Genomic DNA, 57,671 nt, shown 5'->3' on the forward strand with positions numbered 1-57,671 from the left:
ATGGATATTGGGTGATTGGCAACGGGTGCAGACATAAGTTGTCGTTTCTATGATCATGTTAAAGGTCTATTGCTCAGACATTTTCACGTCTATTCTAAATTAAAACACGTTGTTTTTGTACACTACCGGATTTGTTCTAAATAGCCATCGGGATAAATTGATGTTTCGAGGCGGATTTCATTCAAAATTGAATTAAGTGAGTGATACTGAATCAAGCCTGTTAAAGGTTCTGCATAGGCATGCTGTGTTTCATCCTGATCATCGGCATGGCGAATTCCAGCACGATCAGCAGTTGGTTGTTCAAGTAAGGCATAACCTAAAGTTGTTGCAGAAAGCCATGCTAAGTTTTCATTCGGTAAATGTTCTAAAATAGGTGTATCACTATTTTTAGCTTGCGGACGATGCGCTAAAAGTTGGCTAAAGGCTTGCAAACGATTTACTTGATATGCTTTTTGATAGGCGGTTAATAAATCATTCCTATCATGAATTAAAAAGCCAGAGCTGATCTGAGCCAAGGCATCTTCAGCATCATTAAAATCTTGAATTTTCCCAAACTCGAGAATATGACCGCCTGCAAATTTACTTCTTTTGATAGTTTGAACTAATGTGTCTAGATCTGGACGTCTAGCGTCAAATTCAATTACTAAACTGAACAGCAAATGACAGCTTGCAGTAGGTTGTAGTGAAAGCGCATATTTATTTTTTGATGAGTAATCTGTTTTACCAATGAATGTCGCGCCGCGTCGTTGTGCTGGAGTGAAGCGACCATAAGCTTCTCCACCAAGTGGTTGTATATCATGGTGCACATAATAAAAGCCGAGATCTTTTTCATCAATTTGACGCGCAAGGTGATGGCTAAACATGGCAGCAGCCATCAGTGGAGCGCCACCCATGATTAAGCCATTGCTCTGAAAATTTGCTGCTTGCACTTTAATGTATGGAATAACGACGAAGCAACTCATTTTAAAAGCTCCTGAATACGACGTGAGAGGAAGCTTTTGGCATCAGCTTCCGATAGGCTAATATCAACCGTATTTTTAATCTCTTTTTTCCAGTAACTGTGTTTCGTGATTCGTCTTGCTAAATCATCTGCAAAAAACTGTTGCCAATCTTCAAATTGTTGCAGTTCAGGATTAATTAAGCCTTGAGCGATCAGAGATACACGCGGATGGCTCCACCTCGATTTTCTCTCCAACACTTTTAAACTAGGCAAATCATTTGCAACAGACTTTAAAATTTGGAGGATGTCTTGCCCTTGTTGCAGAACATCATCGACAACTTTCTGAATAGTGGTTAATTCTGCTGCACGTGTTTGCATATTTGAAAAAGGGGCGTGTATGCCATGTTCATGGAAGCCCACCTTTAAACTTAGTTTTTGTTGTTCAATCAAGGATTTTGCATATTCAGTCAATTCTTGATACATCGCTCGATTGATATAGGCATTTGAAATTTGGTAATCAAAGCCTTTATAAAAATACTGAAAAGCAAGGCGTGTTTCAGGATCTTGAGTAGGTGAGTCAAGAACAAGAGGACGTTGCATGGATCGGACTAGACTTCCGACGTTTTGCGGATTTGATCCGCCAATACCAAATACAGCTGTCTTAATATTCTTCAGTTTTGTATTTTTACCTTCTGCTTTACGTTGTTCTTTAAGTGCATCAACTTCAGTATTAATCAGTAAATTCAGACCTGCTGCTGAAAGTGGGCTGATGGATAGATACTCATTATTTTTAGGAATGAGTAATTGACGCATGCGAATATCAATAATATCCAACCCTGCAGTAAATGGTTGTTCAAATATCTTGTTTAAATGTGGTTTAAGCAAGGCCACGTTTTGCTTAAATTCTTCATCTGCTTCGGACAGTTCTTCATCTAATTGAGCTGCTTTGACGACTTTAAATAAAGTTGCAGTTTTACCTGCATTTGCTTGGTAGTCGGTTGGAACAAGAAAATCATCAGCAAGTAATGTTCGTGCTGAAATATAAGGTAAGTTTAATGCATGGCTTTGCGCAAGGCGGATACCGCCTTTTTCAATATTTGAGTTAACGGTTTTTAGGCTGTAATGAACAGATTCAGCCAAGGCTTGCTGATAAGGATTTTCCTCTGTATCTTTTGTCATAATGCATCCTAAGTTATTAAAATATAGTTGTTTAGAGTATTAATAGCGGATGAAATATTTATTATCAAATGCTATTTTTAGTTAAACGACATGATGTGTCGCAGAGATGCGATTAAATCCAATGAATAATTATATCCATCCAATATGCATACAATTTTTATATCCGCTTGTGAAAAACGCGCTTTAAAAAAGACCAGAGCTGTTTTAGATAGCTATGCAATTCGCACTGGGCAAAGTTCATGGCAGGCACCTATGACCATGGAAGGACTTAAAGAAATTCGCAGTGCACTGAAAAAAACAGCAACACGTCAAACTGCTGTAGCAGCTTATGTGAATTATGGTATGCGCAGAATGAAATTGGTTTGGGTCGTAGGTTCTAAGCATCGTTTTAATTTAGAGGGTGCTTATCCAGTTGCTTCGACATGTAAACAACAAAAGCAGCTGCAAGTGCCTGAATGGGTTCGAGCAGCAAGTTTACTTGCAGGTGCTGCAGGTGATGTACATGACATTGGTAAGGCTTCTCAGCACTTTCAAAGCAAATTAAGTCCTGCGATGGCAGGGCAGATGCTCAAAGATGATGTACGACATGAATGGTTGTCGATGAAACTATTGCAGCAAATGCGTAAAAATAACTGGAATTGGCCAGAAGCATGGAAAAATATTGATCGTAACTTAACAGATTTAACCCTGGGCGAACGTACTAAGATAAGAAAACAATTTTTGCTGAATGAATTAGAAGCCGTGGATTATTTGGTGGTGACGCATCATGGCTTATTGGGAGATAACAACTGGTATCCAAATGCGGATTTGCATGTCAGGGAAAAACATCCTCGTGTAGAACAATTCACCTGTGCGGGTGATTTAAATGACAGCATATTTAAAAGTCACCAAAACCGTATGGCCCGCTTAGCGAAAATGACCCAAGCAACGGAAGATCAACAGTTATATTGGAAAGCTTTAGCACTACATAGCCGCGCAGCACTCATTCATGCAGACCATACCGTTTCTGCGGAACAGTTTTCTGAAACAAAACCTGAAAATGTCAGCCTATTTGCCAATACAAAGATAAAAAATAGTCCACAAGGCAAAAAGGAGCGAATGCAAGATCAACCTCTGGATTGGCATTTGCAGCAGGTTGGAGATCGTGCTGCGTATATCGCCACAAAAATGATGACAGATTTGAATCTTGCTGGTTTAAGTGAACAAACGGTTGAGTTTATCTGTCAGCCTTCTACTTTACCCAGATTTCAGTGGCAAAATTTGGTTGCTCATGCCTTACAAAAGCAAATCAATAAAATGCCAGATACCCCTTGCTTATTGCTGAATATTGCAGGAACGGGGAGTGGTAAAACCAGAATGAACCTGCGTGCAGCATGTATATTAAGACCGAATGATCCACGCCTTGCCATTGCACTGAATCTTCGCTCATTAACGTTACAGACTGGTGATGCACTTAAAAGCTCCATGAATCTGTCGGATGATGAAATTGCCGTGATTATTGGTGATCATGTCAGCCAAAAGTTATTTAATGAAAGTCGTGCAAATGCGTCTGTGGCTGATGAAGATGAAAATTTACCAGAACCTGTATTTGATGCTTATGCACAGGATCAAGACTTACCACAGTGGTTGCATCCTCTATTTACTAAAATAGTCAAAGGAAAAAGGGGAGTAGATAAAGTTGCTCAAAATGTTTTAGCCTCGCCTTTATTGGTATCCACGATTGATTATTTAATCGCGGCAGGCGAGCCACATCGACAAGGGCATCATGTTAAAGCATTGCTCAGAATAATGAGCAGTGATCTGATTTTAGATGAAATTGATGGTTATGAACCTAAATCATTAATCGCTGTATTGCGTTTAGTCCAATTGGCTGCAATGTATGGTCGTCATGTTATTTGTTCATCTGCAACGCTTTCAGCAACAGTCGCAGATAGCATTTACCGTGCTTTTGAATCAGGAATCGAGCTTCGTGCAGCCTTATATAAGGAACCACAAAAATTTATTGCAGCGATTGCAGACAATGAATTGAAGCCCAAGATACTGGTACAAAAAAGCCATGAACCATCAGTATTTAATCAGGTTTATCAACAGCATTTAGATGAGTTGCAGCACGTTCTTACGGTTAAAGCAGAACAGCCATATCGTTTGGCACGTTTAGCCAGTATTGAAAATCCTTCTGTTGATCAATGGAAAAGGACGATTTTGGAGCAGACAGAAGCTCTACATCAACAACATCGTTGGTCACTTAAAAAACAGGACAAAAAACTTTCATTTGGTTTAATCCGTGTGGCAAATATCAAGCATGCTATTGATTTAGCAAAGCATTTATCAGGCCGACTGCCACATGCACAGATTGCTTGTTACCATGCTCATGATTGGCTAATCTCAAGATTCCACAAAGAAAAACGACTCGACTTTTTGCTCACACGGCATAAAAATGGCACAAAACGTCCAACGGGAAATGAACATATTTATACGGATGAAGAGATATTAAGTATCGTTCGGACCTCTAACTCTATAGATATTCCATTGATTGTGATTGCAACGCCTGTAGAAGAAGTTGGGCGCGATCATGATTTTGACTGGGCGATTATTGATGCTTCAAGTGTGCAGTCGATAGTTCAGACAGCAGGGCGTGTTAATCGACATCGCTTAAATATTGTGCAACATCCCAACATTGTAATTCCACAATTTAACTATAAATACTGTGCAAATAAAGATAGAACTCAGCCAAAAAAGCAGGCGGTATTTAATCGGCCTGGTTATGAAGGTTATGTGGACACCAAAAAACAATATAAATCGCAAGATTTATCGCAACTTTTGCCTTGGTCTAATAATGAACTGGTGGTTGATGCCAGACTTAGATTCAATGCCAATACCTGCGACTTTACAAAATATGATGATGAACAAATTCAAAAGTTTAATCAGGACTTTTTTGCTTCAGAAGGTGAACAACTCTTTTCTAATATTCAGGTGAATGCAGCTTTGCTAACGGAACAGTTATATAAAGATACATGTCTAAGAGATATGCAAAATCAGGAAGTATATAGCTTTGATGTTGAGGATGATGAATTATCTATTTATCAGCATTTTCCAGATTCCGTAGAACTGAATATTCAGACTGGAAAATATGAGCAAGCTGTTAAAAGTGTCACTTTTAATATTGAACCAGCTCCTGATAATGCTTGGTTGAGTTTATCACCTGCGCAACTCAAGGAGCTAACATTAGAGTATGGGCTTGCAGTGCAAGAGGGATGTAAGTTGTCTTTGTCTGTTTATAATGACCAAAGCCCGCAGTGGATATACCATCTTGGGTTCGGGGTTTATCACTGATCTGTTATTGATTAAATTTTATATGTATTTCCAGATTGCTTTTGATTAAATCGGATGGTTTATATTCAATTCAATAAATGAATATTATGCTCAATCCTATTTTGGATCATTTGGAGAGTTTCAGATCTAATTTGTTCAGGTAATAGATCATGAGCAATCTTCGTAAATCGGCTGGCAACTTCGCAAATTGAGTTAATCATTTCATCAACCTCTTGAATAGAAAGCTCTGCTTCCTGAATGCCCAGTTTGACAATGGCAGACCGAGTAATATCCAGTGCTTCACCCATAATATCCATTTGATGATATCCACCTGGGCCTTCACAGAAAGTAACGTCGTAGGCTGGGGCGAGTTTCCATTGTCCATTTTGAGACATTAAAAACGAAAAGTTTTTGCAATGATCATCTCGATTATTGAACACCACATTGAAAACAGCGCGCTTGAATGCAATCGCTTTTTCGCGAATATCATTGGTACAAAAGTGTGTAGCACGAAGAAAGTTGCTGTAGTCTAAACTCCCAGGTGATTTAAAATCAGCCCCTGTAAAGGCAGCTAAACTTTGCATAGGGATGCGCATGCCATCGCAGCGGTCAAATCTTTTTGAGGCAAATGCAGTTAGGCCATTCGGAAGAGTGAAGTATTGGGTGTCTGGGGTGTCAATATGACAATGACGCAAACATTCTGCATAAACAGTTTCAATTGCACAAACTTCAGGATGCTCTTGCTGAGCGGGAAATTTGATCAGCCAAGCTTCATGTTGATGTGAGTGAACTGTTGAGAATTCATTAGTGACAGGATCACGATAAACAAGTGCTTTTGGCCTTGCACCTTGTGGAGACCCGCCCATAATTAATAAATGCTGTAAAAATTCGGCACCTTCTCCTTTGAGAACTTCCTGAACTTCTTGAGCGAGTCTTAGCAATGGAATATTTTCAGCTAATGTTAACTCGGATGCTGAAGGTTCAAAGGATAATGCCCCCATTGCATGTGTACTAATATACGTGAGGCGTTCTAAAGGCCCAACTCGTGCTGGATTAAGTCCATTTTTTTTAAATAAGCGATCCATCAGGAGTATGCCCCAGCCATCGGGTAAGGCATCGTATATAGGGCCTGGTAATCCCATTTGATGTGCAGGAAAGTTCTTTCTTAATGGGTCACCTTTTAGCGGAAGTAGGTAAGATGAAAGCTCTAAACCTTTACTAATTGCTTCTGCGCTGTATTCAAAAGCAATCAATGGTCGACCTGTGATTGCAGTTGAGGAAACTAGTGTGCCCCAAAGCCAATATTCGCCCCATCCATTGTAGTAAACATCAAGTTTTTTGAGCATGGATTCATTTCCTTTTGATACGTTGGCGAGCCGTATTACTCTCATAGCGGAGCATGTCATCTACACTATTTAAATGTGGTTTGAAAAGTTCCTCTAATTCTTTTAATCGGCCGAGCACCATGGCAACACGTACTAAATTTTCAAATGAAACATTTCGACCAGCTTCTAGATTAGATACAGTATTCACACCAATACCCGCACGCGCAGCAACATCTGCCTGAGTCATTTCCAGATAAAGACGTTCTTTACGAAGCCTCTCACATAATAAAGCAACAACTTCTTCAGGTTTTTTGAATATTAAATCCATAATATTGTGTTTTACATTGTGATATCACCATTAAAACACAAAAAAATGGATTTATGAAATTATGCCAGTTGGTCGATAATGAGATGCTTGATTGGCTGATGAGATTCTATTGGATTAAAGAAATCTAATGATTTTAATGCATTTATTTTTTGCAACTACCTACGAATATGTCGTATTTGGGGCCCGAAACTGTAAAATAAAAGATAATAAAGAAAGTATGATTGGGGATAACATAATATAAAATCAATAAAAAAGCCTCAATCTTTCGACTGAGGCTTTTGAAATTCTGGAGCGGGAAACGAGACTCGAACTCGCGACCCCAACCTTGGCAAGGTTGTGCTCTACCAACTGAGCTATTCCCGCATGCGGTGTATAATACATGATGCAAAAATAGGGTCAATCATTTTTTGCATGTCATTGTACTGACTGAATAAATAAACAACATTTTTAGAAAATAGTGTGGTTAAATGACTTAGGTTATTTGTTTTTATAAAAGTTTTCATTGTCTGCAAAAGTTTCAATATCGCTTGCTATGCACTGTAGTTATGCGAAAAATAAAAGTATCAGACATAAAAAATCCGCAGTACTAAATTTCTAAAAATGAAGCCGACTGCGGATTTTTTAGGTGATTCAAAATAATTTTATTAAATTTAAATCATTGAATTTAATCAATATTATTCCACTGTTACGCTTTTTGCCAAGTTTCTAGGCTGGTCGACATCTGTACCACGTAAAACCGCCACATGGTAAGACAACAACTGCACAGGAATACTATACACAATTGGCGCAAGCAACGCGCTGACCTGTGGTACATAAACCACATGCTGGCGTTCTTTATCTGCAGGAATGCCGCTGTGTTCATCTGCAAATACAAACAGCTCACCACCACGTGCCTGTACTTCTTCCATATTGGATTTCAGTTTATCCAGCATGTCATCTTGCGGTGCTAAAATCACCACAGGCATGTCATTATCGACCAATGCCAATGGGCCGTGCTTTAATTCACCCGCAGCATAACCTTCTGCGTGAATATATGAAATTTCTTTCAGTTTCAAAGCACCTTCCAAGGCGATTGGGAATTGTGTGCCACGACCCAAGAACAAGCAGTGATTTTTCTCTACAAACAATTCAGACAAACGTAAAATTGCCGTATCATTTTGCAAAGTATCTAAAATCACTTTTGGTGTGTGCCATAAGCCTGCAATAATTTCAGCTGTTTCTGTCGCTGCAATTGCATTTTTCACCTGACCAATTTTGAGCACCAATAGCATTAATGCTGCCAATTGTGTCGTAAAGGCTTTGGTCGATGCCACACCAATTTCAGGGCCTGCGAGTGTCAACAAACTATGATTGGTTTCACGCACCATAGATGAAGTTGCCACGTTACAAATGGTCATGGTGCTAATATTTAAGCCTTTTGCAGCAGCACGTTTTTGCGTATCACGTAAAGCAGCTAAAGTATCTGCAGTTTCACCAGATTGTGAAATGCACACATACAATGTGTTATTCACAATGACTGGGGTGCGATAACGGTATTCGCTGGCAATTTCCACATGACATGGCAAGTTAATTAGCTGTTCAAACCAGTATTTTGCAATCATCCCTGCATGGTAGCTGGTACCGCAGGCAATAATCTGTACCTGTTGAATCTTGGCAAAATCAAGCTCGGCATCTTTCAGGAAATCTTCACGTAAAGCGTTGCCATTCAATGCTTGTGAAATGGTTTGTTGAATTGCTTCAGGCTGCTCATAAATTTCTTTGAGCATGTAGTGTTTATATTCACCCTTCGATGCATTGCTTACAGTTGCATCCAACTCTTTTACAGGGCGTTCAACCGTTTGACCGTTTACAAAAACTTCAATGCTGTCGCGAGTTAAGCGGGCGATATCACCTTCTTCCAAATACATAAAACGGTTGGTGATCGGCAATAACGCCAATTGGTCTGAACTGATAAAGTTTTCGCCAATACCGACACCAATCACCAAAGGAGAACCTTCACGTACCGTGATCAATTCATCTGGATAATCGGTATGGATAATTCCCAGAGCATAAGCACCTTTCAGTTGAGGCACGACTTGCTGTACCGCAACCAATAAATTCGGTGCAGTTTTAAGAGCATGGTTGACCAAGTGCGCAACCACTTCAGTATCCGTTTGAGAGCTGAACATATAGCCTAAAGCTTCTAGCTCATCTTTCAGTTCTTGATAATTTTCGATAATACCGTTGTGTACGACAGCAACATTGCCAGAAATATGCGGATGTGCATTGTTTTCTGTCGGTTTGCCATGTGTTGCCCAACGTGTATGGGCAATACCGAGTGAACCTGTGACTTGAGAATCTAGTACTGCTTGCTCAAGATTTGCTACTTTACCGACACGACGCTCACGCAAGACCTGACCTTGACTAATCAATGCCAAACCTGCGGAATCATAACCGCGATATTCTAAACGCTTTAAACCTTCAATGAGGATATTGGTAATACTACGTTCTGCAACGCCACCGACAATACCGCACATAGGAACTTCCTCTTATTTTTTCAATTTCTGTGGACGTTGATAGTTTTCTTTAGTGAACTGTTTAGAACGTTCCACAGCTAAACACTGTTCTGCAACATCACGGGTAATGGTCGAGCCTGCGCCTACCGTTGCACCATTGGCAATGGTGACAGGTGCAACCAATGAACTATTTGAACCAATAAAGACTTGGTCACCAATAATGGTTTTAAATTTATTGGCACCATCATAATTGCAAGTAATCGTACCTGCACCAATATTGCTGCCTGCACCCACTTCGGCATCACCTAAGTAGGTAAAGTGGTTGGCTTTGGAGCCTAAACCAATTTGACTGTTTTTCACTTCAACAAAGTTGCCAATATGCACTTCATTGGCCAATACCGCACCCGGACGTAAACGTGAGAATGGACCAATTTGCGCAGCTTCACCTACAACCGCTTGGTCAAATACGCTATACGGCTGAACTTTAGTGCCCGCAGCAATTTTGGTGTTTTTGAGGATACAACCTGCACCAATTTCTACGCCATCACCCAGTTCGCAATCGCCTTCAATAATTACGTTAATATCAATGCGAACGTCTTTACCTGCAGTGAGATTACCACGTAAATCAAAACGGGTTGGGTCAATTAAATGCACACCTTGTTGCATGAGTTGCTTGGCTTGGAAGTTCTGGAACTCGCGTTCTAATGCAGCCAATTGCACACGGTCATTCACGCCTTCTACTTCAAAAGCCAGTTGAGGTTCTACCGATGCAACTTCTAAACCATCGGCAATTGCCATCGCCACAATATCGGTCAGGTAATATTCACCCTGCGCATTGTTATTGCTCAGTTTTGGCAGCCATTCATGTAATTTGGCATTGCTGACGCAGTAAATACCCGTGTTGATTTCTTGAATTTGACGCTGTGCTTCAGATGCATCTTTATGTTCAACAATCGCTTGAATTTTACCGTTTTCACGCACAATACGACCATAACCCGTAGCATCGGCAAGGGTGAGTGTCACCAATCCAATTTGGGTTTCACGTGAAACATCGAGCAGCTTTTGTAAAGTTTGCTCTGTAATGCAAGGTACATCTCCAGATAAAATTAGGGATACGCCTTCATGTGGTAAAACAGGCAAAGTCACTTTGACTGCGTGACCTGTGCCGAGCTGTTCCGCTTGTTCGACCCACTGCACCTGTTCATGTGCAAACGCATTTTGAACCAAAGTACCGCCGTGACCGTAAATGGTAATAATATGATCGGCTTGTAATTTTTTTGCGGTATCAATCACGTGACCCAAGAGTGGGCGTCCTGCAAGAGGTTGTAATACTTTTGGTAAATTTGAACGCATGCGCGTGCCTTTACCTGCTGCAAGAATAATCACGGTGGTAGACATGTTGAATCCTAGTGATGGCTAAACCAAAGTAAAAGATAAATAGATATAAATACATAATGCGGCCCAAAGACCCGCAATAATATCGTCCAGCATGATGCCAAAACCACCCTCGACCCGACGGTCAATCACACGTATTGGCCAAGGTTTCCACACATCAAATAGTCGGAATAGGGCAAAACCCACAATTACCCAGACCCAGCTGATTTGATTGATAAAAATCAGGGGTAAAAAGGTAATCGATTGTCCTGCAAATTCATCCCAAACAATACGACCATCATCATGTACGCCCATAACCTGTGCAGTACGTCCACAGATATATATGCCAACGAGGGACATGATGGCAATGGCAAAAAGGCTTGGAATGAAACCAAGCGCGAACCAAATGGGAATGAACAGTAGGGCAAAGGCCGAACCAAAGGTACCGGGAGCTTTGGGTAGTAGACCTGAACCGAAGCCAACACCACAGCATACAATCAGTCGGTCAGTCCAAGACATGGCTTTGAAATTAATCGCGGGTTTTTGCAAAGTGTTGGTATCCATGAAAATGAAGTGAACGATCTACGCCATTCTGTTCAAAGCTTAAGCGGTTTTGATTGTTAATTTTGCCAATAATATGAATAGGGGTATTCAGCGGTTTTTGCAAAAGCTGCTGATAATTTTGTGGGCTTATTGTAAAGCATAACTCATAGTCATCGCCACCTGCCAAGGCATATTGCCACTGCTTTTGTTGTGGTAATTCGGTTAATGCAGCATCTATAGGCAGTTGGCTGAGTTCAATACAAGCACCGACCTGAGAGGCTTTGAGAATATGCCCTAAATCTTGTGCCAAGCCATCTGAAACATCAATCATGCTTGAAGCCAGACCTTTGAGTTGTTGCCCGAGTTGGCAGCGAGGTGTCGGGTAGTCTAAGCGTTGTTTTAAGGGGTGATCGAGATGATCTAAACCAAAAGCGGCATCGCCGACTTGTCCGCTGACACAAATATAATCGCCGACTTGTGCGCCTGAACGTGGAATGGCATGTCCTTGTTCAATCCAGCCTAAGGCGGTAACGGAAATGGTGAGATGCGGGCTTTGTGTGGTATCTCCACCAATTAAACTTACCCCAAATTGATCGCAACAATCATGTAAACCCTGACTAAACCCTTTGAGCCAGTCGTGATCAATTTGGGGTAGGCTCAATGCCAATAATATACTGTGTGGGGTGGCACCCATGGCGGCAATGTCAGATAAATTGACCGCAACCGATTTCCAACCAATCGCATGTGGGTTGGTATCGAGGGGGAAATGTCGTCCAGCGACTAAAGTGTCGGCACAAATGACCAATTGTTGTTGCGGCGGAGGGGTGAGCAGAGCTGAGTCATCACCGACACCTAAATCGACTGCATCGGGACGCGGTCTGTTGAAATAGGTCTCAATAATGGAAAACTCAGCCATACAACAATCGACTCAATACTTTGAATTAGTTGCTTTGTTGCTTTTCTGCTGCACGTAAGCTGTTGGCAAGACGGTCTAATACACCATTGATGTATTTGTGGCTGTCTGCACCACCAAAGTGTTTTGCCAATTCAATCGCTTCATCCAATACCACACGGTATGGAATTTCCAGATGTTGTTCTAACTCATAAGCACCTAAACGTAAGGTGGCGAGTTCAACACCATCGAGGGCTTGAATGTCACGATCAAGAACAGGCACCAGTAATGCATCCAATGCTTCATGATTGGCAACCACTTGAGTCAACAATTCATGATAATAGCCGAGATCCACTTTGTGCATGGCATTTTCCACACGGGTACGTGCTTCAATTTCATGTACTGGATTGTGGCTCATCTGCCATTCATAAATACCTTGCACAGCAAAACGACGTGCTTTACGTTTTGCTGCATAAGTTGCTTGAAGTGTTTGCGACATAGCGTTAAATAGCCTTTAACAAGTTAACCATTTCAATTGCAGTTAAGGCAGCTTCACTTCCTTTATTACCTGCTTTTGTTCCAGAGCGTTCAATTGCTTGTTCAATACTATCCGTAGTCAATACACCGTTAATCACAGGTAAGCCAGTATCTAAACCAACCACACCTAAGCCTTTGGCACATTCACCTGCAACAAAGTCAAAGTGTGGAGTGCTACCGCGAATCACTGCGCCGAGTGCAATAATGGCATCATAACCATTCGATGCAGCTAATTTTTTAGCCACAACAGGAAGTTCCCAAGCGCCTGGTGCATGAACAACGGTGATATTATCCTCTGATACGCCATGACGTTTCAATGTGTCAATTGCGCCATCAAGCAAATGCTCAACCACAAAACTATTAAAACGACCGACTAAAATCGCATAACGGCCTTCGCTAGCGAGATGTAATAAACCTTCAATACGGCGAATTGCCATAGCAACCTCGATTATTTCTCTGATGTTGGATCTGCGGTGATATATTCCACCACTTCTAAGTTAAAGCCTGATAAAGCATTGAAACGTAATGGTGAGCTGAGTAGCTTCATTTTTTCAACGCCTAAATCACGTAAAATTTGTGCACCCACGCCAATGGTTTGGTATTGCTGTGACAATGCAGCATTGGCTTTGCCTTGTTTCGGGGATTTAAGGCTGTCTAGAGCAGGGCCCAAGTCTTGCAATTGAGCTTGACCAATCCAGACCAAAACACCACGTTCACTGTTGGCAATTTCTTTTAAAGCACGGTCTAAATTCCAAGTTGCCGAACCATCTGCTTTTTTCAGCTTCAGCAAATCACGGGTTGGATTAAAACCATGCACACGTACTGTGGTAACGCCTTCTTTCGGCTCGCCTTTGACCAGTGCCAAGTGAATGTCTGGATTGCCCAGTTCACGGTAGCGATATAAGTCAAAAGTACCATATTCTGTGTCGATGCTTTGCTGATCCAAACGCTCTACAGTTTGTTCATTGGTCATGCGATAGTGGATTAAATCGGCAATAGTACCAATTTTTAACCCGTGCTTTTCAGCAAAAATTTCTAAATCTGGACGACGCGCCATCGTGCCGTCTTCATTGATGATTTCACAAATTACCGATGCAGGCTCTAAACCTGCCAAACGGGCAAGATCACAACCTGCTTCGGTATGTCCTGCACGGTGCAATACACCACCTGGCTGTGCCATGAGTGGGAAAATATGCCCAGGCTGAACAATATCGGCAGGCTTGGCATGTGCAGCGACAGCGGTTTGAATGGTATGCGCACGTTCTGCGGCAGAAATACCCGTGGTAATGCCTTCAGCAGCTTCAATCGACAAAGTAAAGTTCGTACCGTGTTGTGCACCATTGGCATCAACCATTAACGGTAGGTTTAATTGCTGGCAACGGTCACGACTTAAGGTTAAGCAAACAAGACCACGCGCGTGTGTGATCATGAAGTTGATATCTTCAGGGCGAACGTGGGTTGCGGCAATGACTAAATCACCTTCATTTTCACGATCTTCATCATCCATGAGGATGACCATTTTTCCTGCACGGATATCTGCTACAAGCTCTTCGACAGTATTGAGCGGCATCAACCTTCACCTTCTTATTTGTCTGAAACGACATTGAATGAGAGAGATGCATAGTCTAACGGTTTTTTACCTGTTTTGCCTATGCTTATCATTTTCATTGCGTGACTTATGGTTATACACAGTGTCATCAGGCTTGGAAAGAGGTGAAAAGGAGGATTTGCTGCGTTGCTGTAGATTGTTTAGGCAATTAAGATGAAATGCAAAATCTGTGAAAAATAAAACTGTAGAGGGCATAGGATATTATCGCCCTCATTCTCGCCTTCACTTGAGCCCAGTTGGGTTTTGGGAGAAGGCAAGAATCAGAGATGAGATAATTCATTAAATTCAGGTATAAGAGAATTTCTGTTTAGCGCTCACGTAAGGCTTCTTTGGCTTTGTTGAATGGTTTGATCAGATAATCCAACACCGTTTTTTCACCCGTTTTAATATCGACTGTTGCGACCATGCCCGGGGTATATCAAACGCTTGTCCTGCTTTGTTGCTGAGTTTGTCTGAATCGGTACGGATATAAACCCTTATCTTGGGATATTTTCTATTTCATATTACATCTTGTTTTGAGCGTTTTGGTTGTAAAATAAAACTGATTAAAAAATCCACAAAATGATCAACCTTTTTGACTGAGCGCTGAAAACATAAAAAATAAACGCTTTTCTGTGATTAATTGCACAATAAATGCAAAAAAGTCATGTCTTGCATATCCTTAATTGTCTTTGTGTGGTTAGAATATAACAACTGTGCCAAAGATCTCTCACGTCTGTTATGAATATATTAATCGTTGATGATCATCCGCTGTTTCGCCATGCCTTAATTCAGGCGGTTCGTTATAGCTTACCGCAAGCTCAAATTCATGAAACTGCTGCAGTTAATGAATTGTACGAACGTTTGGAAAATGGACCTGAGCCTGATCTTGTTTTATTGGACTTGAATTTACCAGGGGCATCGGGCTTTTCTGCATTGGTGCATGTGCGTGCGCAATATCCATCTATCCCAATTATTGTGGTGTCCGCTCACGAAGAAGCATCGATTATTCAACGTTCAATTGCGCATGGGGCGATGGGTTATATCCCAAAATCGGCACATCCGAGCCATATTGGTGAAGCAATTCGTCAAGTTTTAGAAGGTGAGATTTGGTTGCCGCCAAACTTGGCTGCGAATGTTAACTTTGACCCTCGCGCTGCAGATGAAACAGCTTTGGCTGAACGTATTCAGTCTTTAACACCACAGCAATTCCGTGTATTGATGATGGTGGCAGAAGGTTTGTTGAATAAGCAAATTGCCTATGAATTAGATGTTTCTGAAGCGACGATTAAAGCGCATGTGACCGCAATTTTCCGTAAATTGGGTGTGCAAAATCGTACTCAGGCGGTATTGGCAATCAATGCGTTAAATATTGAAGAAAAGAAAATGTAAGATGTGACTGATCTGTAAAAGATGAGTTTAAAACCGCTGTGTTGATCTGGAAGATTGAGCAGCGGTTTTTTTATTGGGTGGGTGGTTGGCTGATTATGACCTTTTTAAAAAGCTAATTCGCTTTAGGATGTGACATTTAGCGTTCAGGTTGTTGATGTGCTTAAAACCTAAAAGGAATATTGTCTTATTCCTTTAGCTGTATGGCATAAACATATTCAGGCTTTCATGTCGATAAAACTGACAAAAATCGACATGAGAGAGTTGTCATGTCGATGACATAAACATATTCAGGTTGTCATGTCGATAAAATGGGTAAAAATCAACATGAGCTGAATAGCTATCAGTCTAATGCAGGCGATATGCTTCTTTCAGATTCTTAGGCTTTGATTGTATCTGTACCCATAAATCCAATAGTGTGAAGTTGTCCGCAGCGGGAAAACCCGCCACTAATAAGAAATACATAGAAGGACGAATATGTTTTAATAGTAATAGATGAATGGTGATTTGAATAAATCATACCTAAGTGAGTAGGGGGCTTTCCCCTATATGGGTTCAACTTTTAGAATTCACGATAACCAAGCCCGCCAGCCGTGATATGTGCTAGATTTCGATCATAGGTAATTATTTGGCTTTCTTTTCCGATGGTTTTATTTTTCTGACTTGAGCATCTGTAAGCATTGCAATGATTCCACAGAATTGGGGGTATAATTTTGGGGGTAATTTATTATACCCCTAGTTATACCCCCAACAAGATCAAGCTTGCAATAGATAAAGTAGATTGCATTAGACATAAAAAAAGCTTAAACCCTTTAGATTTAAGCTTTTTAAGATCACATGAGACTTCATGAGAATAATGTTTGGCGGTGAAAGAGGGATTCGAACCCTCGATACGCTATTAACGTATACACACTTTCCAGGCGTGCTCCTTCAGCCACTCGGACACTTCACCATAGGCGGTGGATAATAACCAAAAAATAGTACAAAGCCAAGTTGAAAAATTTGATTTAGAGAAAAACTTTCAGCGTAGTGCTATGATTCTCAAAAATACCGTCTAAATCGAAGACACCTATGCAAAGTACTGCAAAAAAAGCAGCCTTACCCGTCATTACCTTGGCTGCACTCGGAGTTGTATTTGGGGATATCGGAACCAGTCCTCTGTATGCCTTCAGACAAACTTTTTTAACGGCGCATCTTGCAATTACCCAAGCCAGTGTATTGGGAATTTTATCCCTAATTTTCTGGTGCATGATGCTCACCATCAGCTTCAAATACGTCACCATTATTATGCGTGCCGATAACAATGGCGAAGGCGGGATCATGTCATTATTGGCATTGAACCTGCGCACCACCCGTATTGCCGAAGACAAAAAAATCTTCCTGATCGCACTTGGCTTTATTGGTGCATCCCTGTTCTTTGGCGATGGCATTATCACCCCCGCCATTTCAGTATTGTCTGCCATTGAAGGACTAAGTATTGCCACGCCTATCTTTAATCAATGGCTCGTACCGCTCTCCATTGGTATTTTGGCAGGACTGTTCATTGTGCAGCGTCATGGTACAGGCACTATGGGCAAATTTTTTGGCCCACTGACTTTGCTGTGGTTTTTAGCCATTGGCGGTGCAGGGCTGCTCAGTATCATCCAAACCCCATTTGTATTGGCCATGGTCAGTCCACACTGGGCGTTTAACTTTGTAGTAGAGCAACCCTTTGTTGCATTTCTCACCATGGGTGCGGTGATTTTAACCATGACGGGTGGCGAAGCACTCTATGCCGATATGGGGCATTTTGGGCGGATGCCTATTCGCCTCGCGTGGTTTTTGATTGTCTTACCTTGCTTGTTATTGAATTACGCAGGACAAGGGGCATTATTGCTACGTAACCCTGCAGCGATTGAAAATCCGTTCTATATGTTGGTGCCTGAATGGGGCTTATACCCGATGATTGGTTTAGCCACAGCTGCAGCGGTGATCGCTTCTCAAGCGGTGATCACAGGGGTATTTTCAATGGTCAATCAGGCCATTCAATTGCGTTATTTACCACGCCTGACTGTACGTCACACGTCCGATGTTGAACGTGGTCAAATCTATTTGCCATTCATTAACTGGGCCTTATTTATTTCGGTGCTTATCTTAATTTTATTATTTGAAAATAGTGCCAGACTTGCCAGTGCTTATGGCGTGGCAGTGACCATGACCATGCTGTGTGGCACGATTTTAATTTCAGTGCTGGCCTATGGTTTTTGGCGTTGGCCGATGTGGAAAGTTGCCCTTTTTGCAGTGCCATTTTTAACCCTAGATTTAATTTTTGTGGCTTCGACCTCGCTCAAAATTGTGTCAGGGGGATGGGTGCCAATTTTAATTGGCGCCATCATGTATACCATTTTAATGACGTGGAAAGATGGTCGTGCATTGGTTTTCAATCGTTTGGAAAAAGATGCCTTGCCGATAGACCTATTCATTCACAGTATTAGTATGGGCAATGAAACCAAATTTGTCCCTGGCGATGCGATTTTCTTGACAGGTACGCCTAACATTGTGCCACATGCCATGTTGCATAATATTAAGCACAACAAGGTCTTACATGAACGCAATATCATGGTAACGGTCATCACGCGTGATATTCCATTTGTGGCGCAGCAAGATCGGATTCAAGTCGAAAAACTGGATGATCGTTTTTATCGGATTGCCATGTATTACGGTTTTAAAGATCAGCCAAATATTCCAAATGCCTTGAAACAAGCCTATGAACAGCTTGAGTTTGAATTCGATATGATGCAAATGAGCTTCTTTATTTCGCGTGATCGAATTGTGCATACGGTGGGCGATGGCATGTCACCGTGGCGTGAAAAACTGTTTATTTCAATGCAGCGCAATACCAGTCCTGTGAGTGATTTCTATCAAATTCCAACCAACCGTGTGGTGGAATTGGGTAGTCAAATCGAAATTTAAAAACCACTCAATAGATCTTAAAAAAACCAGCATTATAAAGTGCTGGTTTTTTATTTTTAGCTCAAGATTGGTCTTAAACAGATCTTATTGTTCCGTATCACTTGGTTGTAGATGGCTTAAATCTATATCGTTTACATCTGCGCCCTGTGCCGCAGGTGCTGTGGTTTCAAGCCGTTCAGTCGTGGGCAGATTGACTGCTGCTTGTTCAGATGCAGCAGGGTTTTGTGGTGCAGCATTTAGCGCTTCTGCGGTGACATCCACATCATCGCCAGCATTTACAGGTAAATCGGCTGAAGATGACAATAATGGCGCAGAGGTGGCTTGTATGTGTTGTTCGCTCACTTGCTCTGCCTGCGCTGCGTGTTGCAGTTCGGATTCAGTCCCGACAGGCATCGTCATCGGTACATTGTCTTGAGCCAGATTGGCTTGTTCGGCTGAAATTTGGTTTGCAGGCTGTTGCGCTATATTTTCTGCTGGACTTGTTAAGTTTGTATCTGTACTCGGTACAATGCGTATCTGACCATTGGCGATTAATTCTTGTAGTGAGCCTGCTTGCCCATTAATCGTGGTGCTTATTTTGACTTTAGATAAACTTTCTAAAGTATCACCTGCTTGAATGGGTGGTTCGGCAAAGGCAGAAATGCTGATACTGCTACCAACCAAAGCACAAGCAAAAAGATGAAAACGCATGTATTTCTCCATCAAAAATCGCAAAAATAAAGTTAAAACCAATTTAAATCGTCAATGACATCCAGCTAGAGCAGCGCAATGCGCTTGGGTGTCGCTGAGCGATGTTTTTAAGGTGTATTTAGCTTGGCAGATTCGCTAAAACGGATGCAATCAAATCTACCAAACTTGATCTAGACTGATGTCAAAAGTGCTTAAAACTCAGGCTGTGTATGGCTTTTGTGGTGTTATGGCGCGGGTTTTGTTTAATTGTTAGACGAACAAGAGGTGCTTCATATACAAGCTGTGAGTGGATTGTTAAGCTCGGGCAAACTCTGCGGATTTAGAGCGAAGTCACAGTAACGGTTATGGCAAGAAAACGGCGCAATTCCAACAACATTTGGACTCAAATTTTCAATCAAAACAGCTTGAAAGTGCTACTCGGTGTAGTGGCAACAGGGAGTTTTGTGATTGCTTTTGGTCAAGAAAAAATTAGCCAGTGGACTTCACTGGTGCCGAGTTCAGGAAATAGTGCTTGCCTAACCCAGTTCTATCGAGAAACGCCGCCCTATTTACTGAAAAATAGCCTGCAAAAAGACAGCTATCCGCTGTGTTTTAATGACTTTAATGTGATGTATTCAGGGGTATCCAAAACCCCGTTATGGGTGGCAGAAGCCTTAACACCAGCGCGTTTGAGTCAGCGGATTCCACGTGAAGATAACTTTCACGAAGAACCGCGCGTCAAAGCCGAGCATCGTGCGACTTTGCTGGATTATCGTGGTTCGGGTTATGACCGTGGACACATGGCACCGAATGCCGACATGACCAACTTGGCAGCCCAGTTTGACAGTTTTTCTTTGGCAAATATGGTGCCGCAAGCCCCTAAAAATAATCAGCAGGTCTGGCGTGAACTTGAAGAAGCCACCCGAGCGGTGGTGACTAAGCAAAAGCAAGATGTGTATGTGATTACGGGGCCAAGTTTTAATGCCAAGCGTCTAAAAACCATTGGGCAGGGCGTTATTGTGCCGACTGCGGTGTATAAAGCTGTGTATATGCCCAAAACAGGCGCGATAGGGGCTTATTACGCGCCCAATAACGACTCGTTACAGGTGCAAGTGGTGAGTGTCTGCTATTTAGAAGAACAGTTGGGCATTAATTTATTCCCACAATTAAGTGAAGAACAAAAGCGCAATACCTATAAATTGCCTTTGACTGCAAATGCTGTAAAAGCCAATACACCGATTGCCTACTCACATTGGGATGCAGAAAGCCAGTGCGCAGAAGATGTATCTGCTGAGCAATTACAAGCCTTGCAAACCGAATTTAAACGCTCAGGCAGTAGTCCTGCATCGGGTGCTAGCATTGATGCAGATACCCAAGATGTAATTGTGAAGCAATTGATTGAAGCTTTATTGCAATATATTTTACAGTTGTTGAAATCTTAAACTGGGTTAAGATGATGGATATTGCATCCTTCATGCTAAGGTGAATTCAATGTTTAAACCGTTTCAAAATGGGACTGAATCACATGCGATTCATGACTTAACCTTAGAAAATGATTTAGATTGCATCAATGTGTATGGCAATCTGCAAATCAGCAAAGATCAGGCGGGTTTACAGGCAGCCAAAGCACTACAGGCTTTTTTGAATGAAGTTGTTGCAACTTTGGAGCAGACTCCGAATCTGCCTGAAAAGTTAGATCGTCCCGAAGCGGGTGAAATTGAAAATCCATTTTTATAATGGATGCCATCTCAAGATATTAAATCTACTTTAATCTGCTCATCTAAGCCATTAAAAAGCCCGCTCAAACGCTTGAACGGGCTTTGTTGTTTTGTGTGTTTTTAGATAAATCCCAGACATCTTGAAAAGCTGTGGATTTAAAGTTTTGAAGATCAGTCTTCAGCTTTTGCCATAGCGCGATACAGCACCGCACCAATCACCGCACCTACAATCGGTGCAACCCAGAAAGCCAAAAGCTGGCTGAGTGCTGCAGTTTCAGCAAAGAACGCCACACCTGTACTACGTGCAGGGTTCACGGAAGTATTGGTTACAGGAATACTGATCAGATGGATTAAGGTCAGTGCCAAACCAATTGCAATTGGAGCAAAACCTGCAGGTGCACGTTTGGCGGTTGCACCCATAATCACCATCAAAAAGCCAGCAGTGAGTACCACTTCAATCAATAATACTGAACTGAGGGCATATTTTCCTGGAGATAAATCACCATAACCGTTGGTCGCGAAACCGCCTGTGCCTGCAAAACCTGCCTGACCCTGTACAATCAGATACAACACCAGTGCGGCCAGAGTCGCACCAATAATTTGTGAAATAATATACGGTGCGAGTTCTTTGGCTTCAAAACGTCCACCTGCCCACAAACCAATACTGACTGCAGGGTTAAATTGACCACCTGAAATGTGCCCAAGTGCATAGGCCGCGGTTAATACGGTCAGACCGAACGCGAGGGATACCCCCACAAAACCAATACCCAATTCAGGAAAAGCTGCAGCCAATACCGCACCACCACAACCACCAAATACCAGCTAGAATGTGCCAGCCAGTTCTGCGAAATACTTATTCAATTTGATTCTCCAGTGCTTATTTTTTGAGTTAATTAATCAAACTTCAATTAAATTTATCGCATTTTAGATCGATATTGTGATGAATTTAACATAAATTAAAGTAAAAAGAAGCAATCATGAAGCACGTTGCATCCGCCATTGTTGTGGTGTGTGCTGCGTCCATTGTTTAAACGCACGCTGAAAGGCACTTTGTTCTGAATAACCCAGCAATAGCGCAATTTCTTGCAGACTTAAATGTGGGTCTTGTAAATATTGTTCTGCCAATAAACAGCGTACTTCCTGCATGCGTTTTTGGTAGGTCGTGCCTTGCTGTTGCAAATGACGTTGCAACTGACGTACAGAAATATGTAATTGCTGAGCAATATGTTCAATTTGATACATATTTTTTTGCAGCCCCGTCAAAATGGCTTGCTGTAAACGCTGATCGGTTTGGGTGCTATTCGGTAGCTTTTCCAATAAGGCTTGTGCCTGTTGCAACAATAAATGCTGTAAGGTCTGATCGCCCTGATGAAAAGGTTTTGCCAGTTCGGAAACAGGCAACAACACTTGGGTAATTGGCTGAGAAAAGCGCACTTTACAATGAAAATACTGCTCATACAGTGCAATATTTTTGGGTGCAGGATGATGAAAATGTACTTCGTGCAGGCAAATATCTTCAAACTGCATAAAGTGCTTCAAAAATTCCATCATCAAGGCAATGGCAATTTCATCGGTTAATTGTGTGGTCATGTGCACGGATAATTCTGACCAACGAATGGATAAGTAATCGTTTTGTGCTTCGACCTGCAATGGGCCACCATCGTAAATCAAGCGATGAAAATCGTGGTAACGCTGTAATGCTTCGCCCAGATGATCACAGGACAAGGCTAAATATGCAATGATGCCTAAATGTTTGGGCTGCACGTATTTGGCAATTTCCAAACCCAAAGCAGGTTGTGGTAATTGTTGCTCCAAAGTGCTGAGCAAGTCACGCCAGAGGGCATAATCAAAACGTTCCAGATTTTGAATCTGATGTAATTTTTCTGGAATGGGCAGCTTTTTTGCTTGGTAATAGCACATCAATAAATGCCCTAAGCCACCATAGATCGAGCCCGTATACTCTTTGAATTGTTGCATGTGTTATCGGTTTATTTTTGTCGTCATTTGTCAATGATATTGATTTTTTTGGTCAAGATCTAGTCAATCTCACATGCCTATAGTGAACATCAGAGTCAAGATGTCCTGTGTTTAAGGAGAAATAGCGATGTGGAAAGGATTTCTAGCAGGTTTGGTGGTTGCCAATGGCTTTGAATGGGTGGCACATAAATATATTTTGCACGGAACGCATCGAGCAGGGCAGCGCCGTTATAGCCCTGTGCCCGAAAGCATGAAATCACACTGGGAACATCATCGTGAAGTGCGTAAAACCAGTTTTCACGATCATGGCTATGTCGAAGGGATTCGCAACTGGCGTACCAAAAATGAAATTGTGTCTTTGGCTGTCGTGGCAACGGTGGCCAGTGGCGTGTTCTATCCAATTTCTAAGGGTATGAGTTTGGCTGCGCTATATAGTGCTGCGAATTATTATATTCACCGTCGTGCGCATTTAGAGCCAGAGTGGGCAGTTAAGAAAATTCCGTGGCATTATGACCATCACATGAACAGCAATCAGGATGCGAACTGGTGCGTGACCAAACCGTGGTTTGATTATATTTTAGGAACGCGAGTCATTTCAGCACCTGCCTTACAGGAGCAAAATCCGTTAGGCATTGCCTTACCTCGGGTGATTGCACAGGGTTTAAACCATTTGTCTGCTGCATATTTTCCTGCCAAATGGGTCGAGAAAAAATTAGCTGTGGCAGAGCAGTTATCTTAACTGTATTGCAGCAAATGAAGGTTTGTACTGACAGCTTGGGCAAGTCTTGTCGCAAATGGTCAATGTTTTTGGTGTTTTTGGTCAATATTTCAGCTAAAGCTCTGCGTATATTGTGTGCAGTGAAATATCCACGGATGTTTCGGTTGAATATTGTGTGATGATAAATTGATTTTGTTGATTATTTTTTTATAAGTCTATTTAAAAAGATAAAAGAACCTCAGCGCTGTGGTTTTTTGAGTTGATAGGAGTCTTCGGACTCCTTTTTTTCTGCCTAAATTTTACCTTTACTTCAATTTTAAGCTAAAAAAAGTGCAATCCTCAGATTGCACTTTTCACAGTTCGTTTGCACTATGATTTTACAAACGCATTTCAATGCCTTGTGCTGCCAAATATTGTTTGGCTTCAGGAATGGTATGCTGACCAAAGTGGAAAATTGAGGCTGCCAGTACCGCATCGGCACCGCCTTTTAGAATCCCATCGGCCAAGTGTTGTAAATTACCCACACCGCCAGAAGCAATGGTAGGTACCATTACACGGTCATTGATGGCACGCATGAGCGCCAAGTCATAGCCTGCTTTGGTGCCATCGGCATCCATTGAGGTGACCAACAACTCACCTGCGCCGTAGTCCGCCATTTTCACAGCCCATTCAATTGCGTCAATACCAGTGGGTTTACGACCACCGTGGGTGAAAATTTCCCATTTGTTATCACCCGTTTTTTTCGCATCAATAGCAACCACAATACATTGTGCGCCAAAACGTTGTGAGGCTTCTTGCACAAATTCTGGGTTAAACACGGCTGCAGAGTTAATGCTGACTTTATCTGCACCTGCGTTCAATAATAGGCGAATGTCTTCAACCTTGCGCACGCCACCACCTACGGTTAGAGGGACGAACACGGTTTCAGCCATACGCTCTACAGTACGGTAAGTGGTATCACGACCATGATGGGTAGCAGTAATGTCTAAAAAGGTGATTTCATCGGCACCTTGTTCATTATAACGACGCGCCACTTCTACAGGGTCGCCCGCATCACGAATATCAAGGAATTGCACGCCCTTGACCACGCGACCATTATCTACGTCTAGGCAAGGAATAATACGTTTCGCTAGCATAAATTTTTCCAATTATTACAGCCGATTATGAAACTCACCCACACAAGCGCTACACCTTGGCAGATGGAGCGGGTATTCTATCAAACTTAGCTCAGGTTTTTCGCAGGTTTTCTATGTCGGTTTATACTCCTTTGACTTTAAAGGAAGTTCAGGTCTTTGCAGCGCCTTATGGATTGGAGGTGGTCGAGCTGATTCCCATTCAAGGGGGGATTCAAAATACCAATTATTTTTTGCGCTGCGACAATCAAAACGAGTACGTGCTGACCATTTTTGAAGAATTAGATCAGCAAGCGGCAGGTGAATTAATTCCTGTATTGCAGCATTTGGGGCAAGCGGGTTTGCCTGTGGCAGTGCCTTTATCCTATTCGGGACAAGCCATTCACCAATTAAAAGAAAAACCTGCACAAATTGCACCGCGTTTAATTGGGCAGCATCCGACACTGGCAACAGTGGCGCAAGTGGAAGCGATTGCGATTGCACAAGCCAAAATGCATGTGGCGTTACAAAATTTTCCTTTGCAGCGCGATCATGTACGTGATCATGCTTATTGGGCAGGGGCCGCACGCCAATTAAAACCAAGCATGCATGTGGCCGATCAAGCCTTACTGTCCAAACTTTTGGGCTTGTATGAAGCTTTAACCGCAGTCTATCCGCAGCGTCCCAAAGGTTTTATTCACTCGGATTTATTCCGTGACAATACCTTGTTTGCAGATGATCAGTTGCAAGGCATTTTAGATTTTTATGAATTAAATCAAGATGAATTGCTGTTTGATATTGCGATTACGCTGAATGATTTTTGTACCGATTTTCCTGAGCTGAGCTTAAATGAAAGCAAGGCGATTGCATTTTTAAATGCCTACGAAACGGTGCGTCCTTTAACCCAAGACGAAAAAGCCTGTTTGGAACTGTATTTGGCAATGGCGGCAGGACGTTTTTGGTTAATGCGTTTGCAGGTGGCTGCTAAAAATGCGGCAGAAGGGCGGACAGGCGCAGATATTTTGCAGAAAAATCCAGATGAAATGCGGAATATGCTGATTGAACGCTTAAAGTTTGTGACAGCTTGAGGGATATAGAACATGCGTGATCAAGGGCGTTTAGTCGAATGGTTTGATGAGCAGGGTTATGGGTTTATTCAGCCGAATGACCACCAAAAAGATCGCGTGTTTTTACACATTAAGGACTTCGCCCGACAAGGGCCACGTCCAATTGTGGGCTGTGCCTTGGAATATACCGTAACTGTGGATGAGCGCGGACGTTACCGAGCGCAGCAAGCGGTGTATTTAAAAGCTTCGCAGACCAAAGCAGCCAAGGCAGCTGCTGTGAGTGCGAAAACATCCGACAGCACGCAAAAAATGCAGCCGATGCAAATATTGTGTGTGGCTTATATTGTTGCTTTAGCTTTGCTGACGCTGTTGGGATTGCTCAGCGGCATGTTGTTATTATTCATCAGTTTGATGAATGCGCTGAGTTATTGGCTGTATGCACAAGATAAAGAAGCTGCACAGCAGGGTGGACGTCGTATTCCTGAAAATAACTTGCATATTGTGGCTTTTTTAGGGGGTTGGCCTGCAGCATGGTTAGCACAACAAAAATTACGCCATAAAACACAAAAACAACCCTTTGGTAAGATTTATTTTTGTACGATAGGCTTAAATATCTTTCTGATTTTATGGATGATTTCTCCGTTGAATCAGCTTAACATCTAATTGGGAATATTGTTCCAGTAACAGGCTTATCAGGTGCATTATGTCAGACGCAGAACATTCATATTCAGTAGATCAAGACCCACATCGCTTATTGACCATGATTTTATATGTGCTGTATATCGTGGCGATTTTTTCTGCGGGGATATTGGCCGTGATTGCCTTAATCATCAACTATTTAAAACGTAGTGATGTACAAGGTTCAATTTTTGCCAGTCATTTTACTTGGCAAATTCGCAGCTTCTGGTGGTATCTGTTTTGGAATATTGTGGCCTTTGTGCCGTTCTTTTTGGTGTTCTTTAGTCCAGATGCGCAAAGCTTTGCCAGTATGACTTTGGCTGCGACACTTTTCTGTATCGCAGTGGTTGCTATTTCGTGGTTATGGATTGTTTACCGTGCTATACGCGGTTTAATTCGCGTGAATGATAATTTACCGATGTATCATTAAATTCACGTTCGTTCGTCTTTTTAAGATGTTTTGAGCGATCTTGCCTAGATGCTGTTCATTCAACTTTTTGGGATGATGTGTTTCGTTTTAAAAATTTTGGTCGCCATTCGCTGACCAGCACGCCTAAAACCACCAGTAGTCCACCGAACAACGCCAGAACTGCCAAGCGCTCGCCTGCCAAACGTCCAATCAATGAGGCCCAAACAGGCTCACCTGCATAAATAATAGCAGCTTGCGCAGGGTCTACTTGTCGTTGCGCCCAGTTCATCACCAATTGAATCACGGCACTGGCAATGCCTAAGCCGAGCAAAACAGCAAGGAGTGACCACTGAAATTCGGGCAATTGAGTTTCTCCAACCCATGGTGCAATCGCAAAACACAATAACGATGCACAACCCAGTTGGATGAGGGTAACGCGCTTTAAATTGACCCGATTGGCAAAATAGCTAATTAAAATAATTTCAAAGGCAATCGCAATTGAACCGATTAAAGTAATGGCTTGTCCAAAACTTAACTGAATTGCGCCTAAGCCATTGCCTGTTAAAAAGACCAAGCCTACAAATGCCAAAATAGCACCCAACCAAGTCATGACATGCGGACGTTGACCAAAACATAACCACAGCAATAGCGGTACAAGCGGGACATACAGCGCCGTTAAAAAGGCCGATTCGCTACTGCTGATACTTTGTAAGCCAATGGTTTGAGTGACATAACCTAGCGCAATGACTGCGCCTATGGCAAAGCCTGCATAGAGTTCATCGATGCTAAAACCACGTAAGCTTCGCCATGAAATCAGCCCCACGGCCAACGTGGCTGCGGCAAAACGTAAGCCTACAAACAGTACGGGACTGCTGAAGTTCAAACCGTATTGCACGGTAATGAAGGTTGCACCCCAAATTAAGGTAATCAAAATGAGCGCCAGTTGCGGGGCTTTGCTGCGAAGCATTGGTGAAAGCTGAGACATAGAACCAGTGGGAGATGAAGAAAACTCAAAATGAGTAAAATAAAATCAAAATAAAAAAGAGGTCCGCAGACCTCTTTAAAAATACGCGGCAGAATTACAAAGATTGCTCATCTAAAAGCAACTGTGCCTCACGCAGGCTTAACGTGCCTTCGTAAATTGCACGACCTGTAATCGCACCTAAAATGCCAGGCTGACCTTTTAGGTTGCGTACGTCATCTAAATTGGTCACACCGCCAGAAGCAATCACGGGTAAGCCTGAATATTGCGCCAAGTTTACGGTTTGTTCTACGTTCACACCTTGCATCATGCCATCACGGGCAATATCGGTATAAACAATGCTAGATACACCTGCATCGGCAAAACGCTTAGCTAAATCTGTTGCCTTCACGTCTGTGACGTTGGCCCAACCATCAGTAGCCACCATGCCATTCATGGCGTCAATGCCGACAATGATGTGTCCTGCAAATTTCTTGCAGGCTTCTTCTACAAAAGTAGGCTCTTGTACGGCTTTGGTACCAATAATCACGAACGATACGCCTGCATCCAAATAGTGTTCGATGGTTTCGAGTGAACGAATACCGCCACCAATTTGAATTGGAAGATCCGGTTGTGATTTTGCAATCGCTTCAACCACAGGTTTATGAATTGGCGTACCTGCGAAAGCGCCGTTTAAATCGACTAAATGCAAGCGACGCGCGCCTTCATTTACCCAGTGTTGTGCTGTTGCCACTGGATCGTCAGAAAATACAGTATCATCTTCCATACGACCTTGTTTTAAACGAACACACTTGCCATCTTTCAGGTCAATTGCAGGGATGATCAGCATGCTTTCGCTCCTTGCCAAAAACTTATTGAATTCAATCTGTGCATCTTAACAAAGTATTGTTAAATATCTAAGCATCTGTTGTAGGTTTTGTTTTAGAGGGACGAATCCGCAATTTGAGCGAACTGTTTGGGATATGCTCGGGCAATAGACCCAAACGCCCCAATTCTTCAAATATCAACACAGGTGCGTAGGCATCGGCGGCAGCATAGGCAATTTGTGCTTCACTGAGCTGTTTGCATGCCCAGTTTGAGGTGCTGATACTTCGGCTTTTAGGGAAATGAACGTGAAATAATAATGCCATGGCATTTTTAAGCCCAAGCGGACTTTTAAAACCAAAACTGCCAAAACATTTGGATAGTTCAATCACGCTATTCAGTTGTATACCTTTTTTACGAAATAAATGGGCATCATTTTTCAGCCCAAAACCTACTTTAATTTGATCGCGATTGGCAAAAACTGGCTGCAAAAATTGCCAAATGTCATCATTGAGCTGAAATAGATAGGCTTTTTCTAAGGTTGCGAGCTGAATTAAATGCGGGCCTGTAGAAACTTCGCCTACATTAAACGTGGGTTTAGATTCAGAATCGAAACCCAAGACAGCTGCGGTTTTCAGTTCAGCTTCAATTGCTAGACATTGCTCTAGATTTTGAATCAGTACAATATTTTGACGCGCAATATTTTCAAACAGTGGCAATTGCCGAATTTCATCAGGGCTAGGCAGGGTACGCAGACGAGTGAGATCCATAACATTCAAAGCGGTAAAGAAGCGGTTTTAGCCTAAAGCGTTTTGCGGAATTTGGCAAAGTTTAAAAGATTGAAAATGCTGTGCAGGACAAAGATTGCAGCGAATATCCTGAAAAAATAGCCCAATAGATGGGCTATTTCGAAATATCAACCAAGTGGAATATTTTTGCTTAGACGTTGCTGAATATACCTGACAAGAAGCTGCCAATAATCGCCAAAATCATCAGCACAATAAAAATCCAAGCCAGTACTTTTTCCCAACCTGCAGTTTCACGTACCGCACCATAGCTATTTTGACGATCATCGCCAGGTGCAAATACCAAATATAAACCCATAATAATATTCACCAAAGGCACCAAAATCAGCAAAGATAACCAGCCAGTATGATTGCGGTCATGCAAGCGGCGGATGGTGAAAATAAAGCTAAAATAGAACGCAACGATATAAATGATCACGAGCAAGATCATGCCGATGCCCATAGAGCCAGAGCCGAGCTCTAGCAATAAATTGGGTGCAACAACGGCAATAATTGCAATCAGTACTGCAAGCCCCAAGCTGAGCAAACAGTTCCACGCTAAAAATGATAATCGACCAAAACGCCCCGCTGCACTGAGTGCAGAATCTTCTACATATTGACTCATTGTTGTAATTCCTAGATTTTTTGAATTTTCTGTCGCACAGCATATATTTGCGAAAAATCTTGTGAGATATTTCTCTCACATCGCAAACATAGACCAATTATCGACAGCCCCTCAGTTTATTTTGAATAAAAAGGTATAAAACGCTTTAATTTTAAACACAAATCAGTGTGCAATAACAGTGAAAAACATTCACGCATAAATAAAGCCGAGATTAACTCGGCTTTAAAGGGAGGATCATCTTGAAGGTTAGATGCTCCATTCCACAAAGTTTTTTAGTAACTGTAAACCCACAGTGTGACTTTTTTCTGGATGGAACTGTGTCGCAAATAAGTTGTCTTGATGCAGAGCCGTACAGAACGTTAAACCGTAATCACAGGTCGCAGCCACGATTTTTTCATCTTGTGGTTCGACATAAAAACTATGCACGAAGTAAAAACGTGCATCTTGTTCAATGTTGTTCCACATAGGGTGGTTCGGGTCACGTTGATGTACCTGATTCCAACCCATGTGTGGCACTTTTAAACCTGCTACTTCAGGAAAGCGTTTGACTGTACCTGCAAAAATGCCCAGTGCATCTGCTCCGCCATTTTCTTCGGAATGTTGCATCAGCGCCTGCATGCCTACACAAATTGCAAGTACAGGTTTATTAAAGACCGCGTTGCGTACCACGTCATCAATGCCAGCTTCATGCATGCCTTGCATACAATCACGCATAGCACCCACACCTGGAAACACAATTTTATCGGCTTGTGCAATCAGTTTTGGGTCATTGGTCACATCTACCGTTGCACCCACATGCTCTAAAGCTTTCGCTGCAGAGTGTAAATTTCCCATGCCATAGTCAAGAAGGGCAATTCGGGTCATTAGAGTGTTCCTTTGGTTGATGCCACTGTATTTTCAGCACGCGGATCGACTTCACATGCCATGCGTAAAGCACGTGCAAATGCTTTAAATACGCTTTCAATTTGGTGGTGGCTGTTTTTACCTTTGAGGTTGTCGATGTGCAGTGTCATTAATGCATGGTTGACAAAGCCTTGGAAGAATTCTGAGAATAAATCCACATCAAAAGTACCAATACGTGCGCGGGTAAATGGAATATCCATAAATAAACCCGGACGACCCGATAAATCGACAATCACACGGCTTAAAGATTCATCAAGTGGTGCGTAAAAGTGACCGTAGCGTCGTAAACCTTTTTTATCGCCCAAAGCTTGAGCAAAAGCTTGTCCAAGCGTGATACCACAGTCTTCTACAGTGTGGTGATCATCAATTTCCAAGTCGCCATCACAATGAATATCAATATCAAACAAACCGTGTCGCTTGATTTGATCAATCATATGGTCTAAAAATGGAACTCCAGTGTTGAGTGTGCCTTGACCCGTACCGTCCAGATTCACACGAACTCGAATTTTAGTTTCGTTGGTATTTCTCACCACTTCACTGATACGTTGGGTCATAGACACGTTCCTCAAAAAACGTCAAAAATGATTGATGTAAAATGTTTTCGCTGTGACGAAGTCTCAGCATATTAGATTGCTCAGGAGGGTTAATCAATGCCTATTACCGTACATGCCTATACTTCACTGGAAAATACCGAAGTGCGCAGCCAGCTTGAGCGACTGTATGATACCAGCCCTGAATTTGGCGATGGGCAAGATGCGGTAAGCCAACTTGAGCAGAACTTGGCTCAGTATACCCTACTTTACACGGCAGAATTTAATACTAAAGTGATTGGTGCGATTTGGTGCACAGGGCAAGATGATCATCGTACGCTTGAATATATTGTGGTGCATCCTGCAAACCGTGGTCGAGGTGTGGCAGATCGTTTGGTGAGTGAGGTGTGCCGTATGGAAGAAGCCAAAGGTGTGCAGCACTTTCAGCCGGGTTGTGGTGCGATTCATCGTTGTTTGGCGCATTTGGGTAAGTTGTGAGTTTTTAAAAAGCTGACGTTGTGTCTGTCTTTTCAGTTTATCCGTATAGGTCAAAATTAAATTAGTATCGAAAATCCCTTCTCTTGCGCCATATATGGCTCAGGGATGAGGAATATCTTCCGTAAGAGGATGATGGGGGATTGAAGTATGGTTTTAATCGGATTTGTGAAAGAAGTTTATCTAAATCCTATATTGTTTTTTGTGCTTGCACAGCCACAATTTTTAGCTAAGGTTTAAATAGCTTTGCGTAGGCATCTTCCTACTTTGGCAAGACCCAAAGTAGGCAAAAGTCTTTTGTTACCCATACACGACATCCTTGTCGTGATGGGTAACGTGGGGCATCCGTGCCCCACATTCGCGTATCGGAAGTTTGTCAAAATTTAATTGGAAAAGAACTCATTTTTAAATTTTTGGGTGATATTTCAGCAGAAATAGAATGAGGTTGCTGTAAAAGTAAACATTTGCACTGAAAAGCGAAAAAGACTATTGACGATTTACAGCTGAAACTGTTTAATACGCGTCATTGGCGTGATAGCTCAGTCGGTAGAGCAACGGATTGAAAATCCGTGTGTCCCCAGTTCGATCCTGGGTCTCGCCACCATATTCAAAACGGTTAAACGTTTTCAATCCCTGATCCCATCAGGGATTTTTTTTGCATAAAATTTATGCGATCAAATAAAAAAGTGATGATTTTTATTGACTATTCAGCCGAGATACGGCTTAATACACGGCATTGGCGTGATAGCTCAGTCGGTAGAGCAACGGATTGAAAATCCGTGTGTCCCCAGTTCGATCCTGGGTCTCGCCACCATATTCAAAAAGCCTCAAACACTGTTTGAGGTTTTTTTTTCGCCTCTAGGTTGGTCATAGAGAATTATAATTACATGCAAAGCGCATTAAAATTCCAAGAAAAATTGCATACCCATAATAGATTTAAGAAAGTGAAAAAGACCGTTTATCCGAGTCAAGGTGAGCCAAAATTGATTTTCAGGTAGGCTATAAAACGTATACGGTTGCAGTGAAAAATTTTTTTCTTGCATGGTGTAAAACTGCATTGTCCTGAAATTACGTTGCGAGACAAGTTTATGAAATTTATAAAAATATATCCTTTGCTGCTGATATTGGGCTGTCCATGGAGCATGATGGTCCACGCGGATGACGCGGTGACCTTACCCACCCTGCACGTACTGGCCGAGCCAGAGTTACGTACAGAAACCGGGATTGTGCCGTATCAGAATGATGAAAAAAATCTCCGTGCTTTACAGCATCAAGTTATTCGTAATTCACGTGAAGCACAAAACTTTATGATCGACAGCCATGTGGTTGCCAATCTGGAAATTCAGCCCTTACAAGCACAACCCGACCTAAATTCGTTATCGCCCTTTCTACAACAGTATGTATTGAGTATTGCTCAGGGTTTACAGTCGAGTGATCCTACACAAGGCTTGTATATTATGTTGCAACCCTTTGGTATAAACCGTAGCAACAGTATGCAGCATATTGATCGTAGCAATAGCAACAGTATGCAGCCCATCGATCGTGATATGCATATACAGCTCGACCTGAAAAATGTCAGCATTGGTACGATTGAACATTCTATAAATAATTTTTCTGTACCTGAGCTACCGACACCGAAAAAGTAATCATTTTTCTTTTGAAAAAATCCTTAGCTTTGCCAGCGAAGCCTATATTTGCCGCCGCGAGAAAGTGGCAAATGCCTGCGCAGTTGAAAATTGGGGCTGTTTTCAGCCTGTGAGCTAGTCATGTTCTTCAGAGATCATTACTCCGTTATATGCTCAGCCAGTCGGGAACCACCGGGTCAGTTTTAATCCTGCCCAGAGCTGGAAATTGGCTCCATACGATGTTAAATATTATCAATTGAATGATCAGCGGGTGCTCATTGCCCAGACCAGTTTTAGAATTGATCAGGTCATTGATTAAATTTATAAATATTATGAGCATCGTTAAATGAAAGATCTGTTTTCTGATGACAGCTTGCGCTATAAACAGGCCCGTCCGGCTTATTCTGCAGAAATTGTCCAGGAAATTTTAAAGCATGTACCTGAACGAACTTTTGCCTGGGATTGTGGTGCCGGTTCGGGGCAGTTTACCCAGTTATTGGTACCACATTTTCAGCAGATTTTAGCCACAGATTTAAGTCAAGCACAGTTGGATTTGGCACCGCAGTGGGCAAATGTGAGTTATCGTATCTGCTTGGCGCAAGACAGCGGATTGGCAGATGCGAGTGTGGATTTAATTACCGTTGCACAAGCGATTCACTGGTTCAATTTTGATGCCTTTTATGCCGAAGTGCATCGGGTGCTAAAACCGAGTGGAATATTTGCTGCGGTGGGCTACGGTCTGATTCAAGCTGTAGATCCTGAGGTGAATACCGCAATTCAACGCTTGTAATTTCAGACCTTAAAAGGTTGTTGGGATGCTGAACGTCGTTATATTGATGACTTATATCGCACGATTCCTTTCCCATTTCAAGAAATCGTGACACCCGAACTTTGCCTGAAATATCGTTGGTCGGCAGCACAATTGCTGAATTATTTAAACACTTGGTCGGGACTGCAGCATTATTTAAAGCAACATACTGATACGCCCTTGCTTGAATTACAACAATTGTTGCAGCAGCAACCTGCTCAGGGCTTGGAAATTCAGTTTCCAGTTTTGCTGCGTTTAGGTCGCTTGGTATAAAAAGTCAATGTATTGAGTGATTTTTGAACTTAAAATATAAGTTGGTGAAAAAAGGATGTTTCTCCACAGGTGTAATTTACCTATGTGCGAGGTGTCCAATGTTAAAATTTTCTCTCCCTATTTTATTCAGTCTTGCGCTGAGTCTCCCTGCGACTGCTTTTGCCAATCTTGATCAGCCTTTACAGGTCTTGGATGATTGTGCATTAAGTGCAGAATATGGGCAATCCAACAGCTTAAATTTGCTGCATGATCAATACCGTTTTACCGCGCAAGATGTGGTGAATCAAGTTCGAGCTGAACAAAACCTAGACTTAGCAAGCAAATTTGCAACTTTGGGTTCTCGTTTTTATATCAACCCGCAAGGTCAAACTGTGCTGCAAATTCAACGTGATGTGGTGTCTTTGGGTGTGATTGAAACCACACTCAGTGTGGATGGTTTACGCCAGTTAGGGCAGCATTTTATAGATGAATTTAAAGCTTTGGCATTTGAGTAAAATGGAGTGCGTTGTCGCAAATGACCTTGTGACAATCTAAGACATAAAAACTTAAGACATAAAAAAACGCCCTGAAAAATCAGGGCGTTTTTTATTGCACGCGAATTATGCTGGTTGCGCAGATTCTTGTTGTGCAGGAGTCAACATGTGACCGTGTTCTTCGAAGTTTGCATGCCAAGATAATGCTTCACGAAGTAGGTGAGGAGTGTGACCACCTTTTGCACATGCACGCTCAAAGTAATCATTCAATGCATTGCGGTACATTGGGTGTACACAGTTGTCGATAATCGCACGAGCGCGTTCACGTGGTGCAAGACCGCGTAAATCTGCTAAACCTTGCTCAGTGACTAAGATGTCAACGTCGTGTTCGTTGTGGTCTACATGCGCAGCCATTGGAACGATAGATGAAATGTCACCGCCTTTCGCAATCGATTTAGTCACGAAAATCGCCAAGTGTGCGTTACGCGCGAAGTCACCTGAACCACCAATACCGTTCATCATTTTGGTACCGCATACGTGGGTTGAGTTCACGTTACCGTAAATATCAAACTCAAGTGCAGTGTTAATGCCAATGATGCCTAAACGACGTACTAACTCAGGGAAGTTAGAAATTTCTTGTGGACGTAAAATGAATTTGTCTTTGTAGTGTGCAAGATTACCAAATACGCGATCACCACATTTTTCAGACAAGGTCATTGAACAGCCAGAAGCGAACTTCATTTTGCCTGCATCAATCAATTCAAACGTACAGTCTTGGAGTACTTCTGAGTACATCACCAAGTCTTCAAAGTTAGAGTGTTTGAAGCCTGTTAATACTGCGTTTGCAATTGAACCGATACCTGCTTGTAAAGGTGCCAAGTTTTTCGGTAAACGACCTTGAGCTACTTCGTTTTCAAAGAATGCGATCAAGTGATCTGCAATTGCTTGAGTTTCGTCATCTGGATCGGTCACGTTAGATGGAGAGTCAAGCAAGGTATCGTTAAATACAATACCCACAACTTTTGCAGGGTCTAACTGAATACCTTTGGTTCCAATACGTTGTTCAACGTGAGTTAATGGCACTGGACCACGTGTTGGACGTGCTTCAGGAATATAAATGTCGTGTAGGCCTTCAAATTCTGTGCTTACAGTGGTGTTGATTTCGATAATGACTTTATCTGCATATTCAACAAAGCTTGCAGAGTTACCTACAGAAGTTGTTGGAATAATTAGGCTGTCTTCAGTAATTGCAACTGCTTCAACAATCGCGATGTCTGGGCGTTTTAGCGTATTGTTACGCATTTGCTCAACAGTTTCAGACAAGTGTTGGTCAATGAACATAACTTGACCTTGGTTAATTGCTTTACGCAAAGTGTTGTCTACTTGGAACGGCATACGACGAGCCAAAACACCTGCTTCAGTCAATTGCTTGTCTAAATCATTACCAAGACTTGCCCCAGTAATTAAGTCAATTTTTAAAGGGTTGGTTTTAGCGCGTGCCACCAATGCAAGTGGAACAGCTTTTGCTTCACCCGCACGAGTAAAGCCACTCATACCTACGGTCATACCATCTTGAACGAATTCAGCAGCTTGTTCTGCGCTGATTACTTTGTCGTGGAGGGAGGCTAAACGGATGCGATCTAAAGACATGGCGAACTCTCGTAAAATACTAGACTGATACCGATTGTACCGATCAAAAAAGGTATTTTGCATAGGTGTTAGGCTAAGGTCTAATTTTTTGCCTAAATGGTGGTATAAAAATATAAAATAATACATAAATAATTGAATTTAATCGTTTATTTATATATCAAAAGGTAAATATTACAATTTGTTTGATATATTTTTATACAATTTTGATATGCACCATCTGAATTTTTTACTTTGATCGTCCATCCGATTTGCTGTTGGTCTGAAATTGGTATATAGCAAGCCAGATAGAGATCAAAAGCGTCAGCCGTTTAGAAGTGTTCACTCAAACTTTGTTTGATTTTTTCCAGCGTGCCAACATTATTTTTTTCTTCAACGATTTCAGGTTGTAACGGCAGGGTAATGATGGCTTCAAGACCACCGTGTTCACGGTTTTGAATGGTGAGCTCGCCCTGATGAATATCGACAATACGTTTTACAATTGCCAAACCTAAGCCACTGCCTTGTACAGTACGTGCTTCATTGCCGCGTACAAAAGGCTGCATTAAATCGGCAATTTGGTCTTCTGGAATGCCTGTACCGTTGTCTGCCACGCTAATCCGAATGTGTTCATCCAGCACTTCTGCAGACAACTCAATTGGCTCTGCACCATAGCGTTTCGAGTTATTAATCAGGTTGCCAATCAGACGTTTCAGCGACAAACTGCGCGCCTGAATTAAAGGTAATTCTTGTGCGTTAAAGCGAATATCCAACGGTTTAAATTGAATAATCAATTCCTGCAGCAAAACATTTAAATCGGTTTCTTGTAATTCTTCATCGGAACCATCACGCATATAAGAAATGAATTGATTTAAAATCGCATCCATATCTTCTACATCGTAAATTAAGCCTTCTTTTAAAAAATCATCATCGGGCATCATTTCGGCACTTAAACGAATCCGTGTCAGTGGCGTGCGCAGGTCGTGTGAAATACCTGCCAACATGATACGACGGTCACGTTCAGTCTGTTCCAAGGTATAAATCATGTGATTAAAGGCTTGGTTGACCTCACGAATTTCCTGCGGACCGTGATTGGTTTCTAAATAAGGTGCTTTGCCTGTTTTACTGTAGCTATTGGCGGCATTTTGCAGACGACGCAAAGGACGATTCAGCTGACGTACTAGAGTTAAAATAATTGCTGCAGCTAACAGTGGAATACCCAAAAGCCAGCCAAAGACCAATTCAGGGCTGTAGTTGGCATAGGTTTTAAGGGGTTCACGTACCCAGTTGCCATTCATTTCTGGGGTTTGAATCCAAATACGCGGGCTTGGTTTGAACTGGAAATAGACCGTGACATCCTGCATTTTTAATTCAGTTGCCAGTTTCTTTTCTATTTGTTGGGTAAAAAACTCTGCAATGACTTTTTCCCGTACATTAGGAAACTCACGTGGATCGGTTACATATTCAATGCCGACCCGATTTTTAAGCCACGCATCGACATCGACTTCGGCTTCATTGTGAAAAATGCGCAAATCTGGATTGTTTAAAATTTCCAGTTCAACCGCTAAATAGCGGGCGTGTTGTTGAATTTCAGGTAAATACAAGGTGCGCCAAAAGAACCACAACGACATAAACAGGCTAAACAACACCACAAAAACCACCAGTACCGTGGTGCGCATGGCTGCAGAGCGTGGTTTGATTTTGTCCAGAAAACGCTCCCAGCGGGTACGTTTCTTTTCAGAATACGCCACATAGTCGGTAAATTCTTGTGGGTCGATGGGTTCGAGTTTCACATCTTGTCCTGTGGCAGAGGTTGTAAAGCGAATTTAGTGAGTGAAATTTTATGATGAATATACTTGTTATTGGAATGTCTGTTCTTTAAATCTAGCACAATGATCGGTGTGCATAAATGTTGATCATTGCATGAAGATGTGAGGCTGAAGCCTCACATCATTTTCAACTTATTCCGCACCATCTGGAACAAATACATAACCGACACCCCAAACCGTTTGAATATAACGTGCACGGGCAGGGTTTTCTTCAATTAAACGACGTAAACGTGAAACCTGAACATCAATCGAACGCTCCATCGCACCCCATTCACGACCACGCGCCAAATTCATTAACTTGTCACGGGTTAAAGGCTCACGAGGATGTTGTACCAACGCTTTGAGTACTGCAAATTCACCTGTAGTTAGGGTCACGACCTGACCTTCACGTGTCAAAGTACGGGTCGATAAATCTAGTGACCATGGGCCAAAACCAACCACTTCCATTTGCTGACTTGGTGCACCTGGTACCTCGCGCACTTGACGACGCAATACAGCACGAATACGCGCTAACAGCTCATTTGGATTAAACGGTTTTGGTAAATAATCATCTGCACCTGCTTCAAGTCCTGCAATACGGTCAGAGTCACTGCCGCGAGCCGTCAGCATAATAATTGGCGTGTCGATGTTAGATTGACGTAAACGACGGCAAATACTTAAACCATCTTCAACAGGCAGCATAAAATCAAGCACGATTAAAGAGAACAGTTCACGCTGTAACAAACGATCCATTTGTGTCGCATCGTGGGCAGTTTTGACCACAAAGCCCTTATCTTCCAAGAAACGCTGTAACAGGGTACGTAAACGCACATCATCATCGACAACGAGAATGCGTTCAACGCGGTCAGTTTCGCTGTGTACGGCATCTGTTTTTTCAGCAGGTACAACTAAACTCATGATGTGCTCCTTTATTCTTTATTGTCATCGTAAACAAAAAGTTGAGTTGGCTTTGAGTATACGATTCATTGGTATCTATTGCCTATGCTCTAAAGCAACAAATATTGCAGATAAAATCAAGACATAGATACCAAATATATACAGCATTCCCATGCGAAAAACTGACATATTTGTCCGTTTGAGTCTAACATAAGCCTGAATTTTATTTAGATTTATAAAATTTAGCCGAATTGGCAAAAATCGCCAAAAAACCACCATTTATAAAATTCATAAAACAATTGTGGATTTTATAGTCTTGGTCTTTATAATCATGGCTTTTAGTACTTATCCTTGTAGGATCACACACGATGACTGACTTAGTTCAGCAGTTAGCAAAAGAACTTGCCGTACGACCAAATCAAGTAGAAGCTGCCATCAAACTTATTGATGAAGGTGCTAGCGTTCCATTTATTGCACGTTACCGTAAAGAAGTGACGCAAGGTTTAGATGACACGCAGCTACGTCAGCTCGATACACGTTTATCGTATTTACGTGATTTATATGAGCGTCGCGAAAAAGTAATAGAATCACTCAAAGAACAAGATAAATTATCTGATGATTTATTGGCACGGGTTAACGCTGCTGAAACCAAAAATGCTTTAGAAGAAATTTACGCGCCTTACCGTCCAAAACGCACCAGTAAATCGTTTAAAGCTAAAGAAGCAGGTTTAGGCCCAATTGCAGCGCAAATTTTTGCAGAACAGGTTGAGCCAAGCGAAGCTTTAGCAGGCTTTAGTCATGCAGACTATCCTGATGCAGACAGTCAGCTAGATGCGGTACAACACATTCTGATTGATGAATGGGCACAAAATATTGCCTTAACCACAGAATTAAAAGAAATTTTTGCCAAAACAGCGGTATTAAAAAGCTTGGTTGCTTCTGAAGAGAAAAAAGAAGTGGGCAAAAAATTCCGTGATTACTTCGATTTTTCAGAAAACCTCAACAAAGTGCCTTCACATCGCCTATTGGCGATGTTGCGTGGTCGCCAAGAAAACGTCTTGGGTTTAAAAGTTGATGGTGAAGACAGTGCACCTTTGGCACGTATTGAAACTGAATACAATTTAGATCAAATTCAGCCGCAAGCACGTCAGGACTTTTTAAAGCAAACGGCAAAATTGTTCTGGTTGGGCAAAGTGCGTCCACAAATCGAACATTCATTATTGACTGAAAAGCGTTTGGCTGCCGAAGCTGAAGCGATGGATGTCTTTGCAGAAAACTTGCGTCATTTATTGCTCTCTGCACCTGCAGGTGCGCGTTGTACGCTGGGCGTAGACCCTGGCATCCGTACAGGTGTCAAACTGGCTGTGGTGAACCAATCTGGCGATGTGGTTGCACATAGCACGGTTTATCCATTTGCACCTAAAGAAGACAAAGCAGGCGCGATTGAAGAACTTGCACGTTTATGCCGTGAGCACAATGTTGATTTAATCGCGATTGGTAACGGGACTGCAAGCCGTGAAACTGAAGCGGTTGTGGCAGAAATGATGGCGGCGCACAGTGACTTGAAATTAACACGTGTGTCTGTATCTGAAGCGGGTGCATCTGTGTATTCAGCTTCTGAATTGGCATCGCAAGAGTTGCCAGAACTAGATGTGTCGATTCGTGGTGCAGTGTCGATTGCACGTCGTTTGCAAGACCCATTGGCAGAGTTGGTAAAAATTGATCCAAAATCAATCGGTGTGGGTCAGTATCAACATGACGTGAATCAGGCAGGTTTAGCAAAAACCTTAGAAGCTGTGGTAGAAGACTGTGTGAACTCGGTCGGTGTCGATGTCAACACGGCATCTTCAGCAATTTTGGGTTATATCGCAGGTTTGAATAAAGCCATTGCACAGCAAATTGTTGAATACCGTAAAGAACATGGCCGTTTTGACAATCGCCAAGCTTTGAAAAACGTACCGCGTTTAGGCGAACGTACTTTTGAACAAGCAGCAGGTTTCTTACGTATTCAGGCAGGTTCTGAGCCTTTGGATGCTTCTGCAGTGCACCCTGAATCTTATGGTTTGGTAGAAAAAATTGTGGCTGCCAAAGCGACCACGGTTAAAGATATTATTGGTAATACTGAAATTATCCGTTCAGTGAATGCTGAAGAGTTTGTGGATGAGCAAGTCGGCTTACCAACTATTCAGGATGTTTTGTCTGAATTGGAAAAACCAGGTCGTGACCCACGTCCTGAATTCCGTACGGCTAAATTCCGTGAAGATATTACTGAAGTGGCGCAGCTGACTGAAGGCATGCAGCTTGAAGGTGTTGTAACCAACGTGACCAACTTTGGTGCTTTCGTGGATGTGGGCGTACATCAGGATGGTTTGGTGCATATTTCTGAGTTGGCCAATGAATTTGTGGCTGATCCGCATAAAGTGGTGAAACCAGGTCAAATTGTTCAAGTGCGTGTGTTGCAGGTTGATGTAGAGCGTAACCGTGTGAATTTATCGATGCGTCCTGAAGGTTCGGCTGCACCTGCAAAAGCAGCGCGTGCACCACGTCGTGATCAAGAACAGCGTACAGAGCGTAAGCCACAAGCGAAACGTCCACAGCAGTCACGTCCTCAGACTGAGCGTCCACAAGCGAAAAAACCACAAGCCGCTAAACCACAAGAAAATAAAATTGGTGGTTTAGGTGCATTGTTGTTACAAGCAGGGATTAAAGGTTCGAAGTAATTTTGAATTGCTCTAACAAAAAGCTCCCGAAATTCGGGAGCTTTTTGTTTTGCAGGAACATTTTTATATACAGATTTTTTGATGGATTTTAAATCAACGGTACAATCCAACTCACCAAAATCAGCATAATTCCCAAATGTCCAAGTTTACGAGTCACTGCGACTAGTTTTGACGGTGGTGCTTCAAGTTGGCGAGCATATTCCTGAAGATTTAAACCTTGTGAGGCTTTACTGCTAAATAAAAATACGCCCAAATCAATACAAATTAAAATCGTGCCGACATCGGCAACAACCTCTAAAAGTTCATATTCTTGCTGATAAAGCGCCGTTGCAACCTGATAACTCAGAAACAAGGCAAAGGCAAAACAGCCATACTGTAAAATGAGGGCCAGTGCTCGCATAATCCATTCAAAATACTTAAAACAGCTGTGTTATAGCATAAAAATGCGGTGCAATTGAATGTTTTGTTATGGTTGAGATTGTGGATCTTAAATAAGCAATTAACGGATTAAGCCTTGCAGAACAAAACTTGTGGCAATACTGCCTGCTGCCAATTTAGACATGAAATAACTGTAATTAGAAGAGGCAGAAACTTCGGACATCGCACCAGATGAATGCGACATGGACACGGCAAGTTGGCTGCGATAGCCCAATTCGACTAACAAGACCACCAGGCCTGTCAGTGTCATCACTTGAAATGTGTCTACATGATTGCGCGTAAGCTCAGTATATAAGTGATAAAAACTTAAGCCCGCAGCAGAAAAACAAAATAGCTTAAACAGATACAGAGTTTTCATGTGTTGTACCTTTCATTATTGTAATGTCATTTTGAATGCTATTTCTTAAACCAATATTAAAATCACATGAAAAGTTGCGGCTGCACAATTTAAAAATTGTTGAAGTGATGTTGTATTGTTGTGCGCTGTTCAACCTAAGCTGTAAAAACAAATAGGCGACCCGTAGGTCGCCTAAAGCAAAACTTGAATTGTGTATAAATTACCAGTGTTCACCTGGGAACAAGCGCGCATACGCTTTTTGTACCCAGTTCAGTTTTTGCTGCTCGCCCACAGACGCGGTAGAGCTTGGGAATAAGTTATAACCAATCGACATGAGTTTGTTGTTAATGTCTGGTGCAATCGCATAAGTGATTGAAGCCAAACGACCCAAATGTGTCGCAATTTTCTTCGGACGTTTCACAATCGCATAAGCAATTAAATCTGCCGCTTGCTCAGGTGAAAGGGTGGGCACGTACTTATAAATTTTGGTTGGTGCGATCATTGGGGTACGAACCAATGGCATATACACCGAAGTAATCGCAATTTTGTGTGTATGCGCTTCTGCAGATAGACAGCGACTAAACGCATCCAATGCGGCTTTAGATGCCACATAAGCCGAGAAACGCGTTGCGTTGGCTAATACACCAATCGAGCTGATGTTGATGATGTGACCATCTTTACGGTGCATCATCTGCGGCAAAATATTGAGTACCAAACGCACAGCACCAAAATAGTTGAGCTGCATGGTACGTTCAAAGTCGTGGAAACGATCAACCGACTCATGTACTGCACGACGGATTGAGCGGCCTGCGTTGTTAATTAAAATATCAATATGATCGACAGAGGCAAGAATTTGTTGCGATACAGCATCAATAGAGTCCATATCGTTTAGATCACAAGGGAAAACTGAAGCCTTGCCACCACGTGCTTCAATTTCAGCTTTGACTTGTTCGAGCGTTTCCTGAGTACGTGCCACCAAAAGCACATGCGCACCTGCATCGGCTAGCTTATGTGCCACGGTTAAACCAATACCACTCGATGCACCTGTAATAAGGGCAACTTTACCATTTACACGCTGTTGAAAAAGTTTCTCTAATTTTGGCTTCACGCTAATATTCCTGATTTAGATTCCTGAGTTGTCATTTTTATTGAGATTGACGATTCAAATTTCAGACTGAATTTGAACTGTTTTACTTGGCTTTATGATAGCCGATTGCACAAAAAAAGCTATGGAATAAGTGGTTGAATTTAAAAATGAATTTAGAGTAATTGCTCTATTTTTGTGAGCTGTATATCTTTATTTTTACCATGAAATAAAGCTAATGCAAAGACATACAAAGAAAAATTAAAATAAAAAGCATCCTGTTGAAATTAATCAGCAGGATGCCAGTACAAAGTTTGAACTGATGAGTTTTTATACAGCTGCTAAAGCTTGCTCTAAATCGGCAATTAAGTCATCGGCATGTTCAATCCCGATGGATAAACGCACCATATCTTCACTCACACCAGCCGCTTTGAGTTCATCTGCACTCAACTGACGGTGAGTGGTGGTTGCAGGGTGGCAAGCCAGACTCTTGGCATCGCCAATATTGACCAAGCGTGTGAATAATTGCAGTGCATCAATAAAGCGGGTTCCGCCTTCACGGCCATCTTGCACACCAAAAGACAGAATTGCAGAAGGTTTGCCTTTCACATATTTTTGTGCCAACGCATGTTGCGGGTGATCTTTCAAACCTGCGTAATTGACCCATTTCACTTTTGGATGTGCCTGTAAATATTCCGCTACTTTTTGCGCGTTTTCAGTATGGCGTTCCATACGCAGGCTTAAGGTTTCTAAACCTTGTAAAATTAGGAATACGTTATGCGGGCTAATCGCTGCACCTGTATTGCGTAGTGGTACTACACGTGCACGTGCAATAAATGCTGCAGCGCCTAAGGCTTCTACATAGTTCACACCATGGTAACTTGGGTCAGGTGTATTTAAGGCTTTAAAACGCTCAGGATATTTGCCCCAAGGGAATTTACCGCTATCGACAATAATGCCGCCAATAGACGTACCGTGACCACCAATATATTTGGTCAGTGAGTGAATGATGATGTCTGCGCCAAAATCAAATGATTTTTGCAAGACAGGCGTGGCTACAGTGTTATCCACCACCACTGGAATGCCGTATTCGTGCGCAATTTTCGCAATCGCTTCAAGGTCAATAATATTGCCCAATGGGTTACCAATGGATTCTACAAAGACCAGTTTGGTTTTGTCATCAATCAGGTCGCGTAAGCTTTCAGGCTGTTGATAATCGAAGAAACGTACTTCAATGCCTTGTTTAGGCAAGGTGTGGGCAAATAAGTTGTAAGTACCGCCGTATAAAGTTGATACTGAAGCAATGTTATCGCCTGCTTCGGTAATGGTCTGAATTGCGTAGGTAATTGCAGCCATACCCGATGCTAAAGCCAATGCGCCAATCCCGCCTTCAAGTGCTGCAACACGTTGCTCCAATACTGCAGTGGTTGGGTTCATAATACGGGTGTAAATATTGCCTTGTACTTTTAAATCAAATAAATCGGCACCATGTTGCGTATTATCAAAGGCATAAGAAGTGGTTTGGTAAATAGGCACAGCCACGGCTTTGGTGGTTGGTTCTGGGCTATAGCCTGCATGAATGGCCAAAGTTTCGTCTTTATAGGTCATGTTTACTTCATCTTCGTGAGTTAAATTGGTTTGAGTCTAGCACTTTTAAATATGAAAGAAAGTGTAAAAATGCTGCAATATTTAGCTGTAAATTTGATATAGCAGGCAAAAAGTCCTGTGCTTATCCGCTGATCGCTAGAGTTGTAACAAAGCGTGCAAGATGTTTGTGGTGTCTTATTTTTTCTCCGTATTCAGGTATAATACCCGATTATTTTTTCGCTCATTAGAGCAGGGGCTGCTCATCTGAGCCCCAGATTTGGTTTTCTATTGAGGAGTCCTACGTGGCCCAATATATTTATACGATGAACCGAGTGTCGAAAATGGTTCCGCCTAAGCGCGAAATCTTGAAAGACATCTCCTTATCATTTTTCCCAGGTGCGAAAATTGGTGTGCTTGGTTTAAACGGTGCAGGTAAATCGACTTTGCTCCGTATTATGGCGGGCGTAGATAAAGATTTCTCTGGTGAAGCTCGTGCACAGCCAGGCATCAAAATTGGTTATCTTGAGCAAGAACCACCACTAGACCCGAGCAAAGATGTACGCGGCAACGTGGAAGATGGTGTGCGTGAAGCTTTAGATGCTTTAGAGCGTTTAGACCAAGTTTTTGCAGAATATGCAGATCCAGATGCAGATTTCGACAAACTTGCAAAAGAGCAAGAGAAGTTAGAAGCGATTATCCAAACTTGGGATGCACACAACCTGAACAATCAGCTTGAACAAGCAGCGGCAGCATTAAATTTGCCAGCTTGGGATGCTGATGTTAACAAATTATCGGGTGGTGAGCGTCGTCGTGTGGCTTTATGCCGTTTGTTATTGTCTAAACCAGACATGCTGCTTCTAGACGAGCCGACGAACCACTTGGATGCAGAATCTGTATCTTGGTTAGAGCGTTTCTTAAAAGACTTCCCGGGTACGATTGTGGCAATTACCCACGACCGTTACTTCTTGGATAACGTTGCAGAATGGATTTTAGAACTTGACCGTGGACATGGTATTCCATATCAAGGTAACTACTCTTCATGGTTAGAGCAGAAAAATAACCGTTTAGAGCAAGAACAGAAGCAAGAAGAATCTTTTGCTAAAGCCTTGAAAAAAGAATTGGAATGGGTACGTTCCAATGCGAAAGGCCAGCAAAAGAAAAACAAAGCGCGTATGGAGCGTTTTGAAGAGCTTAACTCGCGTGAATTCCAACAGCGTAACGAAACTTCTGAAATTTATATTCCACCTGGCCCACGTTTAGGGAACAAAGTGGTGGAAGTGGAAAACATCAGCAAGTCATTTGGTGATCGCTTACTTTACGAAAACCTTTCCTTTACTGTGCCGCCTGCAGCGATTGTGGGGATTGTCGGTCCAAACGGTGCGGGTAAAACGACTTTATTCCGTATGATGACTGGCGAGCAGCAACCTGATACGGGCAGCGTGACTTTAGGTGACTCGGTAAAAGTGGCTTATGTCGGTCAGATTCGTGACACTCTAGATGATGACAAAACTGTTTGGGAAGAAGTTTCTGGCGGTTTAGACATTTTGAAAGTGGGCGATTATGAAATTGCATCGCGTGCTTATATTGGTCGCTTTAACTTTAAAGGTCAGGATCAGCAAAAACGCGTTGGTGAATTGTCGGGTGGTGAGCGTAACCGTTTACAGCTGGCAAAAATTCTACAGCAGGGCGCAAACGTGATCTTGCTGGATGAGCCATCAAACGACTTGGATATTGAAACTTTACGTGCACTGGAAGATGCAATTTTAGTCTTCCCAGGTACAGTGATGGTGGTATCGCACGACCGTTGGTTCCTAGACCGTATTGCAACGCACATCTTGTCATTCGAAGATGAGCAACCAGAATTCTTTACAGGTAACTATACTGAGTTTGAAGAATATCGCCGTAAGAAATATGGTGATGATCTGGCAACCAAACGTAGCAAATACCGTAAAATTGGCGCTTAAGTCTAAAAACTTGAGTTCTCATTAAAAAAACCAGCCGAGAAGGCTGGTTTTTTTATATTTGCTCGATGATGTGGTCTTGTGATCAACCTAGCAACATTTTTCTTAATCTAGATGTAGACCAGTGAGGTTTAAACTTCCCACTCATGTGCACATTCACGGCACTTCCATTTTTTTTGTGACTGCATAAAGGCTTGCATAGAAATTTTGAAATCAGGCAAATCACGATAAAACAAGAAACCTGCAATTACACACAGCACAAATACCGCCACAGTAATGCTTTGTAAGGTTGTGCCTGCACCATCACCAAAAATCCACATGGCGATACTGATCAAGACAAGAAGTAATAAGACAAATACCGCTGGAATAAGCATCACCAAGCTTTTTGGCACCACAGGACGCGGTGTTGTTTGACCTGCCTGCGCAACAGGCATGATTTTTGGGCTTTGACATTTAGGGCATCGGTATTGCATTACAACTCCAAAATTCTAATCTGATCGTTATTCTAACCAAATGTACGGCAAATCAAAAACAGTCTGTCAGAAAACAGGGCAATAAAAAAGCCCAAGTCATTGCTTGAGCTTTATTATAAGATGAAGATAAGTGAATTTATATTCATCTTGAATATGGCGTCCCTACGGGGATTCGAACCCCGGTTACCGCCGTGAAAGGGCGATGTCCTAGGCCTCTAGACGATAGGGACTTGATGAGGCAACACAGGTAAAGCCTTATTTAAACTTGGTGGAGTCAAGCGGGATCGAACCGCTGACCTCTACAATGCCATTGTAGCGCTCTACCAACTGAGCTATGACCCCAGTCTGTGTGAGCGCAATATTAGGGCTATTGCGCGCACACGTCAACAAAAAAATGAATTAAGCTGGATCAATTGCATCATTTTTCGGCAATTTGATGCTTTCATTCAGTTTTTCCCAGACTTTAACTTCTTTTTTGCTTGGTCCGCCAACCACTTCTAAGGCATGACGCAAACGCGCAAAGGTCAGGTCAGGACCAATGGTGACCATGGTTTGCATCACAGGTGTAGATGCGGTTGAACCTGCAATTGCAATAAAGAACGCAGGCATGAAATCACGCAATTTGATTTCCATTTGGTTGGCTAAATCCATTAGGGTTTGGCTCACCGTGTCGTTGTTCCAAGTAAATAGACTTTCTAAACGCCAAATTGCAAATTGCAAGCTTTGACGCACTTGTTCTTCAGACAGTTTTTTGCTTTCAAACTGTTCCTTGCTTAAGCTTGGGAAATGGTTGAAGTAATGTGCTGACCAATTGACCGCTTCTGAGAGTAAATGAATACGTGGTTGAATTGCGGCAGCAATTTCTTCCAATTTGGCACGATCTGCTTTCCAAGCCAATAAGGTGTCTAATAGTTCAGCAGGTGAAAGTGCTTTAATCCATTGACCATTTAGCCAATTGAGTTTTTCCACATCAAAGATAGGGCCGCCTAGTGAAACACGTTGAATATCAAAGTGTTCAATCATTTCGGCTAAGGTGAATTTTTCACTTTCATCTGGCATTGACCAACCCATGCGACCTAAATAGTTCAGCAAAGCTTCAGGTAATACGCCAATGTCTTTGTAGTAGTTGATTGAAGTTGGGTTTTTACGTTTAGATAATTTTGATTTGTCTGGGTTACGCAACAATGGCATGTGGCATAACACAGGCATATCCCAACCAAAATATTGATAAAGCAATTGGTGTTTCGGTGCCGATGGAATCCATTCTTCACCACGAATCACGTGAGTGATTTGCATCAAATGGTCATCGACCACGTTGGCCAAATGGTAAGTTGGCAAGCCATCTGTTTTCAGCAAAATTTGCATATCGACTTGCGCCCATGGAATTTCCACTTCACCGCGCAGCATGTCATTAAATTTACATACGCCTTCGGTTGGCACTTTCATACGAATAACATGCGCTTCGCCTGCCGCTAAACGACGCTGCACTTCATCTGCAGACAAGTTTAAACCACGACCATCGTAGCGCGGGCTTTCACCACGTGCTTGTTGTTCTGCACGCATTTGATCTAGTTCTTCGCTAGTAGCGAAGCAATAGAAAGCATGCCCTTGTTCAACCAATTGCAAGGCGTATTGCTTATAAATATCCATACGTTCAGATTGGCGATACGGTGCATGTGGGCCGCCGATATCTGGACCTTCTGCCCAATTTAAGCCTAACCAACGCAATGAATCCAAAATCATTTTTTCAGATTCAGGGGTTGAGCGCAGTTGGTCAGTATCTTCAATACGAAGAATAAATTCACCACCGTGTTGTTTGGCAAAACATAAGTTAAACAAGGCGATATACGCTGTTCCCACGTGCGGGAAACCAGTAGGAGAAGGCGCGATACGAGTACGAACAGTCATAAGCAAAAATTAATTCAAAATGTAAATTGCAACCATTATAACGAAAAAGCCCAAGTACTTAATGTTAAATTCAACATTCTGTACTTGGGCGTTTCAACTGCATTTGAAAAGGGGATTAAAGGCAGTGAGTTTGATGCAGACTTATGAGTTACCTTGCGGGAATAAGGCTTGTACGAAACGGCTAAAACGCTGATTTTGCAAGGCAAAGAAATTTTGAGTTGGGGCAAGATTAATTGAAGTCAGCACTTTTAAATCATTATTCGATTCAAACTTTTGCTTGTCTGCCTGTTTTTGCTGGGTAATGGCTTTTTCAATTAAAGAGCCTTTTGCCTCAGTTAAATTGGTTTTGCTTTCAGCAGATTTGATCACTGCACTGTGACCGACTGTACTTAAGCTGAGTAATACTGCGAACATGAGTTTAGATTTCATTTTGATTCCCCCTTTCCTTTATGAGTGAACTCACAATTTATAAATTGTTTTAATCACTTTAATATTTAATCACAAAAATCATAACAAAAGTAGATTTGCGTCACACTCTTAATAAGATCTTTATCATCATTTACTCACTATATACCGATTTTTCAGATGATCTTTGATTTAGAACATGTTGTAACAAACAACTGTGGAGATATCGTGAAGATTGTTACAAAAGTCACAATAAAATAGTTTTGAAGCGGGTTTGATTGCTGTGATGTCGCTTATTTTACCGTTGAGTCTAAAAGCGGATCAAAGTTTTATTCACTTTTCATATATCTAATCCATAAAAAGGTATAAATTTGGAATAAACGCCGCATCTTGAATTAAATTGATTAAAAACAATTAATTAAAGCTAAATTATTTGAATTTAATCATTTTTTGCATGTTTTTTACAAATTGCGCAGCGCCTGAGCATTGCATATATTGAGCGACAGATTAAAGGTGATGTGTGCTGTAATGAAAACTCAATTGAAAGCTTTATTGGCTGCTGCGCTATTGGCAACAGGTTTTGCTGCAACGACTGCTCAGGCTGCAGATCGTCAGTTTTTAAATGTATCGTATGATGCGACCCGCGAATTTTATGATGAATTTAACAAGTCGTTTGGTCAGTACTGGAAAAAACGTACAGGTTTAGACGTCAACTTTAAACAATCACATGGTGGTTCAGGCAAGCAAGCGCGTTCTGTGGTCGATGGTTTAAAGGGCGATGTCGTAACTTTGGCATTGGCGAATGACATTGAAGAAATTGTAAAGTCAGGTCAAATCCAAGCAGGTTGGCAAAAAGAATTTCCTCATAACTCTGCGCCTTATACCTCGACCATCGTCTTTATGGTGCGTAAAGGCAATCCGAAAAACATTAAAGACTGGAATGACTTAACCAAACCAGGCGTACAAATTATTACCCCTAACCCGAAAACAGGTGGTTTGCCACGTTGGGTGTATTTATCGGCTTGGGGTTATGCAGAAAAGCAGCCGGGCGGCTCTAAGGCCAAAGCGCAAGAATTTGTGGGCAAGATGTACCACAATGTAAAAGTGATGGATTCGGCAGCACGTGCGTCGATGACTACATTTGCTGAACGTGGCATTGGTGATGTGTTGTTGACTTGGGAAAATGAAGCCCTTGTAACTTTAAAAACCTTAGGCAAAGACAAGTTTGATATTGTTTATCCATCTATTTCTATTTTGACTGAACCTTCGGTGGCAATCGTAGACCGCACAGTAGAAAAAAATGGCAATAAATGGTTAGCGACAGGCTATATCAACTATTTATATTCACCTTTAGGTCAGGAAATGGCGGCTAAGCATTTCTACCGTCCACGTAATGAAAAAGTCCTTGCAAAATATGCAGCACAATTCCCGAAATTAAAAACCTTCACGATTGATGAAGTGTTCGGTGGCTGGGAAAATGCACAAAAAACACATTTTGTGAATGGTGCGATTTTCGACCAAATTTATAATACTAAGCGTTAAACAGATATCCATTTTCGGCTAATCTTTTATTGGATTGGCACACAAAAAAATCTCTACGGAGATTTTTTTGTGCTTTAAAAAAGTCAAAAACGGTTTTCCCTATGGAAAGTAATATTTATCTACAAAAAGACGTTTGGAGCTTTGCCAAAACAAGGTAATAATGTGCAGTTACATTTTAGCTGTATTGATTGAACCTTATGTCGCATATTTCTGTATTACTTCATGAAACTGTTGATGCCGTGTTGGCAGATCGCAATACAGGAATTTATGTCGATGCCACCTTTGGACGAGGTGGACACACGCGTTTGTTGTTATCCAAATTGGATGCGCAGGCACGAGTCTATGCCTTTGATAAAGATCCACAAGCTTTGGCCGTGGCAGCAGAATTGGCGCAGCAAGATTCGCGCTTTCAGATTATTCATGCCAGTTTTGCCGATATGCAGCAAGCGTTGAATGATTTGGGCGTCACTCAGGTCGATGGTGTGATGGCCGATTTAGGCGTGTCGTCACCACAGCTAGATCAGGCAGAACGCGGTTTTAGCTTTATGAAAGATGGCCCGCTTGATATGCGTATGGACAACTCACAAGGCCCGACTGCGGCAGAATGGCTGGTGGATATTGAAGAAGAAGCCTTAGCCAATGTGATTTTTCAATATGGTGAAGAGCGTTATAGCCGCCGTATTGCCAAAGCCATTAAACAGGCGGGTTATATTGAAACTACCGCACAATTGGCTGAAATTGTAAAAGTTGCCCATCCGAAGTGGGAAAAAAACAAACACGCTGCAACACGTACTTTTCAGGCAATTCGTATTGCGATTAATAAAGAATTAGAAGATATTGAAAACTTCTTGCCGCAAGCCGTTGAGGTGTTAAAACCCGAAGGTCGTTTGGCGGTAATTAGCTTCCATTCTTTGGAAGATCGTTTAATTAAACAGTTTATTCAAAAAGAATCGAGCCTGCCTGAAGATTCGGGTTGGGGCTTGCCACAACAGCAACAAGATACACGTCGATTGAAAAAAATATCACGTGTGCGTGCCAGTGATGAAGAAGTCAAAGCCAATCCACGCTCACGCAGCGCATGGCTACGTGTTGCAGAACGATTAGCTTGAAAAGGCCAATAATGAAAACTGAAACTGTTGAAAAAAATCAATCTCAAGTGCGACTGAAAAAAATGGTCGCCTATTTTATTTTATTGGCGCTGGTATTTATCAGCGCGATTATGGTGGTGTTTCAAGTGTTTGAATATCGCCATGATTATCGTGAGCTGAGTTCTTATATGCGCGAGCGAGATGACTTAAATGCCGAATGGGGGCGTTTGTTAATTGAACAGCAGACCTTTGGTGCAACTGCACAAATTGGCACCCGTGCGGTGACGCAACTGCGTATGTATTCACCGCCCGCACCGCAAACTGTGGTGATTTCTTTGCCTACAACCTCAGAACAACAATAAGGCGAGTTGCACATGGTCGATACGCGTAAAAAGCAAACCCGAAAGAAACAGCAATCGGTAACTGGAAAAAATGCCATTCATGTAGAAATGTGGCGTTTTTACTTAATGTGGGCTGTGGTACTGCTGGTGTTCGTGGCACTGGTGGGACGGGCATTCTATGTGCAAATTATCAACCATGATTTTTTACAAAACAAAGCCAATGCCAATATTTTAAGAACTGAAAAACTAAAAGCCATGCGTGGGGTGATTTATGATCGCAATGGCGTGCCTTTGGCAATTAGTACCCCAATTATGAAAGTGGTGATTGATCCACGTGATTATTTTGACAATAAAAAGCTGTTTGATGAAATTACCGCAGAGCTGGAAAAAAATCCGACCAGTCGTAAATTGCAGCGTCAATTGCCAGATAAAAACTTGAATTTAGATGAACTTGCCGATGCAGTTGGGATGGATCGCCAAGAACTGAAAAATAAAATGAACGAGCGTCCGCGTTCACGTTATTTGGTTTTACAAAAAGAAGTGCCGCCGCAACAGGCAGAGCTGATTCTAAAACGTAATTTCCAAGGGGTATATACCGAGAAAAACTATAAGCGTTATTACCCGCAGCCACAGCCGAATGCACAAATTATTGGTTTGACCAATAGTGAAGGCACAGGCATTGAAGGCTTGGAAATGCAGCTAAATACCCGCTTGGCAGGCGTGGATGGCGAACAGCAAATCGTGCGCGATAAAAAGGGTAACCGTGTCAAAGACCCAGAAGTGGTGAGAGAGGTTGAACCGGGCGAAAATATTACCCTGAGTATCGACTCACGTTTGCAATACATTATGTATCGTGAATTGACTGCAGCAGGGGTGGCAAATAATGCCCGTTCAGCCACAGCAATTGCGGTAGATGTGAAAACGGGTGAAATTTTGGCGATGACCAGTTGGCCGTCGTATAACCCGAATGACAAAAAAAGTTTGTCCAATAAAGATGCCATGCGTAACCGTGGTGCGGTGGATTCTTTTGAACCGGGTTCGACCATGAAGCCTATGACGGTGGCAATGGCACTGGAAAGTGGCAAATATTCACCGAATACCGTGGTCAATTTAAGTGGTGGTTCAATGCGGGTGGGTAATCACACCATTCGTGATACCCACAATTATGGCTCACTGACTTTGGCGGGAATTATCCAAAAATCGTCAAACGTGGGTGTGGCGAAAATTGCTTTATCTTTACCGTATGCAACCTTACCGACTTTTTATAAGCGTTTAGGGTTTGGTGCGCGTTCTGCAGTGAAATTTCCGGGTGAAAGTGCAGGTTTAATTTTGCCGCCAAGCAAGTGGAATGTGTCGGAAGTGGCGACCATGTCTTATGGTTATGGTTTGAACGCCACTGTGCTGCAATTGGCAGATGCCTATGCCATGCTTGCCAATAAAGGCGTAAAAATGCCGCTGAGTTTATACAAATTAGAAGAACAGCCTAAAGGCGAACAAATTGTTGATGCTAAAATTGCCGATCAAGTTCTACTGATGATGGAAGCCGTAACGTTACCTGGTGGTACGGCACGTCAAGCCAATATTCCAGGCTATCGGGTTGCAGGTAAAACGGGAACAGCGCATAAACTTCGTGCAGACCGCAAAGGCTATTCACAGACTGAATATCGTGCCTTGTTTGCTGGGGTTGCGCCAGTCAGTGATCCGCGTTTAGCCATGGTTATCGTGGTGGAAAATCCAACAGGACAGTATTATGGTGGTTTGGTGGCAGCGCCTGTATTTGCTCGTGTGATGCAAGAATCTTTACGTTTAATGAACGTACCTTTAGATAAACCTTTAGAAACTCCCAACATCCAATAACAGGTGACGCATGTCTATCAGCTTTCAAAATATTTATCGCAGTTCCCGCGTTGCAGATTGGATGATACAAGACTTTCAGGGCTTTCAACTTGACAGCCGCCATGTGACAGCAGGGCAAATTTTTATTGCCCTGACCAGTTTGTCGCAGCCTGAAAAAACCGCACAATTTGCACAAGCAGCTTTAGATCAAGGTGCTTTGGCGGTGATTTCGGAAACTGAACTGGCAGTTGCCAATAATTTGGTGGTGCCAGATGTGCGTCAGCGCATGGGACAGTGGCAAAAACAATATTTACAAGCACGACAGCCTGTACCTTTAGCGCGTATGCTTGCAGTCACGGGTACCAATGGTAAAACCACCATTTCCCGCTTAATTGCTGAATTGTTGATGTTGCAAGCTCAACGCTGTGCAGTCATGGGCACCACAGGCAACGGAATTTTGCCCAATTTGGAAGCTTCAACACATACCACTTTAGATGCCTTGCAACTGCAAAATGCTTTATACAGCTATGCACAACAAGGGGCAAAATTTGCCGCAATTGAAGCCAGTTCACATGGCTTGGAGCAAGGGCGCTTAAATGGCTGCGATATTGAAATTGCGGTATATAGCAACCTGAGTCGTGACCATTTGGATTATCACGGTACTTTAGAGGCATATGCTGCAGCCAAAGCCATGCTGTTTCAGTTTGCCAGTTTAAAAGTTGCAATTGTCAATTTAGATGATGAATATGCTGGGATCATGTTGCAAGCGGCGCAACAGAACCCTGCGCAACCGAAAATTTTGACTTATTCCACGCAGCAAGCGGCAGACTATCAAGTACAGCAGATTGAATACAGTCTGAATGGTGTACGTTTCCATCTACAAACTGCTACGGCAGAATATATGGTGCAAAGTCCGTTGCTCGGACATTTTAATGTTGAAAACTTGGTCGCGAGTTTAATCGCAGCAGAGCAAGCAGGTTTTGCATTGCAGGACTTAATATACACGACTGCACAACTCAAAGGCGCACCAGGGCGTATGCAAGTGTTGCGTGATGCAGAGCGTTTATTTGTGGTGGATTATGCCCACACGCCAGATGCCCTAATTCAAGTGTTGCAAACCTTAAAACGCCATGTCAGTGCACAGCTTTGGGCGGTGTTTGGCTGCGGTGGAGATCGGGATCGTGGTAAACGCCCACTGATGACCCAAGCGGCATTGGACTATGCCAATGTTGTGCTTTTGACTTCTGATAACCCGCGTACGGAAGATCCTTTACAAATTTTTGCCGATATGCAGGCAGGTGTCGATTTGTCGGTAGCGCAGAGCCATGAAATTCATGATCGTCGTGAAGCGATTAAATATGCAGTCAAACATGCACAGTCAGGCGATATTGTCTTGATTGCAGGCAAAGGTCATGAAAATTATCAAGAAATAGATGGGGTAAGACACTGGTTTGATGATGTGGTTGAAGTGCAATCTGCGATTGATGCACAACATTGTTCACCTTCTGCTTATCCTGCCCAATAAGGAATTTGTATGCACACTTCCACCACCAGTACCGCAATTTTAGAACCTTGGACTGCCGAACAACTCAAACAGGCAACACAGGGTTATTGGTTCAATGGGCAAGCACCGCAAGGCGACATTAAACGTATTTTGACCGATTCACGCCATGCCGAAGCAGGCGATGCCTTTTTGGCTTTAAAAGGTGAGCGTTTTGATGCGCATGACTTTGTCGCACAAGTGGCGACTCAGGGCTGTTCTATGGCAATTGTCAGCCAGCCTGTAGACGCAGATATTTGCCAATTGGTCGTGCCTGATACCCGTTTAGCCTTAGGACACTTGGGCGCATTTCGTCGACAGCAACATCCACAATTAAAAGTGATTGCGTTAACAGGCAGTAGTGGTAAAACCACCACCAAAGAAATGCTCGGTAGTATTTTGTCACGTTTGGCACCGACTTTAATTACCCGTGGCAACCTGAATAATGACTTGGGTGTGCCGATGATGTTATTGGAGTTGAATGCTAGCCATCAATATGCAGTGATGGAATTGGGTGCCAGTCATCAAGGTGAAATCGATTACACCTCAAACTTGGTGCAGCCGCAGGTGGCAGG

51 protein-coding genes, 6 tRNA genes and 2 pseudogenes (1 of these 59 running past the window's edge) are annotated in these 57,671 nt (G+C 42.3%); 23 read left to right on the forward strand and 36 right to left on the reverse strand.

The window, feature by feature from the left end:
* Positions 1-122: 122 nt before the first annotated feature.
* Positions 123-962: a type I-F CRISPR-associated protein Csy2 gene (gene csy2 / locus FTT74_RS10630; RefSeq protein ID WP_179989010.1), complete on the reverse strand. Its 840-nt coding sequence runs from the start codon at positions 960-962 to the stop codon at positions 123-125.
* Positions 959-2,119, reverse strand: coding sequence for a type I-F CRISPR-associated protein Csy1 (locus FTT74_RS10635; protein ID WP_179989011.1), 1,161 nt, complete (start codon positions 2,117-2,119; stop codon positions 959-961). The genes csy2 and FTT74_RS10635 overlap by 4 nt, the downstream gene beginning before the upstream one ends.
* Before the next feature lie 144 nt (positions 2,120-2,263).
* Between FTT74_RS10635 and cas3f the strand changes: the two genes are divergently transcribed.
* Complete coding sequence (cas3f, locus tag FTT74_RS10640) at positions 2,264-5,452, forward strand: type I-F CRISPR-associated helicase Cas3f (protein ID WP_179989012.1); 3,189 nt, start codon at positions 2,264-2,266, stop codon at positions 5,450-5,452.
* A 65-nt stretch (positions 5,453-5,517) separates the two neighbouring features.
* Here cas3f and FTT74_RS10645 read toward each other — a convergent pair whose 3' ends face one another.
* From FTT74_RS10645 to FTT74_RS10695, 11 genes and pseudogenes are all read right to left on the reverse strand, one after another.
* Positions 5,518-6,777: a type II toxin-antitoxin system HipA family toxin gene (locus FTT74_RS10645; protein WP_179989013.1), complete on the reverse strand. Its 1,260-nt coding sequence runs from the start codon at positions 6,775-6,777 to the stop codon at positions 5,518-5,520.
* 4 nt (positions 6,778-6,781) lie between these two features.
* The gene (locus FTT74_RS10650; RefSeq protein WP_070153706.1) at positions 6,782-7,084 is read right to left on the reverse strand and encodes a helix-turn-helix transcriptional regulator; all 303 of its coding nucleotides are present in this window, start codon (positions 7,082-7,084) and stop codon (positions 6,782-6,784) included.
* 287 nt (positions 7,085-7,371) lie between these two features.
* Positions 7,372-7,447 (reverse strand) — tRNA-Gly (locus tag FTT74_RS10655).
* A 311-nt stretch (positions 7,448-7,758) separates the two neighbouring features.
* Positions 7,759-9,600 carry a glutamine--fructose-6-phosphate transaminase (isomerizing) gene (gene glmS, locus FTT74_RS10660; RefSeq protein ID WP_179989014.1) on the reverse strand — a complete coding sequence of 614 codons (1,842 nt, stop codon included), beginning with the start codon at positions 9,598-9,600 and terminating at the stop codon, positions 7,759-7,761.
* Between the two features lie 12 nt (positions 9,601-9,612).
* A complete protein-coding gene (glmU, locus tag FTT74_RS10665) occupies positions 9,613-10,977 on the reverse strand; it encodes a bifunctional UDP-N-acetylglucosamine diphosphorylase/glucosamine-1-phosphate N-acetyltransferase GlmU (protein ID WP_004974345.1) in 1,365 nt (454 codons plus the stop codon).
* 18 nt (positions 10,978-10,995) lie between these two features.
* Positions 10,996-11,517, reverse strand: coding sequence for a phosphatidylglycerophosphatase A (locus tag FTT74_RS10670; protein ID WP_096902633.1), 522 nt, complete (start codon positions 11,515-11,517; stop codon positions 10,996-10,998).
* The gene (gene thiL, locus FTT74_RS10675) at positions 11,483-12,412 is read right to left on the reverse strand and encodes a thiamine-phosphate kinase (protein ID WP_004974348.1); all 930 of its coding nucleotides are present in this window, start codon (positions 12,410-12,412) and stop codon (positions 11,483-11,485) included. The genes FTT74_RS10670 and thiL overlap by 35 nt, the downstream gene beginning before the upstream one ends.
* Before the next feature lie 25 nt (positions 12,413-12,437).
* A complete protein-coding gene (gene nusB / locus FTT74_RS10680) occupies positions 12,438-12,887 on the reverse strand; it encodes a transcription antitermination factor NusB (RefSeq protein ID WP_004974349.1) in 450 nt (149 codons plus the stop codon).
* 4 nt (positions 12,888-12,891) lie between these two features.
* Positions 12,892-13,362, reverse strand: a complete 471-nt coding sequence (gene ribE / locus FTT74_RS10685; RefSeq protein WP_004974350.1) for a 6,7-dimethyl-8-ribityllumazine synthase — start codon at positions 13,360-13,362, stop codon at positions 12,892-12,894.
* An 11-nt stretch (positions 13,363-13,373) separates the two neighbouring features.
* Positions 13,374-14,495 (reverse strand): bifunctional 3,4-dihydroxy-2-butanone-4-phosphate synthase/GTP cyclohydrolase II, encoded by a 1,122-nt coding sequence (gene ribBA, locus FTT74_RS10690; protein WP_096902634.1) that lies wholly within the window; start codon positions 14,493-14,495, stop codon positions 13,374-13,376.
* Between the two features lie 346 nt (positions 14,496-14,841).
* Positions 14,842-15,011, reverse strand: a pseudogene (locus tag FTT74_RS10695) (secretion protein HlyD); the annotation flags it as partial.
* Between the two features lie 243 nt (positions 15,012-15,254).
* Here FTT74_RS10695 and FTT74_RS10700 point away from each other — a divergent pair.
* Complete coding sequence (locus FTT74_RS10700; RefSeq protein ID WP_004974358.1) at positions 15,255-15,905, forward strand: response regulator transcription factor; 651 nt, start codon at positions 15,255-15,257, stop codon at positions 15,903-15,905.
* Between the two features lie 858 nt (positions 15,906-16,763).
* Here the strand turns inward: FTT74_RS10700 and FTT74_RS10705 are convergent.
* Positions 16,764-16,854: transfer RNA gene (locus tag FTT74_RS10705), tRNA-Ser, on the reverse strand.
* Positions 16,855-16,973: 119 nt separating this feature from the next.
* Here FTT74_RS10705 and FTT74_RS10710 point away from each other — a divergent pair.
* Entirely contained in the window at positions 16,974-18,854 is a 1,881-nt protein-coding gene (locus FTT74_RS10710; RefSeq protein ID WP_004974367.1) for a potassium transporter Kup, read from the forward strand.
* Between the two features lie 84 nt (positions 18,855-18,938).
* Here the strand turns inward: FTT74_RS10710 and FTT74_RS10715 are convergent, their stop codons facing one another.
* On the reverse strand, positions 18,939-19,544 hold the full coding sequence (locus tag FTT74_RS10715) for a hypothetical protein (protein WP_004974369.1): 606 nt from the start codon (positions 19,542-19,544) through the stop codon (positions 18,939-18,941).
* A 344-nt stretch (positions 19,545-19,888) separates the two neighbouring features.
* Between FTT74_RS10715 and FTT74_RS10720 the strand changes: the two genes are divergently transcribed.
* Together FTT74_RS10720 and FTT74_RS10725 are read left to right on the forward strand one after the other, a co-directional pair.
* Positions 19,889-20,965, forward strand: coding sequence for a DNA/RNA non-specific endonuclease (locus FTT74_RS10720; RefSeq protein ID WP_178318876.1), 1,077 nt, complete (start codon positions 19,889-19,891; stop codon positions 20,963-20,965).
* A 49-nt stretch (positions 20,966-21,014) separates the two neighbouring features.
* Entirely contained in the window at positions 21,015-21,260 is a 246-nt protein-coding gene (locus FTT74_RS10725; RefSeq protein WP_004974374.1) for a hypothetical protein, read from the forward strand.
* A gap of 152 nt (positions 21,261-21,412) precedes the next feature.
* Here FTT74_RS10725 and aqpZ read toward each other — a convergent pair whose 3' ends face one another.
* Positions 21,413-22,063, reverse strand: a complete 651-nt coding sequence (gene aqpZ, locus FTT74_RS10730; protein WP_179989034.1) for an aquaporin Z — start codon at positions 22,061-22,063, stop codon at positions 21,413-21,415.
* A gap of 153 nt (positions 22,064-22,216) precedes the next feature.
* Complete coding sequence (locus FTT74_RS10735; protein WP_179989015.1) at positions 22,217-23,218, reverse strand: AraC family transcriptional regulator; 1,002 nt, start codon at positions 23,216-23,218, stop codon at positions 22,217-22,219.
* A gap of 127 nt (positions 23,219-23,345) precedes the next feature.
* On the opposite strand from FTT74_RS10735, the gene FTT74_RS10740 reads away from it, so the two are divergent.
* On the forward strand, positions 23,346-23,957 hold the full coding sequence (locus FTT74_RS10740; RefSeq protein ID WP_179989016.1) for a hypothetical protein: 612 nt from the start codon (positions 23,346-23,348) through the stop codon (positions 23,955-23,957).
* A gap of 356 nt (positions 23,958-24,313) precedes the next feature.
* Here FTT74_RS10740 and hisF read toward each other — a convergent pair whose 3' ends face one another.
* Complete coding sequence (gene hisF, locus FTT74_RS10745; protein WP_154320232.1) at positions 24,314-25,072, reverse strand: imidazole glycerol phosphate synthase subunit HisF; 759 nt, start codon at positions 25,070-25,072, stop codon at positions 24,314-24,316.
* Between the two features lie 113 nt (positions 25,073-25,185).
* On the opposite strand from hisF, the gene FTT74_RS10750 reads away from it, so the two are divergent.
* Genes FTT74_RS10750 through FTT74_RS10760 form a run of 3 tightly spaced genes read left to right on the forward strand, consistent with a single transcriptional unit; the run spans position 25,186 to position 27,223 of the window.
* Entirely contained in the window at positions 25,186-26,136 is a 951-nt protein-coding gene (locus FTT74_RS10750; protein ID WP_131260655.1) for a homoserine kinase, read from the forward strand.
* A gap of 12 nt (positions 26,137-26,148) precedes the next feature.
* The gene (locus FTT74_RS10755) at positions 26,149-26,778 is read left to right on the forward strand and encodes a DUF1294 domain-containing protein (protein WP_179989017.1); all 630 of its coding nucleotides are present in this window, start codon (positions 26,149-26,151) and stop codon (positions 26,776-26,778) included.
* 40 nt (positions 26,779-26,818) lie between these two features.
* The gene (locus tag FTT74_RS10760; RefSeq protein WP_179989018.1) at positions 26,819-27,223 is read left to right on the forward strand and encodes a hypothetical protein; all 405 of its coding nucleotides are present in this window, start codon (positions 26,819-26,821) and stop codon (positions 27,221-27,223) included.
* Between the two features lie 55 nt (positions 27,224-27,278).
* On the opposite strand, the gene FTT74_RS10765 is transcribed toward FTT74_RS10760, so the two are convergent.
* The 6 genes from FTT74_RS10765 to hisB form a co-directional block, all read right to left on the reverse strand.
* Entirely contained in the window at positions 27,279-28,187 is a 909-nt protein-coding gene (locus FTT74_RS10765; RefSeq protein WP_179989019.1) for a DMT family transporter, read from the reverse strand.
* A 94-nt stretch (positions 28,188-28,281) separates the two neighbouring features.
* Positions 28,282-29,013, reverse strand: coding sequence for a 1-(5-phosphoribosyl)-5-[(5-phosphoribosylamino)methylideneamino]imidazole-4-carboxamide isomerase (hisA, locus tag FTT74_RS10770; protein WP_004974395.1), 732 nt, complete (start codon positions 29,011-29,013; stop codon positions 28,282-28,284).
* A 67-nt stretch (positions 29,014-29,080) separates the two neighbouring features.
* Positions 29,081-29,758: a hypothetical protein gene (locus FTT74_RS10775; protein ID WP_004974396.1), complete on the reverse strand. Its 678-nt coding sequence runs from the start codon at positions 29,756-29,758 to the stop codon at positions 29,081-29,083.
* Between the two features lie 169 nt (positions 29,759-29,927).
* Positions 29,928-30,398: a DUF805 domain-containing protein gene (locus tag FTT74_RS10780; RefSeq protein ID WP_004974398.1), complete on the reverse strand. Its 471-nt coding sequence runs from the start codon at positions 30,396-30,398 to the stop codon at positions 29,928-29,930.
* Positions 30,399-30,644: 246 nt separating this feature from the next.
* Positions 30,645-31,262 carry an imidazole glycerol phosphate synthase subunit HisH gene (gene hisH, locus FTT74_RS10785; protein WP_179989020.1) on the reverse strand — a complete coding sequence of 206 codons (618 nt, stop codon included), beginning with the start codon at positions 31,260-31,262 and terminating at the stop codon, positions 30,645-30,647.
* The gene (hisB, locus tag FTT74_RS10790) at positions 31,262-31,855 is read right to left on the reverse strand and encodes an imidazoleglycerol-phosphate dehydratase HisB (RefSeq protein ID WP_096902642.1); all 594 of its coding nucleotides are present in this window, start codon (positions 31,853-31,855) and stop codon (positions 31,262-31,264) included. The genes hisH and hisB overlap by 1 nt, the downstream gene beginning before the upstream one ends.
* 96 nt (positions 31,856-31,951) lie before the next feature.
* On the opposite strand from hisB, the gene FTT74_RS10795 reads away from it, so the two are divergent.
* The 6 genes and pseudogenes from FTT74_RS10795 (at position 31,952) to FTT74_RS10820 (ending at position 35,526) form a co-directional block, all read left to right on the forward strand.
* Entirely contained in the window at positions 31,952-32,329 is a 378-nt protein-coding gene (locus FTT74_RS10795; protein ID WP_096902643.1) for a GNAT family N-acetyltransferase, read from the forward strand.
* A gap of 525 nt (positions 32,330-32,854) precedes the next feature.
* Positions 32,855-32,930, forward strand: a tRNA-Phe gene (locus FTT74_RS10800).
* A gap of 134 nt (positions 32,931-33,064) precedes the next feature.
* Positions 33,065-33,140 (forward strand) — tRNA-Phe (locus FTT74_RS10805).
* A gap of 331 nt (positions 33,141-33,471) precedes the next feature.
* A complete protein-coding gene (locus FTT74_RS10810) occupies positions 33,472-33,972 on the forward strand; it encodes a hypothetical protein (RefSeq protein WP_225530211.1) in 501 nt (166 codons plus the stop codon).
* Positions 33,973-34,297: 325 nt separating this feature from the next.
* Positions 34,298-35,032 (forward strand): annotated as a pseudogene (locus FTT74_RS10815) (class I SAM-dependent methyltransferase).
* Between the two features lie 98 nt (positions 35,033-35,130).
* Entirely contained in the window at positions 35,131-35,526 is a 396-nt protein-coding gene (locus tag FTT74_RS10820; protein ID WP_004974410.1) for a hypothetical protein, read from the forward strand.
* Positions 35,527-35,631: 105 nt separating this feature from the next.
* Here FTT74_RS10820 and FTT74_RS10825 read toward each other — a convergent pair whose 3' ends face one another.
* The 3 genes from FTT74_RS10825 to ompR all read right to left on the reverse strand — a co-directional run bounded on the left by FTT74_RS10825 (position 35,632) and on the right by ompR (position 39,857).
* Positions 35,632-37,155, reverse strand: a complete 1,524-nt coding sequence (locus tag FTT74_RS10825; RefSeq protein ID WP_004974412.1) for an acetyl-CoA hydrolase/transferase family protein — start codon at positions 37,153-37,155, stop codon at positions 35,632-35,634.
* 308 nt (positions 37,156-37,463) lie between these two features.
* A complete protein-coding gene (locus tag FTT74_RS10830) occupies positions 37,464-38,924 on the reverse strand; it encodes an ATP-binding protein (protein WP_004974413.1) in 1,461 nt (486 codons plus the stop codon).
* A gap of 168 nt (positions 38,925-39,092) precedes the next feature.
* On the reverse strand, positions 39,093-39,857 hold the full coding sequence (gene ompR, locus FTT74_RS10835; RefSeq protein ID WP_104852661.1) for a two-component system response regulator OmpR: 765 nt from the start codon (positions 39,855-39,857) through the stop codon (positions 39,093-39,095).
* A gap of 347 nt (positions 39,858-40,204) precedes the next feature.
* On the opposite strand from ompR, the gene FTT74_RS10840 reads away from it, so the two are divergent.
* Positions 40,205-42,556, forward strand: a complete 2,352-nt coding sequence (locus FTT74_RS10840; RefSeq protein ID WP_096901295.1) for a Tex family protein — start codon at positions 40,205-40,207, stop codon at positions 42,554-42,556.
* Between the two features lie 88 nt (positions 42,557-42,644).
* Here the strand turns inward: FTT74_RS10840 and FTT74_RS10845 are convergent, their stop codons facing one another.
* From FTT74_RS10845 to FTT74_RS10860, 4 genes are all read right to left on the reverse strand, one after another.
* Complete coding sequence (locus FTT74_RS10845) at positions 42,645-42,956, reverse strand: hypothetical protein (RefSeq protein WP_019838218.1); 312 nt, start codon at positions 42,954-42,956, stop codon at positions 42,645-42,647.
* A gap of 99 nt (positions 42,957-43,055) precedes the next feature.
* Entirely contained in the window at positions 43,056-43,352 is a 297-nt protein-coding gene (locus FTT74_RS10850; RefSeq protein WP_004974421.1) for a hypothetical protein, read from the reverse strand.
* Positions 43,353-43,551: 199 nt separating this feature from the next.
* The gene (locus tag FTT74_RS10855) at positions 43,552-44,439 is read right to left on the reverse strand and encodes an SDR family NAD(P)-dependent oxidoreductase (RefSeq protein WP_004974423.1); all 888 of its coding nucleotides are present in this window, start codon (positions 44,437-44,439) and stop codon (positions 43,552-43,554) included.
* A gap of 306 nt (positions 44,440-44,745) precedes the next feature.
* Positions 44,746-46,023, reverse strand: a complete 1,278-nt coding sequence (locus FTT74_RS10860) for an O-acetylhomoserine aminocarboxypropyltransferase/cysteine synthase family protein (RefSeq protein ID WP_004974425.1) — start codon at positions 46,021-46,023, stop codon at positions 44,746-44,748.
* A 281-nt stretch (positions 46,024-46,304) separates the two neighbouring features.
* Between FTT74_RS10860 and ettA the strand changes: the two genes are divergently transcribed.
* The gene (gene ettA / locus FTT74_RS10865; protein ID WP_004974427.1) at positions 46,305-47,966 is read left to right on the forward strand and encodes an energy-dependent translational throttle protein EttA; all 1,662 of its coding nucleotides are present in this window, start codon (positions 46,305-46,307) and stop codon (positions 47,964-47,966) included.
* A 128-nt stretch (positions 47,967-48,094) separates the two neighbouring features.
* Here the strand turns inward: ettA and FTT74_RS10870 are convergent, their stop codons facing one another.
* From FTT74_RS10870 to FTT74_RS10890, 5 genes are all read right to left on the reverse strand, one after another.
* Positions 48,095-48,436: a hypothetical protein gene (locus FTT74_RS10870; RefSeq protein WP_004974430.1), complete on the reverse strand. Its 342-nt coding sequence runs from the start codon at positions 48,434-48,436 to the stop codon at positions 48,095-48,097.
* A gap of 154 nt (positions 48,437-48,590) precedes the next feature.
* A tRNA-Glu gene (locus FTT74_RS10875) sits at positions 48,591-48,666 on the reverse strand.
* Positions 48,667-48,702: 36 nt separating this feature from the next.
* A tRNA-Ala gene (locus FTT74_RS10880) sits at positions 48,703-48,778 on the reverse strand.
* Positions 48,779-48,835: 57 nt separating this feature from the next.
* On the reverse strand, positions 48,836-50,344 hold the full coding sequence (gltX, locus tag FTT74_RS10885) for a glutamate--tRNA ligase (protein ID WP_179989021.1): 1,509 nt from the start codon (positions 50,342-50,344) through the stop codon (positions 48,836-48,838).
* 141 nt (positions 50,345-50,485) lie between these two features.
* Positions 50,486-50,773 carry a hypothetical protein gene (locus FTT74_RS10890; RefSeq protein ID WP_004974433.1) on the reverse strand — a complete coding sequence of 96 codons (288 nt, stop codon included), beginning with the start codon at positions 50,771-50,773 and terminating at the stop codon, positions 50,486-50,488.
* A gap of 504 nt (positions 50,774-51,277) precedes the next feature.
* Here FTT74_RS10890 and FTT74_RS10895 point away from each other — a divergent pair.
* The 6 genes from FTT74_RS10895 to murF all read left to right on the forward strand — a co-directional run.
* A complete protein-coding gene (locus FTT74_RS10895; protein ID WP_096901291.1) occupies positions 51,278-52,291 on the forward strand; it encodes a sulfate ABC transporter substrate-binding protein in 1,014 nt (337 codons plus the stop codon).
* A 197-nt stretch (positions 52,292-52,488) separates the two neighbouring features.
* Positions 52,489-53,400, forward strand: coding sequence for a 16S rRNA (cytosine(1402)-N(4))-methyltransferase RsmH (gene rsmH / locus FTT74_RS10900; protein ID WP_004974437.1), 912 nt, complete (start codon positions 52,489-52,491; stop codon positions 53,398-53,400).
* Positions 53,401-53,411: 11 nt separating this feature from the next.
* Positions 53,412-53,741, forward strand: a complete 330-nt coding sequence (gene ftsL, locus FTT74_RS10905) for a cell division protein FtsL (protein WP_104852659.1) — start codon at positions 53,412-53,414, stop codon at positions 53,739-53,741.
* A 12-nt stretch (positions 53,742-53,753) separates the two neighbouring features.
* The gene (ftsI, locus tag FTT74_RS10910; protein ID WP_179989022.1) at positions 53,754-55,577 is read left to right on the forward strand and encodes a penicillin-binding protein PBP3; all 1,824 of its coding nucleotides are present in this window, start codon (positions 53,754-53,756) and stop codon (positions 55,575-55,577) included.
* Positions 55,578-55,587: 10 nt separating this feature from the next.
* Positions 55,588-57,081, forward strand: coding sequence for a UDP-N-acetylmuramoyl-L-alanyl-D-glutamate--2,6-diaminopimelate ligase (locus tag FTT74_RS10915; protein ID WP_179989023.1), 1,494 nt, complete (start codon positions 55,588-55,590; stop codon positions 57,079-57,081).
* 9 nt (positions 57,082-57,090) lie between these two features.
* On the forward strand, positions 57,091-57,671 hold the start of the coding sequence (gene murF, locus FTT74_RS10920) for a UDP-N-acetylmuramoyl-tripeptide--D-alanyl-D-alanine ligase (RefSeq protein ID WP_179989024.1). 829 nt of this gene lie beyond the right edge of the window; 581 of the gene's 1,410 nt are visible here — the first part of the coding sequence; its start codon is at positions 57,091-57,093; the stop codon falls past the right edge of the window.

The organism is Acinetobacter sp. YH01007 (assembly GCF_013420425.1).
In the GTDB taxonomy this organism is placed as follows: Bacteria; Pseudomonadota; Gammaproteobacteria; order Pseudomonadales; family Moraxellaceae; genus Acinetobacter; species Acinetobacter towneri.

Excerpts from the sequence above, each read along its gene's own strand:
- FTT74_RS10795 (WP_096902643.1), top strand. The coding sequence starts at position 31,952 with ATGCCTATTACCGTACATGCCTATACTTCACTGGAAAATACCGAAGTG.
- FTT74_RS10765 (WP_179989019.1), bottom strand. The coding sequence starts at position 28,187 with ATGTCTCAGCTTTCACCAATGCTTCGCAGCAAAGCCCCGCAACTGGCG.
- FTT74_RS10780 (WP_004974398.1), bottom strand. The coding sequence starts at position 30,398 with ATGAGTCAATATGTAGAAGATTCTGCACTCAGTGCAGCGGGGCGTTTT.
- FTT74_RS10755 (WP_179989017.1), top strand. The coding sequence starts at position 26,149 with ATGCGTGATCAAGGGCGTTTAGTCGAATGGTTTGATGAGCAGGGTTAT.
- FTT74_RS10715 (WP_004974369.1), bottom strand. The coding sequence starts at position 19,544 with ATGCGTTTTCATCTTTTTGCTTGTGCTTTGGTTGGTAGCAGTATCAGC.
- FTT74_RS10725 (WP_004974374.1), top strand. The coding sequence starts at position 21,015 with ATGTTTAAACCGTTTCAAAATGGGACTGAATCACATGCGATTCATGAC.
- FTT74_RS10740 (WP_179989016.1), top strand. The coding sequence starts at position 23,346 with ATGTGGAAAGGATTTCTAGCAGGTTTGGTGGTTGCCAATGGCTTTGAA.
- FTT74_RS10670 (WP_096902633.1), bottom strand. The coding sequence starts at position 11,517 with ATGGATACCAACACTTTGCAAAAACCCGCGATTAATTTCAAAGCCATG.
- glmS (WP_179989014.1), bottom strand. The coding sequence starts at position 9,600 with ATGTGCGGTATTGTCGGTGGCGTTGCAGAACGTAGTATTACCAATATC.
- FTT74_RS10635 (WP_179989011.1), bottom strand. The coding sequence starts at position 2,119 with ATGACAAAAGATACAGAGGAAAATCCTTATCAGCAAGCCTTGGCTGAA.
- hisH (WP_179989020.1), bottom strand. The coding sequence starts at position 31,262 with ATGACCCGAATTGCCCTTCTTGACTATGGCATGGGAAATTTACACTCT.
- FTT74_RS10650 (WP_070153706.1), bottom strand. The coding sequence starts at position 7,084 with ATGGATTTAATATTCAAAAAACCTGAAGAAGTTGTTGCTTTATTATGT.
- ribE (WP_004974350.1), bottom strand. The coding sequence starts at position 13,362 with ATGGCAATTCGCCGTATTGAAGGTTTATTACATCTCGCTAGCGAAGGC.
- FTT74_RS10845 (WP_019838218.1), bottom strand. The coding sequence starts at position 42,956 with ATGCGAGCACTGGCCCTCATTTTACAGTATGGCTGTTTTGCCTTTGCC.
- FTT74_RS10710 (WP_004974367.1), top strand. The coding sequence starts at position 16,974 with ATGCAAAGTACTGCAAAAAAAGCAGCCTTACCCGTCATTACCTTGGCT.
- hisF (WP_154320232.1), bottom strand. The coding sequence starts at position 25,072 with ATGCTAGCGAAACGTATTATTCCTTGCCTAGACGTAGATAATGGTCGC.
- FTT74_RS10750 (WP_131260655.1), top strand. The coding sequence starts at position 25,186 with ATGTCGGTTTATACTCCTTTGACTTTAAAGGAAGTTCAGGTCTTTGCA.
- nusB (WP_004974349.1), bottom strand. The coding sequence starts at position 12,887 with ATGTCGCAAACACTTCAAGCAACTTATGCAGCAAAACGTAAAGCACGT.
- ribBA (WP_096902634.1), bottom strand. The coding sequence starts at position 14,495 with ATGCCGCTCAATACTGTCGAAGAGCTTGTAGCAGATATCCGTGCAGGA.
- ftsL (WP_104852659.1), top strand. The coding sequence starts at position 53,412 with ATGAAAACTGAAACTGTTGAAAAAAATCAATCTCAAGTGCGACTGAAA.
- FTT74_RS10890 (WP_004974433.1), bottom strand. The coding sequence starts at position 50,773 with ATGAAATCTAAACTCATGTTCGCAGTATTACTCAGCTTAAGTACAGTC.
- hisA (WP_004974395.1), bottom strand. The coding sequence starts at position 29,013 with ATGCTGATCATCCCTGCAATTGACCTGAAAGATGGCAAGTGTGTTCGT.
- FTT74_RS10760 (WP_179989018.1), top strand. The coding sequence starts at position 26,819 with ATGTCAGACGCAGAACATTCATATTCAGTAGATCAAGACCCACATCGC.
- FTT74_RS10915 (WP_179989023.1), top strand. The coding sequence starts at position 55,588 with ATGTCTATCAGCTTTCAAAATATTTATCGCAGTTCCCGCGTTGCAGAT.
- csy2 (WP_179989010.1), bottom strand. The coding sequence starts at position 962 with ATGAGTTGCTTCGTCGTTATTCCATACATTAAAGTGCAAGCAGCAAAT.
- FTT74_RS10895 (WP_096901291.1), top strand. The coding sequence starts at position 51,278 with ATGAAAACTCAATTGAAAGCTTTATTGGCTGCTGCGCTATTGGCAACA.
- FTT74_RS10645 (WP_179989013.1), bottom strand. The coding sequence starts at position 6,777 with ATGCTCAAAAAACTTGATGTTTACTACAATGGATGGGGCGAATATTGG.
- FTT74_RS10700 (WP_004974358.1), top strand. The coding sequence starts at position 15,255 with ATGAATATATTAATCGTTGATGATCATCCGCTGTTTCGCCATGCCTTA.
- cas3f (WP_179989012.1), top strand. The coding sequence starts at position 2,264 with ATGCATACAATTTTTATATCCGCTTGTGAAAAACGCGCTTTAAAAAAG.
- ftsI (WP_179989022.1), top strand. The coding sequence starts at position 53,754 with ATGGTCGATACGCGTAAAAAGCAAACCCGAAAGAAACAGCAATCGGTA.
- FTT74_RS10775 (WP_004974396.1), bottom strand. The coding sequence starts at position 29,758 with ATGGATCTCACTCGTCTGCGTACCCTGCCTAGCCCTGATGAAATTCGG.
- FTT74_RS10850 (WP_004974421.1), bottom strand. The coding sequence starts at position 43,352 with ATGAAAACTCTGTATCTGTTTAAGCTATTTTGTTTTTCTGCTGCGGGC.
- rsmH (WP_004974437.1), top strand. The coding sequence starts at position 52,489 with ATGTCGCATATTTCTGTATTACTTCATGAAACTGTTGATGCCGTGTTG.
- FTT74_RS10840 (WP_096901295.1), top strand. The coding sequence starts at position 40,205 with ATGACTGACTTAGTTCAGCAGTTAGCAAAAGAACTTGCCGTACGACCA.
- thiL (WP_004974348.1), bottom strand. The coding sequence starts at position 12,412 with ATGGCTGAGTTTTCCATTATTGAGACCTATTTCAACAGACCGCGTCCC.
- ompR (WP_104852661.1), bottom strand. The coding sequence starts at position 39,857 with ATGAGTTTAGTTGTACCTGCTGAAAAAACAGATGCCGTACACAGCGAA.
- hisB (WP_096902642.1), bottom strand. The coding sequence starts at position 31,855 with ATGACCCAACGTATCAGTGAAGTGGTGAGAAATACCAACGAAACTAAA.
- FTT74_RS10825 (WP_004974412.1), bottom strand. The coding sequence starts at position 37,155 with ATGTCTTTAGATCGCATCCGTTTAGCCTCCCTCCACGACAAAGTAATC.
- FTT74_RS10860 (WP_004974425.1), bottom strand. The coding sequence starts at position 46,023 with ATGACCTATAAAGACGAAACTTTGGCCATTCATGCAGGCTATAGCCCA.
- FTT74_RS10810 (WP_225530211.1), top strand. The coding sequence starts at position 33,472 with ATGGTCCACGCGGATGACGCGGTGACCTTACCCACCCTGCACGTACTG.
- FTT74_RS10820 (WP_004974410.1), top strand. The coding sequence starts at position 35,131 with ATGTTAAAATTTTCTCTCCCTATTTTATTCAGTCTTGCGCTGAGTCTC.
- FTT74_RS10720 (WP_178318876.1), top strand. The coding sequence starts at position 19,889 with ATGGCAAGAAAACGGCGCAATTCCAACAACATTTGGACTCAAATTTTC.
- glmU (WP_004974345.1), bottom strand. The coding sequence starts at position 10,977 with ATGTCTACCACCGTGATTATTCTTGCAGCAGGTAAAGGCACGCGCATG.
- FTT74_RS10735 (WP_179989015.1), bottom strand. The coding sequence starts at position 23,218 with ATGCAACAATTCAAAGAGTATACGGGCTCGATCTATGGTGGCTTAGGG.
- FTT74_RS10870 (WP_004974430.1), bottom strand. The coding sequence starts at position 48,436 with ATGCAATACCGATGCCCTAAATGTCAAAGCCCAAAAATCATGCCTGTT.
- gltX (WP_179989021.1), bottom strand. The coding sequence starts at position 50,344 with ATGACTGTTCGTACTCGTATCGCGCCTTCTCCTACTGGTTTCCCGCAC.